Genomic DNA, 52,629 nt, shown 5'->3' with positions numbered 1-52,629 from the left:
TGCTTTCTTTGCTTACTTTCTTTGCAGCAGCAAAGAAAGTGAGTCCCGCCCCGGACAGGGGCAGAGCAAATAAACCACTAAGAAAACAAGCTCCATAGAAGCACAAGCGCATCAAACGGTTAAAGCCCCAACCCCAACCCCAACCCCACCCGCCCCCAAGCGCCAGCGCCAACGCCACCACCACCCTGATTCAAGTGAAGCACATCATAGAAGGCGTATCGGCGATGGTCTACGAAGCGATTGTCCAATCGAAATCGCTAAAGCGGATATATGAACGCGGCGGCTCGCACGCGCCGCCCCCGAGGGCTAGCCGGGGCTCGTGCGCTCGCCGCGCTGAGCGGCCGCCGCTTCCGCCGTCGGATGCTGCGAGGCCTTCGACGGCTCAGCGCGCTGTTCCGCCGATGTCTGCGCTTCGTCCTGCACAGGCGGCACGCCACCGTTGACGATCACGAAGTTGCGCTGCGGATTCGCGATCTCGATGCCGCGCGCCGTGAACTCGTTGAGAATGCGCCGGTTGAATTCGCGCTGCACCGGCCAGCGCGCGCTGTCGCGACACTGGATCTGACCAGCAAGCGTCACGGTCGAACCGTCCACCGCATCGACGCCCCAGAAGCTGAAGTCCGACAGGATGCCGTCCTTGAACGCGTCGTCGCGCTGCAGGTCCGCGCCGATCTCCTTCAACGCCGAGATCGCGAGATCGACGTCCTGGCCGAGCGCGATGGAGACACGCACCGACGCATTGCCGATGCCGCGATTCGTATTGTTCACCGTCGATACCGAACTGAACGGCACCGTGTAGAGCGAACCGTCGCCGCCGCGCAGACGCACCGTGCGAATCGACAGGTATTCGACCGTGCCCGAGACGCCCGCGAGCGTCACCCAGTCGCCGACCTGCATCGCGTTTTCCATCAAGAGGAAGATGCCGGTGATCAGGTCCTGCACCAGCTTTTGCGAACCGAAGCCGAGCGCCACGCCGAAGATGCTCGCGCTCGCGAGCAGCGGCGCGGTGTTCACGCCGATCTCGCTCAGGCCCGTCAGCACGACCACCAGCGCGATCACGATGAAGAGCGCGGAGCGCATCATCGGCAACAGCGTTCTGAGGCGCGCGGCACGCAGGCGCTCGCCGCTCGTCGTCCACTGTTCGAGACGGCGTTCGACCATCACGTTGGCCGCTTCCCACACGAGCACCGCGAACGCGGCCGCAATCGCGATCGTAACCAGCGCCGACGCGAGCCGCTTGCCCACGCTGCCCGTCGCGAAGAACTGCAGCACGTGGATGCCCCACACCTGCATCAGCGCAATGATCGTCACGACGACGATCAGCGTCTGCACGATGCGTCGAAGGGCCGGATAGTAGCGGTACGCATGGCGATGCGCGATAGACCGGCTCGCATCGTCTTCTTCCGCTTCGCTGCGGAAGACGCGGCCAAGCGCGCCGAAGGCGACGATCGCGGCCACGCGCGCAGCGACCAGCACGATCACCGATACGCCGCCGAGATGGAACAGCGTCTGATAGCCGTTGTGGACATCGAGCGCCCACACGAACCACAGCGCGATCACGAAGAAGATCGCGACACCCGCCCAGATGTCGGCGAGCCAGTTGCCGAGCAGCGACACCGAGCGATGCCCCTGCGCACGCTCTCGAATGCGCGCGCCGACGGGCTTCCTGCACGCGAAGATCACATACGCGATCATCACGTGCACCACGAACGTGACCGCCTTGAGGATTGCGATGCGGGCGTCGTCGGACAAACCGAGCGGCTCCGCGCCGTTCGCGAGCGCGACGCCCGCGCCCGCCACGCAGACGATGCGCAGCACCCAGTCGTGCGTGAACGTGGCGAAGGTGTCGCGCATCTGGATCAGGCGCAGGCCGGGCGCGGTCGGCGCGAGGAAGAAGCCGCTCACGATCTGGATTGCGCGGCATACGAGATACACGTCGATCAGTGCGCCCGCGACGCGCGCTTCGGGCGTGTTGTCGTCGATGAAGATCGAGATGAGGAGCGTCGCCGCGGCGATGAACACCGCGAGCGGCACGATCGACAGGAATGCGTGCAGCAACGCGCTGGGCAAGCGCTGCAACAGCGTCCAGTGACGGGCCGCGTGACGCTGGCCGCGCACCGTATCGGTCTTCTTTTCCGCGACGTGCAGCGCGGTTTCATCGCCGGTGCGCTCGGCCGCGGCTTCCTCGCGCACCGCCGCGCGCTCTTCCTGTGCGAGCTCGGGCTGCGTCTCGTCGACATCGACGATGCCGCGCGCCGCGATCCGCGCCCGTGGCCCGCGCAAGAACCGCGCGCACAGGAATTCGAGCAGCAGCGCGGGCACGAGCGAAATCAGCACGGTCCAGCTTACGTGTTCGATGAGCTGGCGGCCCGCGTCGGTGGCGGTGCGTTCGCGCCACCACGTGAGCACTGAACCATAGTCGAGCAGAGCGGCCATCGAATGGCGCAAGCCGACGCCGATCTGCACGAGCCAGTGGCCGGCCTGATGCGAGATCTGCGACGCAAGGCCGTTGCTCGTCAGCGACTTCGCCAGCACGCTCGATGCGCCGCTCGCGGGCTGGGCCGATGACGCACCCGTTGCCGCCGACGCGCCCGCTGGCGGCGCGGCCATCGCGCCGGCTGCGACCACGGCGCGCAAGGTGTCCGCGACCTGGGCGCGGCGGGCCGGATCGTTGAGGACCGCGAGGGCATCGCGGGCCTGTTGCGGTGTGAGTGTCACGGACGCGGGATTGGCCGGCTGGGCGGTGTTCGGTGCGGCGTTCGCGACCGCCGGAGCAAACAGCGACACGGCAAGAAAGAGAATGGCAAGCAGGGATTGGCGCATGGGCTGGACGATGAGGAGCTGGACGATGAGAAGCGGAGGATTCAGGAACTCGACGCGGGGTCGATCTATCCGGGCCGGAACGGATCGTGCTCTCCGGGTTTGATCAGAACAACAATCGATCAAACACGATGGCGAAACAATCGATGGAGAAGTACCGGATTTCGCGACGATTTTCGCGACAACACATGACACGGAGTTCGTGGACAGAAGTGGTTGTGCTGGTAGCACTTCTCGCGCCTGCCCGGCTTTTCGCGGCGCAAGACGTTAGCGCGCGGGCCGCTCATCAAGCGTCCGCGGCACAAATGGCGCCGCGCGGCGAGACCTCGACGATGCCGGAAAGCGCCGGCGACACGCAATTGCCGGCGACTGCCCGGACGCAATTGCCGGCCACGCCTGATACGCCCCGGCCGCACTATGAGCGGCCTCCGGCGCATCTTCCCTGAAACTTCAGCGCAGGATCTCGGGCTGGCCCTTGTCGCGCGCGATATCCGGCTCAAAGAACACCCAGCGCACTTGCGGGAAGGTCCGCTGCAAATCGTCCTCGATCACGTTGATCGCGTCGATCAGCGCGCGCCCGCTCGGATAATCGATCATCTCCGCCTGCACGGCGACCACGACGTGCTTGCCCCATTGCAGCGTGATCAAACTGATGATGCGCACAATCTCCGGCCGCGCACGCAGATGCGCATCGATCGCGCGGCGCACTTCAGGACTCGCCGATTCACCGACGATCATCGACTTCACTTCGCGCGCGACCACATACGCGACCACCATCAGCAACACGCCGACGCCGATCGAACCGGCCGCGTCATAGGCGGGGTTGCCGGTGATCATCGTGAGCAGCACCGCGCAGAACGCGATGGCGAGACCCGCGAGCGCCGCGACGTCCTCGCCCGCGACGACCAGCAGTTCCGATTCGCGCGTCTCGCGAAACCAGCGCCACAGCGTCTTGTTCGGTGCGCCGCGGCGAATCTCGCGCAGCGCGCCGGCCAGCGAGAACGCCTCCAGCACGACCGATATTCCGAGGATCACGAGCGCGACGATCGGGTTGCTGAGCGGCTCGTGATGCAGCATGCGATGCACGCCCTCGTACACCGAGAACGCGCCGCCGACAAAGAACAGCAGCAACGCGACGATCAACGCATAGAAATAGATCTCGCGGCCCGAGCCGAGCGGATGCAGCGCATTGGCCGGCTGCTGCGCGCGCTTCAATCCGAACAGCAGGAGAAGCTGGTTGCCGCAGTCGGCGGTCGAATGGATCGCCTCCGCGAACATCGAGCCCGAGCCCGTGAATGCGGCAGCCCCGAACTTGCACACCGCTATGCCGAAGTTGGCAGCGAGCGCGTAGAAAATGGCCTTCGGCGATTCTTCGTTCATATTGTTCTGCGATTCTTTGAAGTCTTGAAGGCTCAATTCACTTCCACGCGGCTCACTCCATCGACCATTTCGCCGATCACCGCTGCCTCGTCGAAGCCATCGGCGCGGAAGATCGCGAGGACGTCGTCGACCGCTTCCGGCGCGCAGGACACGAGCAGTCCGCCCGAGGTCTGCGGATCGGTGAGCAGGACACGTGCCATATCGTCGAGCGAGGACGCGAGCACGATGTCCGCGCCGTATGCGCTCCAGTTCCGCCCCGAGGCGCCTGTAAACACGCCCGCTCTCGCGAACGCCTCGACGCCCGGCAGCCACGGCAAATCCGCATAGCGGATGCGCGCCGTGAGTCCCGCGCCGCGGCTCAATTCGAGCGTGTGGCCGAGCAGACCGAAGCCGGTCACATCGGTCAGCGCGTGCACGCTTTCGAGTTGCGCGAGGTCGGCGCCGGGCCGGTTGAGCTTGGTGGTCGCGGCGATCATCGCGGCATAGCCCGCGGCGTCGAGCCGCTCCTTTTTCAGCGCCGCCGACAACACCCCGACGCCGAGCGGTTTGCCGAGGATCAGCACGTCGCCCGCGCGCGCGGCCGCGTTGCGTTTGACGAGCTTCGGATGCACGATGCCGAGCGCGGCAAGGCCATAGATCGGCTCGACCGAATCGATCGAATGGCCGCCCGCGACCGGAATGCCCGCCTCCGTGCAGATCGACTCGCCGCCCTTCAGGATCTGCGCGATCACTTCATGCGGCAGCACGTTGATCGGCATGCCGACGAGCGCGAGCGCGAGGATCGGCTTGCCGCCCATCGCATACACGTCCGACAGCGCGTTGGTCGCGGCGATGCGGCCGAAGTCGAACGGATCGTCGACGATCGGCATGAAGAAGTCGGTCGTGGCGACGATCGCCTGCTCGTCGTTGAGCTGGTAGACGGCGGCATCGTCGGCGGTGTCGTTGCCGACCAGCAGGTTCGGGAAAGCCGGCAGCGGCACGCTGCGCCTGAGCAGGTCGGCGAGCACGCCGGGGGCGATCTTGCAGCCGCAGCCGCCGCCGTGGGAGAGGCTCGTCAGGCGGGGAGTGGAACCTGGATTCTGGGTGGCGTCGTTCATCGAGTTCGCGTTCGGCTCGTTACGGTAAAACCGTATTATGGCCGCTCGCGCCTGGGGACGCCCGCTGTCCGTCTCCGGCTAGTCCACGAGGCGCCGGAAGAGGCCCGGATAGTCGATCACGAGACCGTCTCCGTCGACGGGAAGGTCGGCCGTGTATTGCGTCGTGATGCCTTCATAGCGATACAGGCGGTCCGGTTCGATGCAGGTGTACGCCTGTTCGACGCGTTTCGTCGTCATTGCTGGCAACGCGATGTAGACGACGGGAATCACGCGGCGCTCGTTTTTCCCGAGGTTCAGGCGGCGGATCGGCAGCGTGTTGGTGAACGGCGTGGCCGAGATGTCGATGTCGATGCAGCCCTTCAGGTCGTCGTGCGGTCTGCCGTTGCCGTCGCTCCAGTTGCCGTGTGTATCGGCGAGAAGTTCAAGCGTGACGCCGCCCGCGCGCTTGATGATGACTCGTGTTACTCGCCATTGCGCGTCGCATTCTATGCGGTAGATGAAGCCGTGGTCGCACTCGGTGCGCTCGCCGATGAGCACGCTTTCAATGACGATCGTAGGCTCGCGCGTGTCGAGGTCAAGATGCTCGATACCCTTGCCGTTTTCCGGCGACCATCGGACCGATGTCATTGCGTCTTCCTGTTCGGTGGCGGTTGTTGTGGTTCAGAGTCCGCGAATACTCTCGCGCTCATCATTCGAAGAAAGTCCCTTGAAACAGGGCACTTTTGCGCGACGCGAATGTCAGTGGCAATGACCGCGCGGTATACTCCGCGCCCCACCGACGCTTCATACCAACGATATCTCCATCGCATGAAAGCTCTCTTCCCGCTTGCCGCGCTACTGCTGTCCACCTGCGTGTACCAGGCAGTCCAGGCGCAGGACACCGACGCCCCGTCGAAGGACTATGACTACCTGACCCGCATGCACGTGCCAAGTGCCGTCATCAAATGCGTGGCGGCGTTCGATCACTGGGTCGAACTCGCGCCGAAATACGATACCCTGATCGTCTCCGACCGCCGCGTGCTGAGCGCAAGAATCGACAGCGACTCGCCCGTGTTCAGCATCGGCGATCCGATTCCCGTCGACAAGGTCATCGTGATGCGCGCATTCGCGAAGTCCCGGGGCAAGCCGCAATGGACCCGCATGGACAGCCGCTGCGGCGTGCGCGATGGGCAGGTCGTCGGCGTGTCGCTTACACCCGACGTCAAGCCGAAGGTCGTTCGCTAAACGCATCAGCCCCCGCCGATCAAGCCTGCTCGCTGCGCGCGGCGCGCCGGTCGTCGTTCTGTCGTCGAGCCACTTCACCACCTGCGGGCCGTAACCGCGCGGCGCCTTCGCTACGACGCGCGCCGTCAGATCGGCGAGACAGTCGCCCGCGAGCGCCTCGCGCATGCGCTTCTCCGCGTTCTTCATGACGACATGGATCGCGCACACGCCGCTCGTCGCCCACGGCGGCGGCTCCTCCTCGAACACCGCGCAGCGCGCGCGTATCTCCCTGCATTCGAAGATCGACTTGTCGCCGTCAACGGATCGCTCCGCCTCCGCGCATCGAGTTCGCAGATCACGCGGCTTTCAAAAGCCATCCTCCCGCCCGACCCGAATATTTCAAACCCAACGTTTGCTTACAAACGCACACGGCTTGTTATTTGCCGATTGGCTAAATTGGCTTCACGGATTCACACGGAGAAACCGATGAAAAAAATAGCGATCCTCGTAGCGCTCGGCGCACTACTGGGCACTGCGCTTTCTGGCTGCATCGTCGTACCGGGCGATGGCGGCTATCACCATCATCATGACTACTACCGCTAACGAAGCAACCTCTCCCGACAACCGATCAAGGGATTCAAAATGAACAAGACAAAGAAAGGCCTGCTCCTCGCATCGCTCGCTGCCGCACTCGGCATGGGCCTGATGAACGTCGCCTCGGCTGACGACCACCGCCCCGGATACGTCCACGTCGTCGCTCAGGGCTGGCATGGCGACCGCTACTGGGACGGCCATCGCTACTGGTCGCGCAATGACTGGGAACGCCGCCATCCGACGAGCTACCATCACGCGCCGCCGCCCCCGCCGCATCACTACTACTAAGGCATGATGCAGGTGCAAAGCCGGGATACGCTCCCGGCTTTCTGCAATGGGCACGTGGCTACCAGTTCTTCGGATCGCCGCCCAGTTCCTTGCAGGTGTCGTAGGCGATCGCCTGCAGTTTCTCCTCGCCGATCTGGCCGGAAAGCGCATAGCCGGCGCGATTTACCGCCCAGTAGTAAGTCGTGCGCGGTCCGTCGCGTAACATGCGGATCTTCCCCTGGCTGCGCGTGACCGTCGTCGTATAGAGCGTGAGACGCTCGCCCGCCGCGTTCTGGTACATGAACTGCGCGGCCGGTCCCTCTTCGCCGGGCAGCAGCCGGCCGCCGACGAGCTTGAACCCGTACTCCTCGAGCGATGGAATCGTCAGCGTGCGGTTGAGCCGATTCGACAGCCAGTTGACGAGATGATCCTGCTGCGACGCCGCGACTTCCACCGCATGGCGCTGCTCGGGCGCATACACCGCATAGGCGATGTCGGCGCGTTGCGCGAAAGGCGGCCTGTCGTCGGCGAGTGCCGGCAGCAGCATGTGTAACAGATACCCGCAAGCCACGCCGACCACGAGCCAGCATGCAGCCAGCAGGTAACGTTCGCGCGGACGCTGTCGCATCACCACGACTTGCGGCTCGGCCTCGGTGGCAAAGAGCGCGCGCAGCGCATTGTCCTGCGCGCGATAGGCGGTGACAGTCGCCGCGCTCGCCGGGTCCTGCGCGACGCGTTCGGCTGCGGCCGCGCGCTCCGCCTCGCTCAACTCGCCATCGACATACGCTGACAGCGCCTGCAATTCGTCGTGACGGTCTGGGTTCGTCATGTGCGGTTCACCATTTTCAGCGACGTCGACGACGCCCGGCGCTCCGGTTCCTCGCCGAGCAGGACACGCATGTGTTCGCGCGCTCGCGAGAGGCGCGACATCACGGTTCCAGCCGGCACGTTCAGCACCACGGATGCCTCCTGATAACTCATTTCCTCGACGCACACGAGCAGCATCACTTCACGCTGCTCGACCGGCAGGCAATACAGCGCGCGCTGCACGTCGCGCAGCACGAGCCCGTCGACTTCGCCGACCGGCGCCGCCATCGTGCGCCATGGCGCGGTCTCGTCATCCACCGCGATGTCGCGGCGGCCGCGCAACTGGTCGATATACAGGTTGCGCATGATCGTAAAAAGCCACGCGCGCAAATTGCTCCCCGCCCGAAACGACTTCGCGCGACCGAGCGCGCGCTCGGTCGCATCCTGGACGAGGTCATCGGCCCAGGCGCGGTCACCGGTCAGCGCGCGCGCATAGCGGCGCAACTGCGGGAGATGGGCGAGCAGATCGGTCTCGAAGTTCAAGGCGCTCCGCCCGCTCGCGTGCAGACATGAGACATCATCAGTAGCTGCCGCCGCCCATCTTCGGGGGATTCGCCGTGCCGCTGCTGGCGCCGCCACTCACGGTGGCGCCGGCGCAGCCGGCAAGCAGCGTCAAACCCAGCGCACAGAGCAGCGCCAGGACTCTCATCGTTCGCATGTCCGCCTCGCTAGTTACTTTTCAGGGCTTCGCGACGTGCCATACGTCACGGAAGTTGTCGCCATTCTTCTCGCCTGGCTTCGTGTCCTTCGCAAATCGATATAGCCGCTTGCCGTTATAGGCCCACTGCTTGCCACCTTCGGCCGCCTCGGTGCTCCACGCGCCGGATGGCTGGTCGGAGTCGGTCGCCATCGCGGCCGGCCACGCCTGTGCGCAGCCGCCCGTGCAGGCGCTCGGTGCGCCCTTGCTGTCCTTGTCGAAGGTGTACAGCGTCATGCCGTTCTGGTCGACGAACATGCCGTCCGCCGTCTTGGGCGGCGCCGCGAACACGCTCACCGATGCACAGACCAGCCCAGCCGCTACAGCCATCATGATTTGCTTCTTCATTTCCTCTCCTCTGGTGAAGTAACCGTAGAACGTTCGGCGTCGCCGGACTATTCCGCGGATGACGAAAAAAAGCCGCCGCGCCCGTGGGAGCCCCGCGACGACTGCCGCGCTCAGGCACCCGCCTCCTCGCGCCAGCGACGCGTGTCGCGCAACGGCGGCGCACCGAACAGGCGGCTGTACTCGCGGCTGAACTGCGACGCGCTCTCATAACCTACGCGATGCGCGGCGGTCGCGGCATCGGCGATATCGAGCAGCATCAGCCGGCGCGCTTCCTGCAGGCGCAGTTGCTTCTGGTACTGCAACGGGCTCATCGCGGTCACCGCCTTGAAATGATGATGCAGCGACGACACGCTCATATGCACGTCACGCGCGATCGATTCGACGCGCAGCGGCTGGTCGAAGTTCTGCCGCAGCAGCAGGATCGCCTTGGCGATGCGCTGCGTCTGGCTGTCGGTGAGCGCGATCTGGCGCAGCCGCGCGCCCTGCCCGTTCATCAGCAGCCGGTACAGGATCTCGCGCTTGACGAGCGGCGCGAGGATCGGAATGTCGTCGGGCGTGTCGATCAGACGCAGGAGGCGCAGCACCGCATCGAGCATCGGCGCGCCGAGCCGGTTCACATAGAGCCCGCGCGCCGCGTCCGATTGCGCCGCCGGCGGCAGCTTTTCGTCGCGGATCAGCTCGGTGATTTCCTCGACATCGAGATCGAGCCGGAGGCCGAGATACGGCTCGGTCGCGCTCGCGACCGTCACCTGCCCCATCACCGGCAGGTCCACCGACGACACGAGGTAATGCAGCGGATCGTAGACATACACGTCGTCGCCCACCATCACGCGCTTCGAACCTTGCGCGATCAGGCCGAGCGCGGGCGTCTGCATGCCGTGCTTCGGCCCGCCCGGATTCATCACGCGATGCAGGAAAAATCCCGGCACGGGCGTGTCGACGGTGCCTTCGCAGCCGTCGGTGAAACGATCGAGCAAGGCGACGAGATCCAGCCGCGCCTGATCGAGCGAAGGATCGGGCGCGCGGTGCGGGTCGTTCGGAAGGTGGGAAAAGTCGCTGGCGGAGTCCGCCGTCTCGTTCAGGGCCATGATTGAGCGTCCAGGAGCGTCCAGAAGGGAGTGCGCTCAAGCTTACTCGCGCGTGCGCGATCTCGCTCGTCGTCCGCTGCGCCGTTTGCAGAAACAGGCAACGATTCGACAGGATCAGGCTATGGTCCGAGACCCCGCCGGGAAGATACTGCACGGGCGGCGGCCCGGCAGCGCTTACTTGATCGTTTCCAAAACGGCGAGCGCGGCCGGGCGGCATCCCGCCAGCCATACAGGAGCAGTCCATGCGCTACAGGAAATTCGGCAATACCGGTCTATTCGTTTCGGAACTCTGCCTCGGCACGATGACCTTCGGCGGCGGGGGCGGCGGCATCTGGGACAACATCGGCACGCTTCAGCAGGCGGACGCCGACAAACTCGTCGGCCGCTCGCTCGATGCGGGCATCAATTTCATCGATACCGCCGACGTCTACGCCGACGGCCAGTCGGAGATCATCACCGGCCAGGCGCTGAAGAACCTCAAGGTGCCGCGCGAGAACGTCGTCGTCGCGACGAAGATCCATGGCGAAACCGGCACCAAGAGCGTCAATTCGCGTGGCGGGTCGCGCTATCACATCATCGACGGCGTCAAGGCGAGTCTCAAGCGCCTGCAACTCGATCACGTCGACCTGTACCAGATCCACGGCTTCGACCCGGCGACGCCGATCGAAGAGACGCTGCGCGCGCTCGACAACCTCGTCGAGCACGGGCATGTGCGCTATATCGGCGTGTCGAACTGGGCGGCGTGGCAGATCGCGAAGGCGCTCGGCATTTCGGAGCGGCTCGGGCTCGCGCGCTTCGAATCGCTACAGGCGTACTACACGATCGCCGGGCGCGATCTCGAGCGCGAACTCGTGCCGCTGCTGCAAAGCGAGGGCGTCGGGCTGCTGGTATGGAGCCCGCTCGCGGGCGGCTTCCTCTCGGGCAAGTTCACGCGCGAAGGCGGCAAGGAAGAAGGCAGCCGCCGCTCCAAGTTCGACTTCCCGCCGGTGAACGTCGAGCGTGCGTACGACTGCATCGACGCGATGCGCAGCGTGGCCGAAGCGAAGGGCGTCTCGGTCGCGCAGATCGCGCTCGCGTGGCTGCTGCACCAGAAGGCGGTGACGAGCGTGATCATCGGGGCGAAGCGCGTCGAGCAGCTTGACGACAATATCGCCGCGACCAGCGTGCAGTTGAACGAAGACGAACTCGCTGCGCTCGACGAGGTCAGCCAGTTGCCGGCGGAGTATCCGGGCTGGATGCTCGCGCGGGTCGGCGAGTATCGGCGCAAGCAGTTGAAGGAAGCGGGCGTGCTTTAAAGCGGCTTCGCGAACGGCAGCGTCGTGAGCAGCGAATCGTGGTACAAGCCGTCGATCTTGAGCGCGCGCGGCTCGCGGGCATATGGCTCGAAACCGGCCGCACGATAGAGACGGATCGCCGCTTCGTTATCCGGCGCCACGACGAGCTGCACTTCCTCGACGATATCGCGTGCATGCCGGAGCACGCGTTCGACCAGCGCGGCAGCCAGCCCGGTGCCGCGCGCGGCCGGCCGCACGTACATGCCCCAGAGCGTGCCCTTGTGCTTCAGCTTGGCGCCGGCCGGCACCAGCAAACCCGCGACGCCCGCGAGCGTGCCATCGTCGAGCCAGCCGCCGAACACCGCATGATTCACGATGCGCGCCTCGAACCAAGGCAACGGCTGGATGATTTCGTCGTCGTACGAAGCGCCGAAGCCGTCCGAATGCAGCCGCAGTCCTTCAAGCCGGATCTCGCGATACGCGGACGCATCCGCGGCAGCGAGACGGCGCAGCGCGAACGAAGGCGAATTCATTTTGCGCGCGAGGCCCGGTACTTCGCGAGAAAGCGGTCGAGCTGCGCGGCGAAGGACTTGCCGTCGCGCGGGCTGTAGGGCGACGGCCCGCCCGTATCCACGCCCGTGCTGCGCAACTGGTCCATCATCGCGCGGATCGTCAGCCGCTCCTCGATGTTCTCGGCGCTGAACCACTCGCCCCGCGAATCGAGCGCATGCGCGCCCTTCGCGAGGACGCCGGCGGCGAGCGGAATGTCGGAAGTGATCACGAGATCGCCCGCCTCGGCCATTTCGATGATGCGCGCATCCGCGACATCGAAGCCCGACGACACCTGCACCGACTTGATGAACGGCGACGGCGGCGTGCGCAGATACTGGTTCGCGACGAGCGTCACGCACACCTCGACGCGCGGCCCCGCGCGAAACAGGATGTCCTTGACGACGGCGGGACAGGCATCGGCATCGACCAGGATTTTCATGGTGTTCGCTGAGTGGAATGACAGCCGATCATCATACAGGCGGACCGCGCAGGCACGGAGCGCCTACACTCGTAGAGGCGGAAACCGTTCGAATCCGCGCGGACTCCACGCATGATCGAAATCGTCACGCTTCCCGCGAACCCGTCTCGCGGCGCCGTCACGCTCGAATACAAGTGGCTCGGTGGCAAGGGCGGCGCGCCCATCGTCGTGTTCCTGCACGAGGGCGCGGGGACGATTGCGGCTTTCGATCCGGCCACCGGCGCAACCGCCGTCCCGGCGCCGTTTGCGGACTCCATCGAAACCCTCGACGACTGGCCGGCCACGCTCGTGCGCGCGCTTGGCTTTCGCGGGCTCCTCTACTCGCGACCGGACTGCGGCCGCCTGAGCGCGTACCCGCGCGCGGCAGGGGTCGATCGATATCCTGCGCCATCAGGCGCGCGACGTTCTCCCGGCGCTTCTCGACGTGCTCGACATCGGTCCGGCCGAACGCCGGCGCATGTGGCTCGTCGGCGTTCGCGACGGCGCGACAATCGCCCTGCTCTACGCGGCCGCGCATCCGGATGGACTCGCGGGTGCGGCGATCATCGCGCCGCAGTTGTTCCCGGAGGCCACGCACTCCGCGCAACTGCTGCGCGTGCGCGCGGCCTTCGAGACGACGGACCTGCGCGAGCGCCTCGCGCGCTATCACGATGAAGATGACGACACCGCCGATCCCGCATCGCTCGTCGATTGGAACATCGAAGACGAGTTGCACCGGTTGCGCTGTCCGCTGCTCGCGATCCGGGGTTTCCCGGGCGACGAGTACAGCGCTGCCACTCACATCGATGCTCTGAAGCGGCACGCAGCCGGCGCCACTCCGCTGGAAACCCCGGCGCGGCAAGACGCCGACAGCGTCTCGTTAAACCGGACGATCGTGCGCTTCATCAACCGATGCACCCCTCTATCTCAAAATTAGATACACGTTATCCGCTTTATCGCGTTGCGCCATAAGGCCGCACGGCCCGACACTGTCTCCACAACATCATCACGCATTCAAGGAGACATTCATGCGTACTCAAGTCGGCATCATCGGCGCGGGCCCTGCGGGCCTTCTTCTTTCCCACCTGCTTCATCTGCGCGGCATCGAATCGGTCGTGCTGGAGGCGCGCAGCCAGGACGCGATCGAATCGACGATCCGCGCCGGCGTGCTCGAACAGGGCACGATGGACCTGCTGAACGAAGCCGGCCTGGGCGCGCGGATGCAGGCCGAGGGCGCGCTGCACCACGGTTTCGAACTGGCGTTCGAAGGACAGCGCCGCCGCATCGCGCTGACCGAACTGACGGGCCACTCGATCACGGTCTACGCGCAGCACGAAGTCATCAAGGACCTGGTCGCCGCGCGCGTCGCCGCCGACGGTGCGCTGAAGTTCAACGTGTCGAATGTCTCGCTGCACGACTTCGACGACGCGGGCAACGCGAAGCCGCGCATCAAGTACCGCCATGAAGACCGCGACGAAGAACTCGAATGCGACTTCATCATCGGCTGCGACGGTTCGCAAGGCGTGGCACGCGGCTCGATCCCGGCGGCGCTGCGCCACGATTACCAGAAGATCTATCCGTTCGGCTGGTTCGGCATCCTGGTCGAAGCGCCGCCGTCCTCCGACGAACTCATCTACGCGCGCCACGACCGCGGCTTCGCGCTCGTCAGCACGCGCTCGCCGGGCATCCAGCGCATGTACTTCCAGTGCGACCCGAAAGACACCGCCGAAGCCTGGTCGGACGATCGCATCTGGGCGGAACTGCACGCGCGCGTCGATACGGCCGACGGCTGGCAGATCACCGAGGGCAGGATCTTCCAGAAGAACATCGTCGGCATGCGCAGCTTCGTGTCCACGCCGATGCAGTGCGGCAAGCTCTTCCTCGCCGGCGACGCCGCTCACATCGTGCCGCCGACGGGCGCCAAGGGGCTGAACCTGGCTGTGTCGGACGTGAAGGTGCTGACGGCCGCGCTCCAGTCGTATTACAAGGAAGGCACGCAAGACAAGCTCGCGCGCTACACCGAGACTGCCCTCAAGCGCGTCTGGCGCGCCGAGCACTTCTCGTGGTGGATGACGAGCATGCTGCACAAGCTCGACGACACGTCGCCGTTCGAACAGCGCCTGCAGGTTGCGGAACTCGAGCACGTGACGACCTCGCGCGCCGCCGCGATTGCGCTCGCGGAAAACTATGTGGGCAGCGTCGCGGTTTGATGGCTGGCGTCGCTCACGTCGCGGCGAGTCCAGCTCGCCGCGACGGGTTCCTCAAAGCATCAAAGCACCGCCACCACCCGCACGTCCCCTTCCACTGACGGAATGACCTGCCCGCCGACGCGCCGGAACGTGATCGACACGCTGCGCTCGCCGACCCGCAACTCGCCGATCTCCAGCCAGTCGATGCCGTCCGGCAACTGCGGCCGGTCGATCCGCACTTCATCGCGCTCGGCATCGATGGTCACGCCGAGACACGCTTCCAGGACCATGAACGGCGCACCCGCCGCCCACGCCTGCGGCAGGCACGCCACCGGATAGGCAATCGGCTTTTCACCGCGCTGCCGCGTAAAGCCGCAGAAAAGCTCGGGCAGGCGCATGTCGAAGCTCACGGCCGCTTCGAACAATGCCTGCAACAGACGCACCGCGCCGCCGCGATCGCCGTAGCGCGCGAGGCCGCGCGCGCACATCGCCGTGTCGTGCGGCCACACCGAGCCGTTGTGATACGACATCGGGTTGAAGCGCGGCTGGCCCGCCGCGAGCGTGCGCACGCCCCAGCCGGTGTGAAAGAGCGTCGATTCGAGTTGCCGCGCGACCGCTTCGCCGCGCTCGCGCTCGACGAGATCGAACGCGAGCAGGTGTCCCGCGTTCGAGGCCAGCACGCTGCACAACTCGCCGTGGCCGTCGAGCGCGATGCCGTAGAACTCCGACTCCGGCATCCAGAACATCGCCTCGACACGATCTCGAATATTCTGCGCCCGCGCCTCGTACTCGATCGCGTCGTCCTTCGCGCCGCGCTGGCGGGCGAGCCGCGCCATCGTCGCGAAGGCCGTCGATGCGTACGCCTGCACTTCGACCAGCGCGATCGGGCCATCGGGGAAACGGCCGTCCGAGTGGAACACGGAGTCCTGGCTGTCTTTCCAGCCCTGGTTCGCGAGGCCGTGTTCGGAGGCGCGCTGGTAGTCGAGCAGGCCCCACGGGTTCTTGTCGCAATGACGCGCGATCCACTGCGCGGCCAGTTGAAGCGCCGGCCACAGTTCGTTGATCAGCGCGCGGTCGCCGGTGCGCTCCGCGTAGGCGCCCGCGAGCACGACGAAGAGCGGCGTGCTGTCGACACCGCCGTAGTACATCGCGAACGGCACCTCGCCGGTGGCGGCCATTTCGCTCTTGCGCGTCTCGTGCATGATCTTGCCGACCTCGGCATCGCGAAACGCCGAGTCCTCGCGCGCCTGGTGCGCCGCGAGAAAGCGCAGCACGCCGCGAGCGAGCGACGGCTGGAGCCACAGCATCTGCAACGACGTGATGATCGCGTCACGGCCGAACGCGGTCGAAAACCACGGAATGCCCGCGTAGGGATACGGGCCGGTCTCGAGATCGGTGGTCAGCAGGCCGAGATCGGCGAGCGACCGGTCGATCCACTCGCTGAACAGCGGATTGCTGGAGCGCACGCGCGCCGTGGCGCGGCGCCGCTCGCGCATGCGCCGGTGCGCCTCCACGAGCGCCTCGCGGATCGCCGGACGCCCCGACTCGGGCGCGCATTCGGCGGCTTCGGCGGCATTGATCTTGCTCTGCTCGCTCGCGTCGCTCAGCGCGCGCGTGGTCGCCGTAACGGACAGGTAGATCGATATCGCCGTCTCCGACTGGATGGCGAGCGCGTAGTCGGCGCGGCTTGGCGTCAGCGAATCGGGGTCCGGCGTGAACTGGATGCGCGCGGTGCGCTCGACCTCATCGAGACCGGTATAGCGCAACACCACCTCGCCGTTCTCGACCATCGGCGGGCGCATCGTGCCGCGTTTCGCGCGCGTGGAACCGCGCACCTCGAACATGTCAAGGAAGTCGGCGGCGAACGAGATCGACAGCGGCACGGTGGCCGGTTCCGTGCCGTAGTTGGTGAGCACGATGCTCTCGTGCAGCACGTGACCCGACAACACCCGCTTGCGTTCGACGTGGATCACGCCCTCCGGCGTGCGCGCGCCGCCGATGGGCGGCAGCGGCTTGTTGGTCAGGTGGGCGGTGAACACGGCGTTGTCGCTCGACACGCTGCCCGAGAGCAGCGACGGCGCGCGCCCGCCGAAGGTCAGCACCAGTTCCGAGAGGACGCGCGTATCGTTGACGAACAGGCCGTCGTCGTGACCGCGAATGTCGCCGTTCGCGTCGTTGACGGCGAACGTGTTGCCCGATTTCAGCACGAACTGTTGCTCGCTCGCGATATTTGCGTGCTCGTTCGGGATAAACGCGTCGTCGTGACGCGGGGCCTGGGGTTGCTTCGTTTCCATTTGCACCTTCCTGTAGTGACGTGGGCGACGGTCGGGTCGCGCGTGCGGGCGAGCTATTCTGCGCCTCGTGCGCGCCCTCGACCTCGCGGTGGCTGGGGCAAAAGAAGCCGGTTGGGAGCGGGAGCGCCGCTTACCGGCTATCATCGACGGCTTTTCGACCGAATCACGCTTAACGGGTTCTCCGCGCGAATGTCATTTCCGCATATCGACTTACTTTATTCCGCGTCCGGACTGGCCGTGGGTTTCCTCGTCGGCCTGACGGGCGTGGGCGGCGGCTCGCTGATGACGCCGCTGCTCGTGCTCCTGTTCGGCATCCACCCGGCGACCGCCGTCGGCACCGACCTGCTCTACGCCGCCGCGACCAAGACAGCCGGGACGCTGGTCCACGGCATCAAGGGCTCCGTCGACTGGCGCATCACCGGCCGGCTCGCCGCGGGTAGCGTCCCGGCCGCCGCAATCACGCTCTTGCTGCTGCAGCGTTATGGCGTGCACGCGCCCGGGACGGCCCGGCTCATTCAGATGATTCTCGGCTCGGCGCTCCTGATCACGGCGGTCTCGCTGGTGTTCCGTCCGCAACTCGCGCGGCTCGCCTATAAAAAGGGGCAAGGCCGTCCGGACCATCCGCGCCGCACTGTCGCGTGGACCATCCTGACCGGCGCGATCCTCGGCGTGCTCGTTTCGATCACGTCGGTGGGCGCGGGCGCGATCGGCGTGACCGTGCTGCTGCTGCTCTATCCGCGCCTTGCCACCGCGCGCATCGTCGGCTCCGACATCGCCCACGCCGTTCCGCTCACGCTGATCGCTGGTACCGGCCACTGGCTGCTCGGCTCGGTCGACTGGGCGCTGCTCGTGTCGCTGCTGGTCGGCTCGCTGCCGGGGATCGCGATCGGCAGCCTGCTTTCGTCGAAGGCCCCGGAAGCGCTCCTGCGCAACGTGCTTGCCGCGACGCTCGTCCTCGTCGGCGCGAAGCTCGTGTTCAGTTGATTCGTTGATCAGTTGATAGTAGTCGCGTGTCATGACGGATTCCAGTCGGCCGAATGGCCTAAGCAAATCGCACACGCGTTCGTGTTTCCCTGTTTTTGTGCTTCGAGCCTATGCCGTCCGGCCAGCTATCCGCCGCCGCCCGTTCCGGGCAAGATGCACTTCCGACGCACTCGATGAGCGGCGCGCGACGCGGGTAAGCACCGGGTTCTGATCGGTTGGCGCGTCGCGCTTCATTGACGATAATGCTTGGCGCGCGCCGCCGCGCGTCCAGGCAACTGTGTCTTGCATGGGACCAGAGTGAGGAGCCAGCGATGAGCCAGAACGACGATCCGCGTGACGACCTGCCCGCCCCCGCCGAAGAATTCATCCACGACAGCAGCGACGCGCCGGCAGACCCCGCGCGGCGTCGCCTGCTCGCCGCGGGTGTGGGCCTCGCGGGCCTGACGCTGGGCGGCTGCAATCTGTTCGAATCGAAGCCCGCGACGCCGAAGACGACCGCCGATCTCGCGCTCGACCGCACGCTGCAGGCGAAAGTGCGTCACATCGTCGTGATCTACGCCGAGAACCGCAGCTTCAGCAATCTGTACGGCAATTTCCCTGGCGTTCAATATCCGCTCGAATCCGTGCCCGCATCGCGCTATGTCCAGCTCGACCGCGACGGCCGCACGCCGCTTGCGACGCTGCCCGCTATCTGGGGCGGCCTCGTGCCGGAAGCCCAGGAAGTGAACGGCAAGCGCTACGCCATTTCGGAGAAGCAGATCGCGGGGCTCCGGAACGCGCCGTTCCATCTCGTCGACGCGCAAGGCCAGCCGTTGCCGAACGGCGTCATCACGCGCGATCTCGTGCATCGCTTCTATCAGAACCAGATGCAGATCAACGCGGGGCGCAACAACCAGTTCGCCGCGTGGGGCGATTCGGGCGGCCTCGTCATGGGCCATTACCGCAATTCCGTCGATACGCTGCGCCTCTGGGGCCTCGCGAGCCAGTACACGCTCTGCGACAACTTCTTCATGTCCGCGTTCGGCGGCTCGTGGCTCAACCACATCTTCCTGATCTCCGCGCAGGCGCCGTTCTACGCCAACGCGAGCAGCGGGCCGGCGGCGAAGCTCGTATCGGTCGTGGACGGCGACGATCCCACCGGCACGCGCCTCAAGCTCGCGCCGGATTCGCCGAAATCGGCGCTCGAAGGGCCGCCCAAGTTCGTGCGCGACGGCGCGCTGACGGCGGACGGTTACGCTGTCAACACGATGGCGCCGCCCTACCAGCCGAGCAACGTGCGCCCCGCCGAACATGGCGATCCCACGCTCGCGGACCCGGTCAATCCGCGCGTGCTGCCGCCGCAGGATTACGCGACGATCGGCGACCGGCTTTCGGCGAAAGGCGTCGACTGGGCGTGGTACAGCGGCGCGTGGCAATACGCGCTCGATCATCTCGATACCGGTTCGGTGCCCGATTTCCAGTATCACCATCAGCCATTCAACTATTTCCGCAACTTCGCGCCGGGCACGCAGGCCCGCGCGCAGCATCTGCGTGACGCCGGCCTCGGCGACGATTCCTCGACCAACAAGCTGATGGCCGACATCGACGCCGGCCGGCTGCCCACCGTCACGTTCTACAAGCCGCAAGGCAACCTGAACATGCACGCCGGATACGCGGATGTCGCATCGGGCGACCGGCACATCACCAACGTGATCGAACGGATCCAGCGCGGGCCGCAGTGGCAGGACACCGTCGTGATCGTCACCGTCGATGAAAACGGCGGCTGGTGGGATCACGTCTCGCCGCCGAAGGGCGACCGCTGGGGACCGGGTTCGCGAATTCCCGCGCTCGTGATCGCGCCGTTCGCGAAGAAGGGTTTCGTCGACCACACGGTGTACGACACGAACTCGATCCTGCGCTTCATCTCGCGCGTGCACGGCCTGCCGCCGCTCGAAGGCGTCGCCGCGCGCGACCGGGCGTTCGCCGCCAACGGAGAAGCGCCGCTCGGGGATATGACGACGGCGCTGGATCTGGCGTGAGCGGCTGAAGGGGCGCGTCCGGTGGTGTCGCCGAGTGCAAGGGGCGTAAGGGGCGCAAGCGGCCGGACATCACCTAAAAGGCGCGGCGCCTACGACGAAACCCGCCCCGCCCGCGCGTCCGCCGCATCGACGGCTTCCTGCCGCCACCCGCGCCGCGAGCGCATCATCCGGCGCAGCGCGAGCCGCGCCATCTTCAGCCAGCCGAACGGTCGCGGATCGGCAAGCATGCTGAGCGCCCGCGCATAGTCGAGCGTGAGGCCGGGCGTCCAGGCCATCGTCGCGGCGCGTTTGCGGATCTGCGCCGCGACCCACAGTTCGGGCGTGACGAGCAGGCGCCAGAATGCGCGCCAGCCGGTGTCGCGGCCCTGGAAGTGGCCGACGGCGCCTTCCAGCGCCGCTTCGAGCGCATTCGACACCGTGCTCGAACAGTTCCGATACGTGAGGTTGTAGGTCAGGTCGCGGCGGTACGCATCCCAGAACTGGCCCAGGCGTTCCGGGCTGTAATTGCGGATGCGGACCTTCGTGGTCGATTCGCACCACGCCTTCGACTCCGTCGCGTAATCCGGCTGGAACACGCCCGGCACGTTGTTTTCGCGGGTCGCGCGCAGGGTGCGGCCGAATTCGTCGGGCGAGCGGTCGATTTCCACGCCGGGATACAGGCTGATGTAAATGCCCTCGGGCGATTCCAGCGCGGCGTGGCCGGTGGAAATGACGCCGTTCGCGTCGACGGCCGCGATGTAGCGATCGACGATCAAGGTTCGCTGCGCCTCGCCCCGCGCCGAGCCGACCGGCGTCCAGACGTGCACGGTCAGCGCTTTTTCGTCGGGTGCGGGCGGGCCGTCCCATTCGAACAGGCTGTCGTCGGCGGTGAGCGTGGTCGCGGATTTCTCGGCCGACTTCGCCGCGATCGTGGGGTCGGCGATCACGTCGTCGGAAAGGTGCAGCGTGCGCTTTCGCTCCAGCGGGATGCGCTGCATCGCGCGTACGCGGAGCGCGATCCACAGCAGGTTCCAGCCGCCGAACGCGAGTCCGAGGCCGAGGCAGTAAGGCGCCGTGCCGACGTAGTGCGTCGGGTACGGCTGGAAGAAGAAGATCGCGAGCAGGATTTCCACGATCGACAGCGCCAGCACGATACGCCAGCGCGGATAGCGCACGACGAACGCCGACACGGTCTGCAGAAGGCCGTCGGCAAGAAAGAGCGTGCCGAAGATCATCGACAGCACGAAGTTGCCATGATGATGTCCCGCGAGAATCAGCGCCGCCGCCAGCACGACCGCCACGCCCTTCACGTAGCGCAGGATGCGCTGCCCGCCCGCGCCGGTCCATGCGACGGCGAGCGTCGCAATGCCTTCGGCGAGCAGCAGGTAGGCCAGGAACTGCATCGGGAAATAGATGGCGTTGTCGAGCGCGTCGATGAAGACGCCGACGCCCATCAGGAGCCACAGCAGGCCGACGACGAACAGTGTGCGCCAGCGCTTGCGCAAGTAGTCGACGCCGAGGAGAAGCAGGACGAGCTGGACCATGACGCAACCTGTGGTGACCGGACATCGCAATAATAAGAGCGATGTCCGGCGGCCCAAAATCAGCCGCGCTCTACCCAGGCGCGCGCCGAGATTTCCAGCAGATACCCGTAGTGCAGCGCGCCGACGGGCACCACGGCGCGCGCTGGCTTCCAGTCGCCGAAATGACGCGCGTAGATTTCGTTGAATTCCTTCCAGTAATCGACGCCCACGAGGTAGACCGTCACCTCGATGCAGTCCTTCAGTTCCGCGCCCGCCGCCGCGAGCACCGAGCGGAGGTTGGACAAGGTCTGTTCGGCTTGCACGGCGAACGGCTGGTCGCCGGTGTGCGTGCCGTCGGGCCGCATCGGCAACTGGCCGGACACGCAGATCAGGTTGCCCGCGCGCGTCGCGTGGCTGTAGTGGCCGGCGGGAATGGGGAGGCCGGGGGCGTTGAGGGCTTCGATTGGCGGCATCGTCGGATTCAGGGTTGATGAGACGCCCCAGCATACGCAGCCACGCTTCACGCCGCCAGCTTCGCGGCCAAAAAATCGAGAAACGCCCGCGCCCGCCCGGCCATCGACGCGCTCTGGTAATACACCGCGTTGATCGGCAGGCGGACGTCTTCGAGGGCGTCGTCGAGGATCGCGCGCAGGCGGCCGGCGCGGATGTCGGCGGTTGTCATGAATTCCGACAGGCACGCGATGCCGCCGTCGTTGATCGCGAGTTGCCGGATCGTCTCGCCGCTCGACGCCGCGACTGCCGGCGCAATCGTCACGAACGTGCCGGCGCGGTCGTTGCGCAAGGGCCAGTCGTTCAGGCTTTCGGGCGCCGTGAAGCCGATCAGCCGATGACGCAGCAGTTCGTCGACGTCGCGCGGCTCGCCGTGTTCCGCCAGATACGCCGGACTGGCGAGCACGCGCCAGCGCGTGCTGCCGAGCGAGCGCGCGTGCAGCGTCGAATCCTGCAGCGCGCCGAGCCGGATCGCGATGTCCACGCGCTGCTCCATCAAGTCGACAATGCGCTCGTTGCTCGTGAGTTCGAGCGTGATGTCGGGATAGAGCGCCGCGAACGCCTTCACATGCGGCACGATGCAATGGAGCATGAACGGCGACGCGGCATCGACGCGCAGCCGCCCCGCCGGCCGCTCGCGATGCCGGGCGATCGATTCCTCGGCGTCGTCCATCGCGGCGAGGATCAGCCGGGCGCGCGTGAGGAACAGTTCGCCCTCGTCGGTCAGTTGCAGGCGGCGCGTCGTGCGGCGCACGAGCGTGGCGTCGAGTTTCTTTTCCAGCCGCGTGAGCGCGCGGCTCACGCCGGAGACGGTCTGCTGCAACGCTTCCGCCGCCGCCGTGATCGAGCCGCAGTCGATCACGCTCACGAAGACCTGCAATTCATCGGTGTTCGTCTTCATTCGTGACTCATTGTTGACTCAGGATCAAGAGTGATTTGAGACTAACACTGTATTTGCGAAAGTCGAAGAGCGGGATACTGCGTTCAGTCCACTCATTTCAACGGAGCAGCACCATGAAAATTTTCGTGACTGGCGCAGGCGGGTTCATCGGCGGTTCGATCGCGGCGGGTCTCGCGCGCGACGGCCATCAGGTTCGCGGTCTCGTGCGGCGCGCCGAGCAGTCGGAGGAGTTGCAGCGCCTGGGCATCGAGCCGGTGCTCGGCAGTCTCGACGACCGCGCGCTGCTCATCGACGAGGCGCGCGCGGTGGACGCCGTCATCAACGCCGCCAGCAGCGACCATCGCGGCGCGGTCGAGGCGCTGATCGAAGGACTGGAAGGCTCGAACAAGACGCTGCTGCATACGAGCGGTTCGAGCATCGTCGGCGATGCGTCGGGCGGCGAGTCATCGGAGGCGATCTATCGCGAGGACAGCCTGCCCGAGCCGACCGCCGACAAGGCGCCGCGCGTGGCGATCGACAACCTCGTCCTCGATGCGGCGAAGCGCGGCGTGCGCTCGGGCGTGCTTTGCAACACGCTGATCTACGGGCACGGCGCGATTGCCTCGGCGGCGAGCGTGCAGTTGCCGCGCTTGTTGCGGCAGGCAAGGAAGAGCGGCGTCGTGCGTCATGTCGGGCCGGGTCGCAATATCTGGTCGAACGTGCATATCGACGATGTGGTCGATGCGTATCGCCGCGCGCTCGAAAAGACGCCGCCGGGCACGTTCTATTTCATCGAGAGCGGCGAAGCGTCATTCCGCGAAATGACGGCTGCAATGGCCGATGTGCTCGGCCTGGGCGAGCCGCAAGACTGGCCGCTCGACGCAGCTAAGGAGGAATGGGGCTACGAAATGGCGTCGTATGGTCTCGGCTCGAACAGCCGCGTGCGCGGCGAGCGCGCGCGTAAACTGCTCGGCTGGGCGCCGAAGCGCACGTCGGTCGTCGAGTGGATCAGGAAAGAGATGATTTGAGGGACGAGCGCTCGCTTGATCGTGCCGGTAACAACGCCGACGCGAGCGCCCGACGCCATCATCGAAACGCTCAACGCAACTGCTTGGCAAACCCCTCGATCTCGTCGGCCGGCATCCCCGATGCCGCCGCCGCATCGCGAATCTGCTGCCACGTCGTCGGGTCGATCGGCACGCCGTTCGCACCCCGCTCCGCGCGGCGCGCATCTTCCGGCTCTCCCGGCGCGTAGATCCGCTCGACGCCCGCCTGCAGCGGCGACGCCTTCACCCACTCGACGAACGCTTCCGCTTCGGCCTGCGCGGCGGGTGCATCGAAGGCGTTCGGATTGAGGATCACCGACGTCATGCAGTTGATGATCGCGCTCGTCTTCTGCAGCGTGCTTTCGCGCGTCGTATAACCGCCGGACAGCGCGCCGCCGAGAATCTCGCACATGGCGGCCAGACCAAATCCCTTGTGCAAGCCGAACGGCAGGAGCGAGCCGAACGGCTCCTCGTGCATGACCTTCGGCTCGACGGTCGGCGTGCCGTCGTGTTCGATCAGATAGCCCGGCGCGACCTTCACGCCCTTGTTGTACGCGACGCGCGTCTTGCCGTACGCGATGCCGCTCGTCGCGAAGTCGAGCACGAGCGGGGTCTTGCCGTCGCGCGGGAAGGCGGCGCAGAACGGATTCGTGCCGAAGCGCCGGTCGATGCCGCCGAACGGCGCGACGAGCGGGTCGCCCGCCACGTTCACGAAGTGAAACGACACGAGACCCGCCTTCGCGCACTGCTCGGCCCAGTGTCCGATGCGCCCGATGTGATGCGCGTCGCGCAAGCCGACCGCGCACACGCCGAGTTTCTTCGCGCGCTCGATGCCGTGCTCCATCGCCTCGTAGGCCACGACCTGGCCGAAGCCCTTGACGCCGTCGATGGAGAGCACCGCGCCCGCGTCGCGCACGATCTTCGCGTGCGCGTTGAGCTTGAGTTCGCCGTCCGCGAGCGACGCGACATAGCGCGGGATCATCCCGACGCCGTGCGAATCGTGGCCTGACAGGTTCGCCATCACGAGATGGTCGGCGACCAGTTCCGCCTCGCGCGGCGCGCTGCCGGCGCGCTCCCAGATCGCGCGGACGTAGGTGTGCAGGGCCTCGGCGGGGATGCGCAACTCGGGCGTGGCGGGCGTCTTGATATCGTTCATCGTGTTCAGGGTGTCGATTGCGCGATTTGCGCGGAACCCACACTCTACAGACGATCAACTGGCCTTACCACTTTGAATGCTTTCCGCAATAAAAAGGCGCGCAGGACATGCGCGCCTTTTTATTCAAGCGAGCCGCAATCGGATCACGGCGTCGCCGCAATCACCTCCGCGACCGCCGACGTCAGCTTCTTGCCATAAGGAACATGCAGGAACTCGTTCGGCCCGTGCGCGTTCGACTTCGGTCCGAGCACGCCGCAGACCATGAACTGCGAGCGCGGGAAGCCTTCCTTCAGCGTGTTCATCAGCGGGATCGTGCCGCCCTGCCCGATATACGCGACATCCGCGCCGAAGTGCCGGCGCGACGCGTCGTTCAACGCCGTCCCGAGCCACGGCGCGAGATCGGGCGCACTCCAGCCGGTCGCAGCACCGGCTTCGGGCTTGAACGTGACCTTCGCGTTATACGGCGGATCGAATTCGAGCAGCGCCTTCAGTTCCGCGACGGCCTGCGTCGCCTCGACGAGCGGCGGCAAGCGCAGCGACAGCTTGAACGCCGTGCGCGGCGCAAGCACGTTGCCGGCATCGGCGAGCGGCGGCAGGCCCGCCGCGCCCGTCACCGTGAGCGACGGACGCCATGTCGAGTTCAGCAGCGCTTCCTGCGGATCGGTGGTGGTCGGAAGAACCTGGCCGCCGTCCTGGCCGCAGCTCCACGGCAGCTTCTTCCAGACGTCGTCGCCGAGGATGTGCGCCGTCGCTTCCGCTTCGCGCAGGCGTTGCCGCGGGATCGGGCAGTGAAAGCCCTTCGGCAGCAGGTTGCCGGTGCCGGCATCTTCCAGCCGCTCGAAGAGCTGGCGCATGATGCGAAACGTCGATGGCGCGATGCCGCCGTAACCGCCCGAATGGATGCCTTCGTCGAGCACCTGCACTTCGAGATCGCCCGCGACGAGCCCGCGCAGCGACGTGGTGAGCCACAACTGGTCGTAATTGCCCGCGCCCGAATCGAGGCAGATCACGAGGCCGACGTCGCCGAGCCGCTCGCGCAACGCGTCGATGTAGGGCAGCAGGTCGTAGCTGCCCGATTCCTCGCAGGTCTCGATGATGCCGACGCAGCGCGGCCGTTCGACCCCCTGTGCGTCGAGCGCGGCGAGCGCGGTGAGACTGGCGTAGGTCGCGTAGCCGTCGTCGGCGCCGCCGCGGCCGTAGAGCTTGTCGTCTTCGAGCTTCGGTGTCCACGGACCGAGGTCGCGGCGCCAGCCTTCGAATTCGGGCTGCTTGTCGAGATGGCCGTACAGCACGACGGTTTCGGTGCTGCCCGAACGCGTGGCGGGCGCTTCGAAGAAGATCACCGGCGTGCGGCCGGCGAGTCGCACGATCTCGACTTTCAGGCCCTTCACGGGTTGCTGTTCGGCCCATTGCACGGCGTCGGTCACGACGCGTTCGATGAAGCCGTGGCGAACCCAGTCGGCATCGAACATCGGGCTTTTGGCGGGAATGGCGATGTAGTCGGTCAGCGCGGGGACGATCTCGTCGTTCCATTTGCGCTCGACGAATGCGGTGAGCGCGTCGCGATCGAGTTGCGCTGCTTGTTGTGTGGTGTCATCGGAAATCATGACGGTCTTTCCATCCGAGTAAAGATGTCAATGATAGACGCGTTTGTCCTCCCACTCGATCCGGGTTTCCTTTACCGCTGATTACTGCGGCACCCTGCGCGGCCCCACCGCGCGCAGCACCGGCTCCTGCCGGCGCTCGCCGGAGACGGTCTTGCGCACGAGCGCGGGGTCGGCGTCGATCGCCCGGTCGGTGAACGGGAAGCGCTGCCATGTCTTCGCCGCGAACAGCCGCGTCGCGTCGCCGGAGTGCGGGGACGCGGGATCGTCGGATTCGGAGTGCGCGAGCATGGTGTCGGCATCGACGCCGTCCTCGCCGAACGACACCACCTGCATGTAGCTGTCGCCGTGGCCGTTGAAGTCCATCGGATAGCCGCGTGTGTCGAGCGGCCGGCGCGCGCACACGATCGTGAAATAGCCGGCTTCGTCGCAACCGCCGTAGAGCGGCACGCGCGCGCCGTTGCGCATCGTATAGAGGATGTCGCCGCGCCGCGAATTCAGCGCGAAGCCGTTCAGTTTCAGCGCCAGCACCGCCCCGCCGAGCGCCTGCTTCAAGTCCTGCACGACCGCCGGATTCGAGGTGTTGAAGCCGCCCGGCGTCGCGAGCGGCGCGGCGGGATCGAAGCCGTTGGCGTACAGGCGCTCGGGCGCGATGCGCGTCACGCGCACCCAGAATTCGTCCCACAGGTTGGCGCCGCGCGCGTCGGTGTTCGCGGTGCCGTCCCAGGCGCGCAGCACGTCGCAGGCTTCACGCAGGGTGTTCTGCGGATCGCCGAAATTGCACGCGGCATCGAGCAGCGGCTTGCGGAACAGGCGCTCGGACAGCGAGCCGGATTGCAGCACGGCCGACTTCAGCGCGTCGCGCGTGATGCCGCCCTCCTCGCGCTGGAGTTGCGCAGCGAGCAAGTGGCCGAAGCGCGTGCGCAGCGACTGCGGCGTGCCGGTCGCGCCCGCGATGCGCGGATAACCCGTCATCGGCGCGTTCGCGTTGGTGAGCCAGTAGCTGTCGTTGAAATTGCCGACATAGTCGCCGCGCGCGATGCTCGGCATCTGCTCGACCGGCAGCGCGCCCGCCTGCACCGCCGACGAATCGACGCGCCACGCGCACGCGCTTTTCGAGCCGTCGAGGAACGGCACGCCCGGCACGCGCCCGTTGAACGCGCGGCCGGCGGGGGTCGTGCACGAGTCGACGAGTGCGTCGGGCACGTTCGGCATCGGGCCGATGTCGGCGAACCAGACGCGCGCGTCGCCTTTACCGATCGCGAACGTGTTGACCCACGGCATCGCCGCGAAGCGCTTTTCGATCGCGATGAAATCGGTCAGCGAGCGCGCCTGGTTCCACGCGAAGAAGTTCAGGAACGCGCGATTGTTCTCCACGTTGACGTCGCGTAGGGCGAACGCGCGCTGCGCGGTCCAGCCGAGCCCGGGCGCCATCGACGACAGGTCGACCACCGGCCCGAAGCGCGTGCGGTAGAGCGTGCGCGTGACCGCCTCGAACGAGCCGTCGGGACGCCGCGTCTGGATGGTGAGCGGCACGGCGGTCATCGGTTCGGCGCGGCCGTCGATCAGGTAGCGCGTCGGGTCGGCGGGATCGAGCGCCAGTTGGAAGATGCCGAAGCGGCGCACGGTCGACACCGTATGCGTCCACGCGACGTTGTCGTTGAAGCCGAGCACGATCACCGGCACGCCGAGAAACGAGACGCCCGCCACGTTCACCACGCCCGGAATCGTGAGCTGCGCCTGATAGAAGCGGTCCGGCCCGCGCCAGAACCAGTGCGGATTGCCGAAGAGGAGACTGCGGTCGTCGTGGGTGATCGGCGCGCCGAATGCGAGCGCATTGCTGCCGATGCCGGCCGTCTTGCCGATGTCGACGCTCGTCGCGTCGCCGTCGACGGCGCTCGTCTTGGCGGCTTCATCGTTCGACGAAGCGGAAGGCGCGCGCGGCGGCCGCGCATTCGCGATCTGCTGCACGAACTGCGCCGCGCCGCCACCGAGGTTGGCGGCGATCAGGCGCTGGTAGACGTCGTCGGCGGTGATCCGCTCGACCCACGGCTTGCCCTTGCAGGCCGCGTGCGCATTGGGGACGCGGCCGGCGTCGAGATCGTGGAGATACTGGTTGTAGCCTGCCGCGAAGCCGTCGATCAGGCTTTGCAGCGAAGCCGGCTGCGCCGCGCGATAACGCTCGACGGCGGCGTTGTCGTCGACGAGCCGGAAGAAGAAGTCCGCATCGATGTTGCGCGGCTGGCCGAAGGTCGCGCCGGCGGGCGGACGCGCGTCGGCGCCGAACCAGGCGGAGCGCTCGCCGCGATAGGTGACGAAGGCGTCGGCGAGCGTGCACAGGTTGTCTTCCGCCTGCGCGTAGCCGTAGCCATAGCCGAGACTGCCCCAGTCGGCGGCCTTGATATGCGGGATGCCCGACTGCGTGCGGCGGATTTCGGCGCTGTAGGGAGCGGCGCTCTGCACGGACGCCCCGGACTCGATCGGCGGCAGCGGCACGCATGCGGCCAGCATCAAAACGACGAGGGGCGCGAGGGCGGATGCGAGCCTGGCTGTCTTGTTCATCGAAGGAACCTTCAATTCGTTCGAGAGGCAGCAGCGTTGCCCGGCTCGCGCCGCGAGAACAAACGCCTCGTGGCGGGCCGTCGCCGCGTGATTCGTCCGCCACGGCGCATGACTGCTGCGTCGAAGTATGCCATCGCCCGCACTGTCGGCCGCCGCCAAAACCTAGACGCCGGCGTGCCGCGCAACCGATCGGCGCAAAATGGAATCGAACGCATTTTTCCGCCTTCACGTCCCGCCGATGCCCAGTCCCGACACCGAAAACGATCCCCGCCCCGTTCCGCCCGAGCGCCCCGCTCCCGACGAGTGCTGCCAGAGCGGCTGTGAACCATGCGTGTTCGATCTCTACGAGGAAGCGCTCGACCGCTACGAAGCCGAGTTGCGCGCGTGGGAGGCGCGCGTACGGTCGACGCCTTCTTCCTGAGTGTCGTGCGCCCCGTTCGGGCAGCCGAAAGGACGAAGCGCTATGCTTGTCGCCCCTGTCAACCTTCAAAAAACGGAGACACCCATGTCCCTGACGATGTATCGCGCGTCGATTCCCGTGTTCATTCGCGGCCTCGACGTGCTCTCCTCGCTGCTGGAAAAGGCCGTCGCTTTCGCCGACGCCAAAGGCATCGCGCACGCCGACATCATCGGCGCGCGGCTCGCTTCCGACATGCTGCCGTTCGCCGCGCAGATCCAGCGCGCGAGCGATACGGCGAAGCTCTCGGCGCAGCGTCTCGCGGGCGGTGAAGCGCCGCGTTTCGAGGACAACGAAGACTCGTTCGCCGCGCTGCAGGAACGCATCGCGAACACGAAGGCGTACCTGAAGAGCATCGACGCGAAGCGACTCGACGACAGCGAGACGCGCACGGTCACGCTCAAGCTCAAGGACGTCGAGCCGAGTTTCAGCGGCGTGGACTACCTCTTCGGCTTCGGCTTGCCGAACTTCTATTTCCACGTCGTGACGACCTACGACATCCTGCGCCATCTCGGCGTGGATATCGGCAAGCGCGATTATCTCGGCCCGCTCAGATGAGTTCGGAGATTTCGATGAGGTTCAAATCCGGATCGCGGATGTAGACCGAACGGATTTTCCGGGTGGCGCCGGTGCGTTCCACCGGCCCTTCGACGATCGGGCAATTCGAGCGCTTCAGGTGCTCGATCACGTCGTCGAGCGGGACGGCTGCGATGAAGCACAGGTCGAGGGCGCCCGGCACCGGCAAGTGCGCCTTCGGCTCGAACTCGGCGCCGCGCACGTGGACGTTGATCTTCTGATTGCCGAAGTGAAAAGATATGCGGCCCGCGCCGAAGCTTTCGAGCCGCATTTGCAGGACATCGACGTAGAAGCGTTTGGTCGCTTCGACGTCGATGCAGGTGATGACCAGATGGTCGAGATGATCGATCAGTGCCATGGCGGAACTCCATCGGTGTGAAGTGCCGTCATGTTAGCCGCGCCGCCGATTGATTGTGGGCTTCGGCGCGGCCTCCCGCTCAGGCGCCGCCGCGCAGCGCGATCTGCTTCTGCCAGCCGCCGAGAATGCGCTTCGCGAGCGCGTCGTAGTCGCCGCCGAAGTGGTGGTCGCCCTGCAGGCGGATCACGTCGATACCCGTCTTCGTGAGCTTCGGGCACAGCGTGTCCTCTTCCTTCTCGCCGTAGATGCACTGGACCATCGCGGGCGGCAGCTTCGCGAGTTCGCCCTGGACCGGCAACGCCTTGTCGCTTGCCGGCATGCCGAGCCAGCCGGTCACGCGGATCTGGAAATCGGCCGTGGGCGAAAAGCCCATCAGCGATACATACGACACCTTCGCGCGCAGCGCGTCGGGCAGACGGTTGTAGGCGAACGGCATCACATCGGCGCCGAACGAGTAGCCGATCAGCGCGACGTGGCTCGTATGCCAGCGCGCGCCGTAGGTCTGCATCACGCGGCCGAGGTCGTGCGCGACCTGCTGCGGCGTCTTCTCGCTCCAGAAATAGCGCAGCGCGTCGATGCCGATCACCGACACGCCTTCCCGCTGCATCGCCTCGGCCATCGTCTTGTCGAGATCGCGCCAGCCGCCGTCGCCGGAAATGACGATCGCAAGCAGGTCGGTCGGGTGAGCCGCGCGCAGTTCGATCAGCGGCAGGTCGGATACGTCTTCCTCGTGCGCCGCTTGCGACTGGAGATGCGGCGCGGTCAACGCAAGCAACGCGTCGGCCTTGGTGCGGCCCGCTTGCAGCGCGCCGCGTTCGACGAAGCCCGGCATCGCCTTGTCGTGCGTGATCGTCGGGTCGGGCGGACAGAGATCGAAACGCGCGTCGAGCTGCTTGTCGGCGTTCAGCGCAACCGCGCCCGTGACGGTATTCTCCGGCGCCTGCGCCAGAATGCGCTCCGCGAGAAGGCCGCCCTGGCCCGTGCCCGCCACGATCGGCGCGAAGTAGCGGCTCGTCTGCACGCCGCGCTCGAGCTGATGGCTCACGGCCTCCGCGTCGCCGACGAGGTTATGGCAGCTTTCCTTCTCTGCCGGCGCTTGCAGGCGCGCCGCGTAGCGCTCCGTATCCACGCCGACGACCATCGCGCCGTTCTTCGCGAGCGCATCGGCGGCTTGCTGGTCGGCCGGGCTCCAGCCGCTTTTCTCCGAGAACAGCACGACGAAGCCGCGCATCTCGCCGACGGGCTTCGTCAGCGCGACCTCGCCATAACGGCCGCCGGGAATCGTTGCGGCATGCGCCGCGGACAACAATGCGAACGAAACCGCCGCGACTTTCAACAAAAATTTCATGAACGCCAGCCTCCCGCCAGCAACGAGAGATCCGCCAGGGTAAAAAACACGCCGACCGAGCCGGACGCCGCGAGATAGCGCGGCTCCCAGCGCGGCTGGAACTTGCTCTTGAATCCGCGCAGGCCGCGGAAATTGTAGAAACGCCCACCGAACCGCCAGACCAAACCGGCGAGCCGATGCCAGTACGACGCGAGCGGCGTCGGCTGCATGCCCGACAGCGGTGCGATGCCAAGCGACAGCGACTGAAAACCCGCCTGCTTCAGATGCAGCGCGAGCTTGGTGAACAGATACTCCATCGCATACGGCGACGCGTCCGGCAGATGCCGCATCACGCCGACCGTCGCTTCGGTATTCATATCGGTCGTCATGAACGTGACGAACGCGACCGGCGTGCCTTGCTGGCGCACGAGCAGCACGGACTGCGCCGACAGATAGTCCTCGGTGAACGCCGCGACCGAGAAGCTCTTCTCGCGGGTCAGACGGCTGTCGAGCCACGCATCGGAGATTTCGCGCAGCATCGGCAGGCTTTCGGGCACGCGCGCCGGATCGATCACTTCGACGTCGAAGCCATCGCGTTCGCCACGCTTCAACGCATAGCGCAGATGCGCGCGGTGCGAGCCCTTCAGGTCGAAATCGGAGAGCACGACGTGCGCTTCCTCGCCGAGCTTCATCAGCGTGAGGCCGGCGTCGAGGTAGAGCGGCAGCGCGTCGGCGCGCACCTGATAGAACGCCGCGCGCCCGTTGTGCGAATGCGCCAGTTCCACGAACTTGCGGATCAGTTCTGCCCATTCGCGGCGCGGCCCGACCGGATCGTGCAGCGCGGCCCACGTGCGGCCGTGCTTCGCGTACATCAGGAACGCCTCGCGCGACTCGGAAAACAGGAAGCTCTTGTCGCCCATCATCGCGAGGCCCGCGTCGCTGCGCTCCTGCGCGCGGAAAATGCGCGCGGCGTCGAGCAGGTCCTGCGGTGCGGGCTTGACGAAGCGGCCGGCGGCCGGGCGCAACAGCTGCCACATCGCGAAGACCGCGGCGAACAGCACCGCCGCGAGGGTCGCGCGCAGCGCGCGCGGCGCGCGATGGTCGAACGCGAACTGCCACCAGAGGTCGCCGCTGTATTGAACGTCGCGGAAGGCGAAGAACATGATCCACACGGCCAGCACCATCACGACGCCGACCGACGCGAGCCAGGTCGCCGTGAAGCGCTCGGCGAAGAGCGACGAGCGGCGGCTGAAGCGGTCGCGCGTCGCGATCAAGAGGACGATCAGGAAGCCGAGCATGCCCGCCTCGATGAACGCCAGTCCCTTCGCGAGCGACAGCGCGAGGTTCGCCACCGCGAGGATCAGCGCGAGCCACCACGCGGCATCGAGCCGGCGCAGCAGCCCGCGCGCGACGAACAGCAGCAGCACGCCGAGCACACTGCCGAGGAGTTGCGAGCTTTCGAGCACCCAGAGCGGCAGGATCGTCTGCAGCAAGGCGATGCGCTTGGCGAACGCGGGCGTCGCGCCCGAGATCACCAGCATCGAGCCGGCAACGAACGTGACGATACTGAGGAACAGCGGCGCGAGCTGCGAGACGTGACCCGGGCGCAGGAACGCGAAGCGGCCCTTGAGCGCGCGGCCTTCGAACGCCGCCATCACGGCCGCCGAGAGAATCAGCGGCAAGCCGAAATAGATCGCGCGATAGGCGAGGAGCGCGGCGACCATCTCCGGCGTGTGTACGCTGCCGCCGAGCGCGAACACCATCGACGCCTCGAACACGCCCACGCCGCCCGGCGTATGACCGATCATGCCGAGCAGCATCGCGGCGGAGAAGACGGTGATGAACTCGCCGAAACCGACCTGCGCGTGCGGCAGCAGCGCCCACAGCGCGAGGCCGGCGGCGATCACGTCGACGATCGCGAGCGCGATCTGCGCGACGAAATCGCGGCGCGCGGGAATCGTGAAGCGCAGCCACTTCCAGCGCAGGCCCAGCGTGCGCGGCGCAGTGCCGCACGATGCGATCATCGCCGCCATCGCCACGAGCAGCGCCGCGCCGACGATGCGCAGCGCGTCCGGCGAGAGCGGCATCATGCGGGCAAGCGTATCGGCCGAAACGACCATGCCGGCCGCCGTCATCAGGACCAGCGAGAGCGCGAGCGTGACGCTCGTGAACACCGTCAGCCGCCCGACCTGCGCGGGCGTGACCTCGGCCGCGCCATAGACGCGGCAGCGCACCGCGCCGCCCGTGAGCGCGCCGAAGCCGGTCGCGTTGCCGAGCGCGGAGCCGACCGTCGCGCCGACCCACAGCAGCGAGCGCGGCACCTTCGCGCCGATGTGCCGCAGACCGACGGCGTCGCGGCCGACCAGCGCGACAAAGCTGAGCGCGGTTGCGCCGAGCGCGGCGCACCAGGCGTCGAGTGGAAGGTGGCGCAAATGCCGCATCACCGACTTGTAGTCGACGGCCTGCGACAGGTGCTGGAACACGGCGAGGAGCAGCGCGCACACGACGACCGTCAGGACGGGCGCGGCGAAGCGCGACAAACCGTGTGCTCTGGACCAGCGGCGGAGCGTCGCGGCCATGTATGCGGGATCGACCAGGTTTTTGCGAGACATCGTTCAACCAGACTTGCAATGGCCACCAGAGCGTTGCCCGAAAGTCCGGGCGACGCTGCGGCGGCGTGAAATTTTGTATGAGGCGTCGGCACTTTTTTCCGGCCGTCTTTCGCGGCGGACTGTTGCTTCGGCGGCATCGTCGTCAGGAAAACGCCTGTATAACGGCGTGGGTTGACCTGACTTAAGGAAATAGTAAGAAAGAGCTGAAAGCTCTTTATTTGGGAAACAGACGAGTTATAAGTACTTAATGCAATTTACAAACACATTCCGGGATATTTGAGATCATTTCGACCGGCGTAGCGATCCGCGCCGTCGCGCGGAAGGAAAAGGACAACCCGCAATGATACGCGATGCGCGGCGACCCTCGCTTTACGGTCTGTCAGGCGAGCGGTTAGGATCGGAAACGGCGATTCGCTGACTTATCCTGAGCTTTGACCCATAGCCAAAAACGCCGCCTGACGCGGCCTCACATGACAAAGGCATCGGACGCATGAAATTTCCCGCTCTCGCAACGACCGCCGCCTGCGCGCTCGTTCTGTCCGGCTGCGCCGCCTCGATGGACGACGCCAGCCTGATGAAGACCGTGCCGGTCGGCGCGGGCACGTCGCATATCGCGATCTATCCGTTCATCGAGTGCGTGAAGGCGAAATGGTCGCCGCAGGCCGCCGGGAAGTTGCGCCAGTACGCGCCGGACTCCGACGGCCAGGTGCTCGCCGTGCGCGGCGCAACGAGCGGCGACAGCGTGTTGCTCTACGCACAGCCGTCCGCGGCGGGCACGACCGGCTATACGATCTACGGCGACGTCGTGGCCGCGAGCCGGTATGTCGCGGCGGCCCACACCTGCGACTGATCCAGCGCTCAGGACGACGCCTTGCCGCCGTTCATGTCGACGCTTGCCCGGTGCGTCCCGACGATCCGCCCGATCAGGTATCCGTCCGATGCGCACGCGTTGACGCGTTCGTTGCCGTTCCACTGGATCTTGTACTGGTCCTCGTGTGACTGGACGCTCGCGGCATCGAACTTGTGTTTCGGCGGCGTTTTCGCGCCCGGGTTGCGCGCCTGTTCCAGCACGAGGCGGTTCCAGGTCAGCGCATAGCCGTAGCGCACGCCATCGGCGAAGGCATCGTTGTCGCAGACTTGCGACGGCGGGACCAGCTTGAGCGTCGTGTGGTATCCAGCCGGACTGCCGACCATGATGCGCTGCTCGCCCGGCGGCCCGGCCGGGACCGGCGCCGAAGCGGCGGCCTGGGCGGCCGAGGCCGCGTTCGGTGCGGCCGGCAGGCCGCCATTGGTGCCGGCGCCGGGGGGAAGCGGTGCGCACGCGCCGAGCACCAGCATCGATGCGCCCAGAGCCGCGCTGAAACTTTTCATCCGTCGTAAAAAAATCACCTGCGGTTTCCGTCTCGAAAATTATCCGACCGCCACCTTAACATTCCAGAGGAATCTTGTTTATGAGACCTTCGGTCGAGAGGATTCCAATCGGGGTGCGGGGTCGCTTGCGCTCGGGGGTGAATGCTGTTTGCGCTGTTTGATGCGCTTGGGCTTCCGAGCGCATCAAACAGCGCAAAGAAACGCCGCCGCAATCCCAAGCGCCAGCGACCATCCGGGAGCCAGACATGCTGTCCGAGGAAGAACTAGCCCTGCTCGATGCGATCCGCGAAACCGGCAGCCTGTCACGCGCCGCCGCGCGCCTGGGCAAAGCGCCATCAACCATCTCGCACGCCGCGCGCCAGCTCGAAACCCGCTTTGACGCCTTGTTGTTCGACCGCCGCCGCTATCGGTTGCAGCTCACGCCGGCCGGACATCTGCTCGCGGAAGAAGCCGCACGGCTGATGCTCGATATGTCGCGGATGACGCAGCGCGTCCGGCAAATCGCAAGCGGCTGGGAAGACCGGCTATGGATCGTCTCCGATGAAATCCTCGAATTCGATACGCTCCTGCCCGTGATTCGCGCGTTCGATGCGCTGGAGTCGGGCGTCACGCTGCGCTTCACGCACGAGGTGCTGAGCGGCACCTGGGAAGCGTTGCGCGACGGCCGCGCGGACCTGATCGTCGGCGCGACCAACGAGCCGCCTGCGATCCCCGGACTGCGCTGGTTCGAACTCGGCGTGATGGAATGGGTGTTCGCGGTGTCGCCGCGCCATCCGCTCGCCGCCGTCGACGGCACGCTCAGGCGCGAGCAGATCTCAGCGCATCGGGCGGTGGTCGTGGCGGATTCATCGCGCGTGTCGGCCGGACGCGCGTACGGACTGCTCGGCGGTCAGGCCGCGCTCGCCGTGCCGAGCATGCGCGCGAAAGTGCTAGCGCAGCGTCATGGGCTGGGCGTCGGCTGGTTGCCGCGGCAGCGGGTGGCGTCGCTGCTGGAAAGCGGCGAACTCGTGGAAAAGCCGACCGCCGATCCGCGCGAACCGAACACGCTGTATGTCGCGTGGCGCGGCGACCATGAAGGCCGTGCGCTGCAATGGTGGCTCGAACAGTTGCGCCAACCCCGGCTGTCGGCGTTGCTCGTGCGGGGGCTGGACCGGTTCCAGTGAGCCTGGAACCGGGGGCCGCCTATTGCGCCCGCGGATCGAGCACCGGATACCCTTGCGGGGCCGGGTGTCCCGGCAAGTGCAGGTCCTTCAACAGCGGTCCGACCGGATACGGAAGCGAAGCCGGCAGCGGGAAAATCGACGGACTGTCGGGATTCGTCACATGGATGATGCCGCCGCGCACGGCGGACATCGCCGCGCGATCCAGCGTTTCTGCGACGGGAAGATCGGTGATGGTCAGGGTGTTCATTGCATGTCTCCTGGAAAGAAATGGGCAAAGGCGCTTCGAGCAATCATGGGACGCTCAAGACTGGAACCGCACGATCCGCGCCAATGCGCCAAAAAACCGACCACAAGCGATATCGTCGAATTTATGCGCAGGAAACGGCTCGAAACGCGCGCTCTTTGCCGCGCTGGCTTAAACGATCGCCGCGGCTCGCCGACAACAGCAACGCGTCCAATGTCGGCAACATGCAGACACCCGCGCCGGCCGGACATATAGTGAGCATCCGCTTACCATCGCCTGCGACATGCCTCCAAGCACACAGCGCGTCAGCGCCGCCCCGTCGTGGCTGAAAATCGCGCCCGCCCTCTTCCTGCTGCTGTGGTCGAGCGGCTTCGTGTTCCTGAAGCTCGGCCTCGCCTACGCCGATCCGCTGACGTTCCTCGCCCTGCGCTACGCCTGCGTGGTCGCGATCCTCGCCGTGCCGTTCATCGCGATACGTCCGCCACTTCCCGCGACCCGCCGCGCATGGCTGCACCTCGCGATGGTCGGCCTCCTGATCCAGGCGGGCTATTTCGCCTTCACCTATCTCAGCCTGAAGGCCGGCAGTTCGCCGGCGGAAGTCGCGCTGATCACGTCGCAGCAGCCGATCCTGATCGGCCTGCTCGCGCCGGCGATCGCCGGCGAGCGCGTCGATGCGGTGCGCTGGGCGGGACTCGCGCTCGGCGTCGCGGGCGCGGGCATCGTGGTCCTGGCGCGCTCGTCGATCCATCCGGGCGCGCCGCTCGGCATCCTGTTCGCCGTGCTCGCCCTGCTCTCGATGACGGCCGGCACGCTCTACGAGAAGCGCTTCGGCGAGGCCACGCACCCGGTGACCGCGAACGTCGTGCAGTACGCGGTCGGGCTGGCGGTCGCGGCGCCGCTCGCCGTCCTGCTCGAACCGATGCATGTCCAGTGGAGCGCCGGCCTCTTCGCTTCGCTCGCCTATCTCGTGCTGGCGAATTCGATCGTCGCGATCTCGCTCTTTCTCGCGATGATCCGCTACGGCGAGGCATCGCGCGTGTCGGCGCTGTTCTTCCTGGTGCCGCCCTCGACGGCGGTCATCGCTTTCCTGGTCCTCGGCGAGCCGATTCCGACGCTGGCCTGGGCCGGCATGGCGCTCGCGGCAGTCGGCATTTTGCTCGTGATGCGCAGCCGGCCGGCGGCGGGCCGCTAGCGTCGTTGAAATGTCTCGTTACACATTGGCGGCGCGAACAGCGACGGGTGCCGGCGGATCGTCCGTTCAAGTTCACGTAACGAGACAACAACGGGACAAGTCATGAAAAATCGCCACTCGCTCGGGGCTTCCGCCGCCTTGCTCGCCCTCGTCGCCTCGATGGCCGTCGTGAGCGCGCCGGCGTTCTCGCAGGCGGTCATCATCGCGCCGAGCGCGCCGCCACCGATGCGCTTCGAACCCGTCCCGCCGCCGCGTCCGGGCTACGGGTGGGACGGCGGCCACTGGCGCTGGGAAGGCGGCCGCTACGTGTGGGCGCCGGGACACTGGCAGCCGGTGCACGCGGGCTATCGCTGGATGCCGGGACACTGGGTGCAGACCGCTCACGGCTGGCGCTGGATCGACGGTCACTGGATGCGCTGAAGACTCGCCACACGGCCCATCAACGATCAACGCAGAGCGCAAAATCATGCTGAAAACGATCATCGCAGTGGTCCTCGCGACCGTGGCGCTGTCGGCGTGCGTCGTCTATCCGGCGCATCCGGCCTACTATCGCGCGCCGGTCGTCGTGTATTGAGCGAGCAGGAACGGCCCGCGCGGGAAGCGGCACCGCCCCAACATGTGCAACGAGACCCGACGCATTGAACGAAGAAGATCCGGACGCGGCACTGGTCGCGCGAGTCGGCCAGCGCGAGCCGGCAGCGATCCGCGAGATGGTCGCGCGAAAGCTGCCGCGCCTGCTCGCGCTCGCGACGCGCATGCTCGGCGACCGTGACGAGGCCGCCGACGTGGCACAGGACGCGTTCGTGCGGATCTGGAAGCAGGCGCCGCGCTGGCGTCGCGGCGAGGCGCGCTTCGACACGTGGCTGCATCGGGTGGCGCTGAACCTCTGCTACGACCGGTTGCGCGGACGCCGCGAAGTGCCGCTCGCCGACGACCTGCCCGAGGCGACCGATCCCGCGCCGCTGCCCGACGAACGGCTCGACCAAGCCGCGCGCAGCAAGCGGGTCGCGGCGGCGCTCGCCACGCTGCCCGCGCGGCAGCGCGAGGCGCTCGTGCTGCACTACTACCAGGAATTGTCGAACGTCGAGGCCGCCGCGCTGATGGGCATTTCCGTCGACGCGCTCGAAAGCCTGCTCGCACGCGCCCGCAGGAACCTGAAGAGCGGCCTCGCGGCGGAATCGGGCGACGCTGCCACTGGAAAGGAACGCCGATGAACGAAACACCGATGACCCCGGAACGCTTCCGCCATCTCGCCGACGCGTACGGCGCTTCCATCGAGCGCTGGCCCGAGGCCGAGCGCGCCGCCGCGCGCGCGTTGATTGCGCGGGGCGACGGCGGCGCGCTCGCCGCGCTGGCCGAAGCCGGTGCACTCGACGTTTTCCTGGCCGCGCATGCGGTCGAGGCGCCGGAGCCGGCGCTCATCCGGCGCATCGTCGACCGGGCGAATCCGCGGCCCGTATGGAAAAGCCCGCGCGTATGGTTCTCGGGCGCAGGCTTCATCGGCGTCGGCGCGGCGGGGGTCGCGGCTGGCGCGCTCGCCATCTCGATGCTCGGGGCCGCGTCGGCGCCAACCTTCTCCGACCCGCTCTGGCCGGGCACGGCGTTTAGCGGCGCGCCCGCCGACTGGAGCGAGCAATGACGCCGCGCACGCTGAAAACCCTGCTCGTCGTCTCGCTGGTCGTGAACGTGTTCCTGCTCGGGTCGATCGCGGGCGGCGCGTATCGGTGGTTCGCGAACGAGCGCGCGGTCGCGGCCGAGCAGCGCGGGCTGCGGTTCGCCGCGTCCGAACTGTCCGACGAGCGCCAGCGGCAATTGCGCGAAGCGCTGCGCGACACGCGCCGCGACGCGCAGCCGCTGATCCGCGCGGCCCGCGACGGCCGGCGCGACCTCGTGCGCATTCTCTCGGCGCCGCAACTCGACCGCGATGCGCTCGACGCCGCGCTCGCCAGCACGCGCGAGGCGGATTCGGCGTTGCGCGCGCAGATCGAGTCGACGGTCGCCGGGTTCGCCGCGACCCTCACGCCCGACGAACGGCTCAAGCTCGTCGATGCCATGGAGCGGCGCGGGCCGCTGCGCGCGGCAATTCCGCCGCAGAAAAAATAAACCGGCCAACGCGCGACGGATTCCGGTGCGGCGGCCGTTCAAGCAACATCGACCCGAATTCGCGGAGACCGTCATGGCCGCTACGCCACAAGCATCGCCCGCCGCCATCGCCATGAATCGCTTCGGGCTTGGCGCGCGCCCCGGCGACGTGCCTCCGTCCGACCCGAGGCAATGGCTGCTCACGCAGGTCGAGCCGGCGCGCAGCCCGTATCAACCGTTGCCGCAGCCGCTCGCCGGCCAGCCGTCGAGCGCGACGCTCGCCGCGCTCTTCGCCGACCGCCAGCGCGCATTGCGCGACTCGCAGACCGCCGACAAGGCCGCCGTGCGCAAGAGCTACGCGCAGCAGATCCGCGACACCTACCGTGCTGCGGTCGATGCACGGCTCGTGAGCGCGCTCACCGCGAGCGCGCCGTTCGTCGAGCGGCTCGTCCATTTCTGGGCAAATCACTTCGCGGTGTCGGTGGAGAAACCGCCGGTCGCGCTGCTCGCGGGTTCGTTCGAAACCGAGGCGATCCGCCCGCACGTGCTCGGCCGCTTCGAGGACATGCTCGTCGCCGCCGAGCGTCATCCGGCGATGCAGATTTTTCTGGACCAGGCGCGCTCCGTCGGCCCCGACAGCCCCGCCGCCGAACGCGCGACGGCGCGCAATCCCGGCAATCCGCGCGGGCTGAACGAAAATCTCGCGCGCGAGATCATGGAACTGCACACGCTCGGCGTGAGGAGCGGCTACAGCCAGAACGACGTCACCGAGTTCGCCCGCGCGCTGACCGGCTGGAGCCTCGGCGCGATGGGCGGCGGCGCCGCTCGCAATGACCCGACGCCGCCCGGCCAGTTCGTCTTTCGCCCGCAACTGCACGAGCCCGGCACGCGCACGATCATGGGCAGGCAATACGCTCAGGCGGGCGATGGGCAGGCGCTCGCCGTGCTGCACGATCTCGCTGCCGCACCCGCGACCGCGCATCACGTCGCCGACAAGCTCGCCCGCCATTTCGTCGCGGATACGCCGCCGCCGTCGCTGGTCGACCGGCTGGCGGGCGTTTTCACCGACACGGGCGGCGACTTGCCGAGCGTCTATCGCACGCTCATCGACTCGCCGGAAACGTGGTCGACGGCGAGCGCCAAATTCAAGACGCCGTGGGACTGGACGGTGTCGTCGCTGCGCGGGCTGAATCGCAGCGATCTCGGCGGCATGCAGGCCGCGCCGCTGCTCACGCAGCTCGGCCAGCCGGTGTGGCGGCCGGGATCGCCCGCCGGCTACGACGACCTCGCCGCAAGCTGGGCCGCGCCCGATGCGCTCGTGCGCCGCGTCGAGCTGGCGCAGCGCTTCGCGGCGCGCACCGGCGACACGCTCGACGCCCGCGTGCTCGGCTCGCAATTGCTCGCCGGGTCGCTTTCCGATACGACCGCGAACGCCGTCGCGCGCGCCGAAAGCGCGCCGACCGCGCTCGCGCTCCTGCTCGTCTCGCCCGATTTCCTGAGGAGATAACGCGATGGTCACGCGTCGAGATTTTCTGTGGTGCGCGGGCGCGGGTGCCGGCGCGATGCTGGTGGCCCCGCGCATCGTGTTCGCTTCGGCGGCGACCGACCGGCGCTTCGTGTTCGTGATCCAGCGCGGCGCCGCCGACGGCCTGAACATCGTCGTGCCCTACGCCGATCCCGCCTATGCGACGCTGCGCGGCCCGCTCGCGATCGATCCATCGACCGCGTTCAAGCTCGACGGCACGTTCGCGCTGCATCCGAGCCTCGTGCAGACGGCGAAGCTGTTCCAGGACCAGCAGGCGCTGCTGATTCACGCGGTGGCGTCGCCGTATCGCGACCGCTCGCACTTCGACGGCCAGAATGTGCTCGAAACCGGCGGCGGCGCGCCGTACCAGATGAAGGACGGCTGGATGAACCGGCTCGTCTCGATGCTGCCGGCGTCGCGCGCCAATGCGAACGCGATCGCGTTCGCGCCCACGGTGCCGCTCGCGCTGCGCGGCCATGCCGATGTCACGTCCTACGCGCCGTCCGCGCTGCCGCAGGCGCCCGACGACCTGCTCGTGCGCGTCTCGCAGCTCTACGCCGGCGACGCGCAGTTGCACGCGCTCTGGAGCGCCGCGATGGAGGCGCGCGGGCTCGCGGCCGATGCCGGCGCGCGCCAGGACCCGGCGAGTCTCGGCAAGCTCGCCGCCAGTTTCCTCGGACGCGCCGATGGTCCGCGCGTCGCGATGATCGAAACCGGCGGCTGGGATACGCACAGCGCGCAGAATCCGCGGCTTGCCGCGCAACTGAAGGCGCTCGACGCGATGATCGCGGCCCTGCGCGACGGCCTCGCCGAGCACTGGGCGAACACGACCGTGCTGGTCGCAACGGAATTCGGCCGCACGGCGGCGGCGAACGGCACGGGCGGCACGGATCACGGCACAGCATCGGCGGCGATGTTGTTCGGCGGCTCGGTGCGCGGCGGCCACGTGCTCGCGGACTGGCCCGGGCTCGGCAATGGGGCGCTCTATCAGGCGCGCGACCTGAAGCCGACGATCGGTCTGGATTCGGTCATCGCGAGTGCCGCCGGGGAGACGTTCGGCATCGATCCCGATCGGGTGAGCCGCGTGCTGTTTCCGCATCCGGACGCGAATGGATTGCGGCAGCGCTTGCTGCGGGGGTGACGTGCGCGGCCGGTGATCGTGGCTCAGTGGCCCGACAACAGCACCGCAGCATGCGTCGACCCGGTCCGCTCGGCGATGTCCTTCGCCGTCAGTCCGCGATCATCGCGCAAGTCGCGATTCGCGCCGCGTTCGAGCAGCAGCGAGACTGTCTGCGCCTGGTCATACCCCGCCGCCCACATGAGCGCCGTGAGGTGGTTGTGATAAGTCGTGTTCACGTCGATGCCCGCGTCGAGCAGACGCTGCACCACTGCCGTATGCCCGCGCCCCGACGCATACTCGATTGCCGTCTTGCCGACGCGGTCGGTGGCGCTCACGTCGGCGTGACGCGCGAGCAGCAGCGCCACGATTTCCTCGTTGCCGTCGAACGCGGCGGCCATCAGCGGCGTGATCCCCTGGACGTCGGCCTGGCTGACGTTCGCGCCGCGCTCGATCAGCATGCGCGCCATCGGCGTCAAGCCCTTCTTGCACGCGCTGATGAGCGCCGTGTCGCCGATCCGGTTGCGCGAATCGATCGCCGCGCCCTGCCCGAGCGCGCGTGTGACGCCCGCCTCGTCGCCCGCGCGCACCGCGTTGAGAAGCTGTTCGTTCAGGCTATAGGCATCCTGCGCCGCCGACACGCCGCTCGCGCCCCACATAGCCAGCAGAGCGAAGGCCACCGCACACCAGTCGCGTTTTGTTGTCATCGTGATGTCCTGGTCATTGGAGATTGGCGACGTAGTTCGCCAGATTTTCTATGTCGGCATCCGTGAGCGTCTTGGTCACGCTCGTCATGCTGCCCGCATCGTTCGTGCGCCTGCGGGCGCGGAAATCCTCGAGTTGCTTCACGATGTATTGATACTGCTGCCCCGCCACGCGCGGAATTTCATTTTGCCCCGAGAACCCGCCGAGGTGACACATCGTGCAAAGCACTTCCTCCGACTTCTTGCGGCCTGCATCGACCTTCACCGGATCGGCCTTGAACGCGATCGGCGTGGGCTTTTGCGCGGCGAAATAATCGGCGAGATCGTGCATGTCGTCGGGCGACAGGTTCGCCGCCATCGGACTCATGCGCGGATCGCTGCGGCGGCCGGCGTTGAAGTCGCGCAGTTCGAGATAGAGGTAACGCGCGCTCTGCCCGGCGAGCACGGGGTAATCGGGACTCGTCGAGTTGCCCATCGGACCGTGACACGCCGCGCAGACGACGGCCTTCGCCTTGCCCGCCTCGGCATCGGCGCGCGCGGCGATGGGCAGCGCGGCGAACGCCGCCGCAAGGAGCAGCGCAAGCCGTGGTGCAAACAGTGGCGCAAGCAGTGACGCAAGCGCGCGCCGGCCGCGCTGAAGGCGCTGGCCAAGCGTGCCATCGGAAGATATCCGCATCCGGCGCGTATCCCGGCTCAAGGCAACGCGAACACGAGGACGGAGTTGCCGCGCTTAAAGTCGAGTTGCGTGTTGCCGCCCGCCGCCACCGCGATATATTGCTTGCCGTGCACCATATAGGACACCGCCGGCGCGTTCACCCCGGCGCCGCACTGGTATTCCCACAGCTTCCTGCCGGTCGTGGCATCGAAGGCGCGGAACAGGCCGTTGCCTTCGCCATTGAACACGAGCCCGCCCGCCGTGGCGAGCACGCCGCCGATCAGCGGCTGGTCCGTCTTGAAGCCCCACGCGATCTTGCCCGTATCGACGTTCACGGCAACCAGCCGCCCCCACTGCTGCTCGGACGGAATCGTCTTGAAGGCGCCGCCGAGCCACAGCTTGCCGCCCGGATACGCGACATCCTCGACCTGATACGTCATCGGCTGATGCAGGTTGGCGGCATACGCCATGTGGGTCTTCGGGCTGTACGCCATCGGCGACCACTCCACGCCGCCATTCGCGCCCGGCAGCATGCGCGCGCCGGTCGCCGTGGGCAGCGTCCAGACGCCTTCCTGCGGGATCATCGCTTCCGACACGCGGATCAACCGGCCGTCGCGGCGATCGTGCACGTAGACGAAACCAGTCTTGCCGCCGTGGATGATGCCCGGGATCATCTGGCCGTTCTTGTCGCGCACGTCGACGAGAATCGGCGGGCTCGCGGCATCGAGGTCCCAGATGTCATGCGCGATGTACTGGTAGTGCCACTTGTATTTGCCGGTTTCGAGATCGACCGCGACGAGCGAGTCGGTATAGAGATTGTCGCCAGGGCGAATCGCGCCATACAGGTCCGGCGACGGATTGCCCACCACGAAATACACCGTATGCGTTTGCCGGTCGACGGCGGGCGCCATCCACACGCCGCCGCCGAGCGTGCGATAGAAGTCGCCGCCCTTCGACGCAAGCTGCTGCTTCTCGGCCGCGATGTCGCGCTTCATGTTGCGGCCGACCGCGTCGTTCTCGGCCCACACGCCTTCGCTGCCGGTTTCGGGAATCGTGTAGAACGTCCACAGCAGGTTGCCGTTGTTGGCGTCGAACGCCTTGACGAAGCCGCGGATGCCGTACTCGCCGCCGTTCGTGCCGATCAGCACCTTGCCGTCGACGACCACCGGCGCCATCGTCTCCGAATAGCCGAGTTCGGGGTCCGCTATCTGGGTTTGCCACAGCAGGCTGCCGGTCTTGGTGTCGAGCGCGACCAGTTTCGAATCCAGCGTGCCCATGAAGAGACGATCGCCGAAGATCGCGACGCCGCGGTTGTTCGGGCCGCAGCAGAAGGTCGTGACCGAGCCCATCCTGTGCTTGTAGTGCCAGTATTCCTTGCCGGTGACGGCATCGATGGCATAGACGTGGTTGTACGACGTGGTCAGGAACATCACGCCGTTCGACACGATCGGCGCGGTTTCCATCGATTCCATCACCGCCGTCTGGAAGATGAAAGCCGGCTTGAGCTTCGACACGTTCGCCGTGTTGATCTGCGCGCTGGGTGCGTAGCGCGTCTCGGCGTACGAGCCGTTCGATTGCAGCCACGACGATGCATCGCTGCTCGCCGCATCGAGTTGCTGTTGCGAGATCGGGCGCAGCGTGTCGGGCACCGGGGAGGTTTGCGTCGTCGCCGCGTTCTGTACTTCATCGGCGGCGGGCGCGGCCGTGCTCCACATCAGGGCACCGGCGGCACTCAGTGCGCTGCAGACGAACAGGGGAAAAAGCGTATTGCGGGACCCGGCCATGGCAGTCTCCTGATGATTATTGTTTTGCGGCGGTCTTGGTAGGCGGGTGAGGGGCGCGAAGCATCCCGCTATCCCCTCCGGTAGAGAATAGGCAATTCCAAACGGCTTTTCCAGATGTACTTAATGCTCGGATTTATTCACGCTGGGTGAAAGCCGTCTGTCGGGCGCGCGGGCATCCGGCGCCGGCTTTTTTCGTGATTTTTAGTAGTATGGATTGTGGTGTGCCCCCATGCCGGTGCCGTCCCCGGCGGAATCGCGCCCTGGCTGAGGCACAATGCGGGACTTGTCCATGCAAGGGAATCCAAATTGAATCCACGCCAGCCGGTCGACATTGCCCGCATCCTGCTCGTCATCGCGATACTCTCCGCGCTGGCCGTCGGCAGCCTCTATATCCTGCGACCCTTCCTACCGGGCCTGATCTGGGCGACGACCATCGTCGTCGCCACGTGGCCGATGATGAAAGCGATCCAGCGCCGCTGCGGCAACCGCCGCTGGCTCGCCACCACGATCATGATCCTGCTCTTGCTGATCGTGATCGTGCTGCCGCTCTATCAGGCCATCTCCACGCTCGCGCTGCACGGCAGCGAGATCATGGCGGCGATCAAGGGCCTGCCCGCCTACGCGCTGCCGCCTCCGCCCGAGTGGATCCACAGCATCCCGATCGCCGGAATGCGCATCGCGCACGAATGGCAGACGCTCTCCGACGCCGGCCCCGGCGGCCTGCTCGCGAAAATCGAACCGTATGTCACGATCGCGGCCCACTGGATGCTCGGGCATGCGGCGGTCGTCGGCGTGTTCGTGATCCACATGTTCATCACGGTGATCATCGCGGGCATTCTCTACATGCAGGGCGAACAGGCCGCGACCTTCATCACGCGATTCGCGACGCGCATCGCCGCGCAACGCGGCGCGGAAGCCGTGAAGCTCGCGGGGCTGTCGATTCGCGCGGTGGCGCTCGGCATCGTCGTGACCGCGGTGACGCAGTCGGCGTTGGGCGGTCTCGGTCTGTGGGTGGCGGGCGTGCCGGCCGCCGGCATCCTGACCGCCTTGATGCTGATGTTCTGCCTCGCGCAGATCGGGCCGCTGCTGCCGTTGCTCGGCAGCGTCGCATGGCTCTTCTGGCACGACATGCGCGTCGCCGCGATCCTCCTGCTCATCTGGTCGATCATGATCGCGATGCTCGACAACGTGCTGCGCCCGCTCCTGATCAAGCGCGGCGTGAACCTGTCGATGCTCCTGATCCTCTCCGGCGTTCTGGGCGGCATGTTCGCGTTCGGCATCGTCGGGCTGTTCATCGGGCCGGTGATTCTCGCCGTGACGTCGACCATCCTCAACGCGTGGATCAACGAGCAGCCGCCGCTTGCGCAAGTCGGACCGGTGACAACGACCGAGGCGATCAGGGAAGCCCGGCATCCGACGGATGCATGACGCGAAACGTCGAGACATTCGATTCTCGACGTATTGCGTTCATGCCCGGATTGCCGTCGGCTGAAGCAATCTCGCGGCATTCCGTTTGCCCGATCGAAATGATCAAAGCGATTCGGCGCCTTGGAGATTGCCACTAAAAACCGACGGAAAAACATTAATTTGCACGGGCAAAACGGCAATATGATGGCGTCATCCACCCGTTTGGGCGCGCACCACGTCATTGCAGGGCTGACAGGGGAATCTGTATGAGAGTCGTCGTGCTGGGCAGCGGTGTCATCGGGGTAACCAGCGCGTACTATCTTGCGCTTGCGGGCCACGAGGTCACGGTGATCGACCGTGAAGCAGGCCCGGCACTGGAAACGAGTTTCGCGAACGCCGGGCAGATCTCACCCGGCTACGCTGCGCCGTGGGCTGCTCCAGGGGTTCCGCTGAAGGCCGTCAAGTGGATGTTCCAGAAGCATGCGCCGCTCGCGATCCGACCCGACGACGCAGACAAGCAGTTCCAGCTTCAATGGATGTGGCAAATGCTGCAGAACTGCACGGCCGAACGCTATGCGATCAACAAGAACCGCATGGTGAGGCTTGCAGAGTACAGCCGGGACTGTCTCAAGGCGCTGCGGGCGAGCACCGGCATTCAGTACGAAGGTCGCACGGGCGGTACGCTGCAGGTGTTCCGCACGCAGCAGCAACTCGACGGCGCGGCGAAGGACATCGCCGTGCTGAAAGAGGCGAACGTCCCCTACGAATTGCTCACGCGGTCGGAACTCGCTCGCGTCGAGCCGGCTCTTGCCGCCACGTCGCACAAGCTGGCGGGCGGACTGCGCCTGCCCGGCGACGAGACTGGCGACTGCCAGTTGTTCACCACGCGGCTCGCCGCACTGGCACAAAAAGCCGGGGTCACGTTCCGTTATGACACCACGATCGATGGTCTCGATGTGGAAGGCGGCAGGGTCATTGGGGCGCGGCTTGGCAGCAAGCTCGTGCACGCGGACGCGTTCGTCATCGCGTTCGGCTCGTACTCGACCAAGTTCCTTTCTGGCCTCGTCAAGATCCCGGTCTATCCGCTCAAGGGCTATTCGATCACCGCGCCCATCCTCGATGAAGCGTGCGCCCCGGTCTCCACCGTGCTCGACGAGACCTACAAGATCGCGATCACACGCTTCGACAAACGCATACGCGTGGGCGGCATGGCGGAGATCGTCGGTTTCGACAAGCGATTGCGGGAAGCGCGACGCGACACGCTCGAGATGTGCGTCAACGACCTCTTCCCGGGTGGCGGCGATACGGCGGGGGCCACGTTCTGGACAGGTCTTCGCCCGATGACCCCTGACGGTACGCCGATTGTCGGTTCTACGTCAGTGCCCAACCTGTTTCTCAATACGGGGCACGGCACACTCGGCTGGACCATGTCGTGCGGCTCCGCGCAGTTGCTTGCCGATCTGGTGTCCGGCAAGCAACCGGCCATCCGGTTCGATGATCTGAACGTCTTCAGATATGCGGAGGAACCGGCCGCTCCGGCGGAGTTCGACCTTAGCTGAACCGGTTCGTCATCACGCCTTCGGCGTGTTGCGCAGATCGATGACGCGCTTCGCCTTTCCGGTCGCGCTTACCGGAATCTCGCCGGTACGGAGTATCGATACCGACGTCGAGACGCCGACCATGGTCTTGATCCGGTGCTGCAACTCGCGCGCAAGCGCCGCCCGATCGCCATCGCCAAGCGACTCGCAGAGTTCCGCCCGAGCCTCGACACGCACGGCAAGCGAATCGAGATGGCCGTCACGCAGCAGCGTCAACTGATACTGGGGGCTGAGCTTGGGCATCGCCAGAATCAGTTCTTCGATCTGACTCGGGAAGACGTTGACCCCGCGTACGATCATCATGTCATCGGAGCGTCCCGTGATCTTCGCCATCCGACGCATCGCGCGGGAGGTGGGCGGCAACAGCGCCGTGAGATCGCGCGTGCGATAGCGGATGATTGGCATCGCTTCCTTCGAAAGCGACGTGAAAACGAGTTCGCCTGGACTGCCATCGGGAAGCACCTCGCCCGTTACCGGGTCGATGATCTCGGGGTAAAAGTGATCCTCCCAGATCACCGGGCCGTCCTTGCTCTCGACGCATTCGCATGCCACGCCCGGCCCCATGACTTCCGACAGCCCGTAGATATCGACCGCATCGATGCCAGCCCGCTCCTCGATCTCGCTACGCATTGCACCGGTCCACGGTTCGGCGCCGAAGATGCCGATTTTCAACGACGACTCAGCCGGATTCATGCCCTGCCGGGCCATCTCATCGAGCAGGTTGAGCATGTACGAAGGCGTGACCATGATGATGCGCGGCTCGAAGTCGCGGATCAGTTGCACCTGCTTTTCGGTCTGTCCGCCGGACATCGGCACGACGGTGCAGCCGAGCCGCTCCGCCCCGTAATGAATGCCCAACCCGCCCGTGAATAGTCCATAACCAAAGGCATTGTGCAGCATGTCGCCTGCGCGGCCACCCGCGGCGCGGATCGAACGCGCGACCACGTTGGCCCACGTATCGATGTCCTTCGCGGTGTAGCCAACGACGGTGGGCTTGCCCGTCGTTCCGCTCGACGCGTGAATGCGCGATACCTGTCGACGCGGCACAGCGAACAAGCCGAAGGGATAGTTGTCGCGCAGGTCCTGCTTCGATGTGAACGGAAACTTCGAGAGGTCCGACAGTTGCTTCACGTCGTCCGGATGAACGCCGGCCGCATCGAACGACTCCTTGTAGTGCGCAACGTTGTCATAGGCGTGCTGGAGCGACCACTTCAGCCGCTGGAGTTGCACGCTGCGCAGTTCATCCTCGCTTGCCGTCTCGATTGCGTCGAGTGCATCGCCTTGTGTGGTTTCCTTCAACATGGACGTCTCCGATAACAATAATCAGTTGGGATAGCCTGCTCTACGCGGCAGGGTCAAATGGGCGGGTGGCAAGGGCGAGATCCGGTAGCGGTCCTCGCCATGAGTGAGCAGGAAGATTGAGCAGAACCCGGCGCAGCGTCGCCTCCGACCGCATCCACTCACTTGAGCGGACCGATCGGATCGTTGACGCCCCTCTCTCTCGCCGGTCCTGGCGAGAGCGCGTGCCGTGATCGACGCGCCTCAAACGCGTTCGATCGCAATGGCAATGCCTTGTCCCACTCCGATGCACATCGTGCAAAGCGCGAACCTGCCGTTGCGACGCTCGAGTTCGTAAAGGGCGGTCGTGACGAGCCGTGCGCCGGAAGCGCCGAGCGGGTGGCCGAGAGCGATCGCGCCGCCGTTCGGATTGACGCGGGCGTCGTCTTCCTCGATGCCAAGCTTGCGCAGCACTGCAATCCCTTGCGATGCAAACGCTTCGTTGAGTTCGATCACGTCGAACTGGTCGAGCGACATGCCGAGGCGCGCGAGAAGCTTCTGCGTCGCCGGAGCCGGCCCGATGCCCATGATGCGCGGCGCGACGCCCGCGGTCGCCATGCCGAGAATGCGGGCGCGCGGCGTGAGGCCATTGCGGCGCGCGGCTTCTTCGCTGCCGATCAGGAGGGCGCACGCACCGTCGTTGACTCCCGACGCGTTGCCCGCCGTCACCGATCCGTCGGGACGCACGACGCCCTTGAGTTTCGCCAGGGTTTCCAGCGACGTTTCACGCAGATGTTCGTCCCGAACGACCGCGACCGTCTCGCCCTTCTTTTGCGGGACGTGAACGGCGGTGATCTCCTGCGCGAGCGTGCCGTCCGCCTGTGCACGAGCGGCGCGCTGCTGGCTGCGCAGCGCGAACCGATCCTGTGCGTCGCGTGCGATGCCGAAGTCCACCGCTACGTTTTCAGCCGTCTCCGGCATCGAATCGACGCCGTACTGCTCGCGCATCGCCTTGTTGATAAAGCGCCAGCCGATGGTCGTATCGAAGATCTCGGCCTGGCGGGCGAAGGCCGTGGCTGACTTGCCCATCACGAAGGGCGCACGCGTCATGCTTTCGACGCCCCCCGCGACATACAGGTCGCCGTCGCCCGCGCGGATGGCGCGCGCCGCGTTGCCGACCGCATCCATGCCCGAACCGCAGAGGCGGTTGATGGTGGAGCCGGGAACATCGATCGGCAGGCCAGCGAGCAGCGCCGACATGCGCGCGACATTGCGATTGTCCTCGCCCGCCTGGTTGGCGCAACCGTAGAGGACATCGGCGACCTGCGCCCAGTCCACCGAAGCATTGCGCGTCATCAGCGCACGAATCGGAACAGCGCCGAGATCGTCGGCACGAATGTCCTTGAAAACGCCGCCGTAGCGTCCGAACGGCGTGCGGATGGCGTCGCAGATAAAAGCTTCAGTCATTGATCGTCTCGGATTTGATGTGATGAAGGTAATTCGGGATCACGCCGGCTCACGGGGCGAAGCGTGGGCACGGCTTCAGGTTCTGCGGCTCTGCGTTCTGCGGTTCAACGTTCGTCGTAACTCACCACGACGCGATCGCTTACCGGATGGCACTGGCACGTCAGCACGTAACCGTCGTCGATTTCGTGCTGCTCCAGCGTGTAGTTCTTCTCCATCTTCACCTCGCCTTCGAGCACCTTCGCGCGGCACGTGCAGCACACGCCGCCCTTGCACGCATACGGCAGCGCAAGCCCCGCCTTCAGCCCGACATCGAGCACGCTCAC

Annotated in this window: 50 protein-coding genes; 21 read left to right on the top strand and 29 right to left on the bottom strand. The window is 66.4% G+C overall.

Features of this window, described 5'->3' with window-relative positions; genetic code table 11:
• Positions 1-306 precede the first annotated feature (306 nt).
• The 4 genes from AWB68_RS21660 to AWB68_RS21645 form a co-directional block, all read right to left on the bottom strand.
• The gene (locus AWB68_RS21660) at positions 307-2,823 is read right to left on the bottom strand and encodes a mechanosensitive ion channel family protein (RefSeq protein ID WP_087646394.1); all 2,517 of its coding nucleotides are present in this window, start codon (positions 2,821-2,823) and stop codon (positions 307-309) included.
• Between the two features lie 447 nt (positions 2,824-3,270).
• Positions 3,271-4,200, bottom strand: a complete 930-nt coding sequence (locus AWB68_RS21655) for a cation diffusion facilitator family transporter (protein ID WP_087646400.1) — start codon at positions 4,198-4,200, stop codon at positions 3,271-3,273.
• Between the two features lie 32 nt (positions 4,201-4,232).
• Entirely contained in the window at positions 4,233-5,297 is a 1,065-nt protein-coding gene (selD, locus tag AWB68_RS21650; protein ID WP_087646393.1) for a selenide, water dikinase SelD, read from the bottom strand.
• Positions 5,298-5,375: 78 nt separating this feature from the next.
• Positions 5,376-5,924, bottom strand: coding sequence for a putative glycolipid-binding domain-containing protein (locus AWB68_RS21645; protein WP_087646392.1), 549 nt, complete (start codon positions 5,922-5,924; stop codon positions 5,376-5,378).
• Positions 5,925-6,104: 180 nt separating this feature from the next.
• On the opposite strand from AWB68_RS21645, the gene AWB68_RS21640 reads away from it, so the two are divergent.
• Positions 6,105-6,521, top strand: a complete 417-nt coding sequence (locus AWB68_RS21640; RefSeq protein WP_087646391.1) for a BspC domain-containing protein — start codon at positions 6,105-6,107, stop codon at positions 6,519-6,521.
• A gap of 621 nt (positions 6,522-7,142) precedes the next feature.
• A complete protein-coding gene (locus AWB68_RS21625; protein ID WP_087646389.1) occupies positions 7,143-7,382 on the top strand; it encodes a hypothetical protein in 240 nt (79 codons plus the stop codon).
• Positions 7,383-7,440: 58 nt separating this feature from the next.
• Here AWB68_RS21625 and AWB68_RS21620 read toward each other — a convergent pair whose 3' ends face one another.
• The 5 genes from AWB68_RS21620 to AWB68_RS21605 form a co-directional block, all read right to left on the bottom strand.
• Positions 7,441-8,190, bottom strand: coding sequence for an anti-sigma factor family protein (locus AWB68_RS21620; RefSeq protein ID WP_087646388.1), 750 nt, complete (start codon positions 8,188-8,190; stop codon positions 7,441-7,443).
• Positions 8,187-8,711 carry an RNA polymerase sigma factor gene (locus tag AWB68_RS21615; RefSeq protein ID WP_087646387.1) on the bottom strand — a complete coding sequence of 175 codons (525 nt, stop codon included), beginning with the start codon at positions 8,709-8,711 and terminating at the stop codon, positions 8,187-8,189. The genes AWB68_RS21620 and AWB68_RS21615 overlap by 4 nt, the downstream gene beginning before the upstream one ends.
• 37 nt (positions 8,712-8,748) lie before the next feature.
• A complete protein-coding gene (locus AWB68_RS48275; RefSeq protein WP_160110042.1) occupies positions 8,749-8,886 on the bottom strand; it encodes a hypothetical protein in 138 nt (45 codons plus the stop codon).
• Between the two features lie 21 nt (positions 8,887-8,907).
• A complete protein-coding gene (locus AWB68_RS21610) occupies positions 8,908-9,273 on the bottom strand; it encodes a COG4315 family predicted lipoprotein (RefSeq protein WP_087646386.1) in 366 nt (121 codons plus the stop codon).
• 110 nt (positions 9,274-9,383) lie between these two features.
• Positions 9,384-10,361 carry an AraC family transcriptional regulator gene (locus AWB68_RS21605; protein WP_087646385.1) on the bottom strand — a complete coding sequence of 326 codons (978 nt, stop codon included), beginning with the start codon at positions 10,359-10,361 and terminating at the stop codon, positions 9,384-9,386.
• A gap of 242 nt (positions 10,362-10,603) precedes the next feature.
• Here AWB68_RS21605 and AWB68_RS21600 point away from each other — a divergent pair, with 242 nt between their 5' ends.
• A complete protein-coding gene (locus tag AWB68_RS21600) occupies positions 10,604-11,656 on the top strand; it encodes an aldo/keto reductase (protein WP_087646384.1) in 1,053 nt (350 codons plus the stop codon).
• On the opposite strand, the gene AWB68_RS21595 is transcribed toward AWB68_RS21600, so the two are convergent.
• A complete protein-coding gene (locus AWB68_RS21595) occupies positions 11,653-12,168 on the bottom strand; it encodes a GNAT family N-acetyltransferase (RefSeq protein ID WP_087646383.1) in 516 nt (171 codons plus the stop codon). The genes AWB68_RS21600 and AWB68_RS21595 overlap by 4 nt on opposite strands.
• A complete protein-coding gene (locus AWB68_RS21590; RefSeq protein ID WP_087646382.1) occupies positions 12,165-12,626 on the bottom strand; it encodes a YaiI/YqxD family protein in 462 nt (153 codons plus the stop codon). The genes AWB68_RS21595 and AWB68_RS21590 overlap by 4 nt, the downstream gene beginning before the upstream one ends.
• A 463-nt stretch (positions 12,627-13,089) precedes the next feature.
• On the opposite strand from AWB68_RS21590, the gene AWB68_RS21585 reads away from it, so the two are divergent.
• Together AWB68_RS21585 and AWB68_RS21580 are read left to right on the top strand one after the other, a co-directional pair.
• Positions 13,090-13,581 carry an alpha/beta fold hydrolase gene (locus AWB68_RS21585; RefSeq protein ID WP_087646381.1) on the top strand — a complete coding sequence of 164 codons (492 nt, stop codon included), beginning with the start codon at positions 13,090-13,092 and terminating at the stop codon, positions 13,579-13,581.
• A gap of 91 nt (positions 13,582-13,672) precedes the next feature.
• On the top strand, positions 13,673-14,854 hold the full coding sequence (locus AWB68_RS21580) for a 4-hydroxybenzoate 3-monooxygenase (RefSeq protein ID WP_087646380.1): 1,182 nt from the start codon (positions 13,673-13,675) through the stop codon (positions 14,852-14,854).
• A 59-nt stretch (positions 14,855-14,913) separates the two neighbouring features.
• On the opposite strand, the gene AWB68_RS21575 is transcribed toward AWB68_RS21580, so the two are convergent.
• Complete coding sequence (locus tag AWB68_RS21575; protein WP_087646379.1) at positions 14,914-17,127, bottom strand: amylo-alpha-1,6-glucosidase; 2,214 nt, start codon at positions 17,125-17,127, stop codon at positions 14,914-14,916.
• Positions 17,128-17,316: 189 nt separating this feature from the next.
• Here AWB68_RS21575 and AWB68_RS21570 point away from each other — a divergent pair, with 189 nt between their 5' ends.
• Both AWB68_RS21570 and AWB68_RS21565 read left to right on the top strand, forming a co-directional pair.
• Complete coding sequence (locus AWB68_RS21570) at positions 17,317-18,111, top strand: sulfite exporter TauE/SafE family protein (protein ID WP_087646378.1); 795 nt, start codon at positions 17,317-17,319, stop codon at positions 18,109-18,111.
• A 311-nt stretch (positions 18,112-18,422) separates the two neighbouring features.
• A complete protein-coding gene (locus AWB68_RS21565; protein WP_087646377.1) occupies positions 18,423-20,129 on the top strand; it encodes an acid phosphatase in 1,707 nt (568 codons plus the stop codon).
• Positions 20,130-20,218: 89 nt separating this feature from the next.
• Here the strand turns inward: AWB68_RS21565 and AWB68_RS21560 are convergent, their stop codons facing one another.
• Genes AWB68_RS21560 through AWB68_RS21550 form a run of 3 tightly spaced genes read right to left on the bottom strand, consistent with a single transcriptional unit; the run spans position 20,219 to position 23,042 of the window.
• A complete protein-coding gene (locus tag AWB68_RS21560; protein ID WP_087646376.1) occupies positions 20,219-21,652 on the bottom strand; it encodes an HdeD family acid-resistance protein in 1,434 nt (477 codons plus the stop codon).
• Between the two features lie 59 nt (positions 21,653-21,711).
• Positions 21,712-22,104: a RidA family protein gene (locus tag AWB68_RS21555; RefSeq protein ID WP_087646375.1), complete on the bottom strand. Its 393-nt coding sequence runs from the start codon at positions 22,102-22,104 to the stop codon at positions 21,712-21,714.
• Positions 22,105-22,151: 47 nt separating this feature from the next.
• Positions 22,152-23,042, bottom strand: coding sequence for a LysR family transcriptional regulator (locus AWB68_RS21550; RefSeq protein WP_087646374.1), 891 nt, complete (start codon positions 23,040-23,042; stop codon positions 22,152-22,154).
• Between the two features lie 113 nt (positions 23,043-23,155).
• Here AWB68_RS21550 and AWB68_RS21545 point away from each other — a divergent pair, with 113 nt between their 5' ends.
• On the top strand, positions 23,156-24,049 hold the full coding sequence (locus AWB68_RS21545) for an NAD-dependent epimerase/dehydratase family protein (RefSeq protein WP_087646373.1): 894 nt from the start codon (positions 23,156-23,158) through the stop codon (positions 24,047-24,049).
• 70 nt (positions 24,050-24,119) lie between these two features.
• Here AWB68_RS21545 and AWB68_RS21540 read toward each other — a convergent pair whose 3' ends face one another.
• The 3 genes from AWB68_RS21540 to AWB68_RS21530 form a co-directional block, all read right to left on the bottom strand.
• Positions 24,120-25,223, bottom strand: coding sequence for a malate/lactate/ureidoglycolate dehydrogenase (locus AWB68_RS21540; RefSeq protein WP_087646372.1), 1,104 nt, complete (start codon positions 25,221-25,223; stop codon positions 24,120-24,122).
• A gap of 143 nt (positions 25,224-25,366) precedes the next feature.
• Positions 25,367-26,830, bottom strand: a complete 1,464-nt coding sequence (locus AWB68_RS21535) for a M20 family metallopeptidase (protein WP_087646371.1) — start codon at positions 26,828-26,830, stop codon at positions 25,367-25,369.
• Positions 26,831-26,911: 81 nt separating this feature from the next.
• The gene (locus tag AWB68_RS21530) at positions 26,912-29,389 is read right to left on the bottom strand and encodes a penicillin acylase family protein (protein WP_087646399.1); all 2,478 of its coding nucleotides are present in this window, start codon (positions 29,387-29,389) and stop codon (positions 26,912-26,914) included.
• A gap of 199 nt (positions 29,390-29,588) precedes the next feature.
• Here AWB68_RS21530 and AWB68_RS21525 point away from each other — a divergent pair, with 199 nt between their 5' ends.
• Complete coding sequence (locus AWB68_RS21525) at positions 29,589-29,810, top strand: oxidoreductase-like domain-containing protein (protein WP_374729593.1); 222 nt, start codon at positions 29,589-29,591, stop codon at positions 29,808-29,810.
• A gap of 84 nt (positions 29,811-29,894) precedes the next feature.
• Positions 29,895-30,404, top strand: a complete 510-nt coding sequence (locus AWB68_RS21520; protein WP_087646370.1) for a DUF1993 domain-containing protein — start codon at positions 29,895-29,897, stop codon at positions 30,402-30,404.
• Here AWB68_RS21520 and AWB68_RS21515 read toward each other — a convergent pair.
• The 3 genes from AWB68_RS21515 to mprF all read right to left on the bottom strand — a co-directional run bounded on the left by AWB68_RS21515 (position 30,397) and on the right by mprF (position 34,719).
• On the bottom strand, positions 30,397-30,780 hold the full coding sequence (locus AWB68_RS21515) for a VOC family protein (RefSeq protein WP_087646369.1): 384 nt from the start codon (positions 30,778-30,780) through the stop codon (positions 30,397-30,399). The two genes, AWB68_RS21520 and AWB68_RS21515, sit on opposite strands and share 8 nt — an antisense overlap.
• Before the next feature lie 79 nt (positions 30,781-30,859).
• Complete coding sequence (locus AWB68_RS21510) at positions 30,860-32,128, bottom strand: virulence factor family protein (RefSeq protein WP_087646368.1); 1,269 nt, start codon at positions 32,126-32,128, stop codon at positions 30,860-30,862.
• Positions 32,125-34,719 carry a bifunctional lysylphosphatidylglycerol flippase/synthetase MprF gene (gene mprF, locus AWB68_RS21505; protein WP_087646367.1) on the bottom strand — a complete coding sequence of 865 codons (2,595 nt, stop codon included), beginning with the start codon at positions 34,717-34,719 and terminating at the stop codon, positions 32,125-32,127. Before mprF ends, AWB68_RS21510 begins: the two co-directional genes overlap by 4 nt.
• 490 nt (positions 34,720-35,209) lie before the next feature.
• Between mprF and AWB68_RS21500 the strand changes: the two genes are divergently transcribed.
• A complete protein-coding gene (locus AWB68_RS21500) occupies positions 35,210-35,569 on the top strand; it encodes a hypothetical protein (RefSeq protein ID WP_235028439.1) in 360 nt (119 codons plus the stop codon).
• 8 nt (positions 35,570-35,577) lie between these two features.
• Here the strand turns inward: AWB68_RS21500 and AWB68_RS21495 are convergent, their stop codons facing one another.
• Positions 35,578-36,090 carry a hypothetical protein gene (locus AWB68_RS21495; protein ID WP_087646366.1) on the bottom strand — a complete coding sequence of 171 codons (513 nt, stop codon included), beginning with the start codon at positions 36,088-36,090 and terminating at the stop codon, positions 35,578-35,580.
• 245 nt (positions 36,091-36,335) lie between these two features.
• On the opposite strand from AWB68_RS21495, the gene AWB68_RS21490 reads away from it, so the two are divergent.
• A complete protein-coding gene (locus tag AWB68_RS21490) occupies positions 36,336-37,253 on the top strand; it encodes a LysR family transcriptional regulator (protein ID WP_087646365.1) in 918 nt (305 codons plus the stop codon).
• A gap of 19 nt (positions 37,254-37,272) precedes the next feature.
• Here the strand turns inward: AWB68_RS21490 and AWB68_RS21485 are convergent, their stop codons facing one another.
• Positions 37,273-37,500: a hypothetical protein gene (locus AWB68_RS21485; protein ID WP_087646364.1), complete on the bottom strand. Its 228-nt coding sequence runs from the start codon at positions 37,498-37,500 to the stop codon at positions 37,273-37,275.
• Between the two features lie 280 nt (positions 37,501-37,780).
• Here AWB68_RS21485 and AWB68_RS21480 point away from each other — a divergent pair, with 280 nt between their 5' ends.
• From AWB68_RS21480 to AWB68_RS21450, 7 genes are all read left to right on the top strand, one after another.
• Positions 37,781-38,689, top strand: a complete 909-nt coding sequence (locus AWB68_RS21480) for a DMT family transporter (protein ID WP_087646363.1) — start codon at positions 37,781-37,783, stop codon at positions 38,687-38,689.
• Positions 38,690-38,848: 159 nt separating this feature from the next.
• Complete coding sequence (locus AWB68_RS21475; protein ID WP_374729594.1) at positions 38,849-39,109, top strand: hypothetical protein; 261 nt, start codon at positions 38,849-38,851, stop codon at positions 39,107-39,109.
• A gap of 149 nt (positions 39,110-39,258) precedes the next feature.
• Positions 39,259-39,903, top strand: coding sequence for an RNA polymerase sigma factor (locus AWB68_RS21470; protein ID WP_268810935.1), 645 nt, complete (start codon positions 39,259-39,261; stop codon positions 39,901-39,903).
• On the top strand, positions 39,900-40,328 hold the full coding sequence (locus AWB68_RS21465; RefSeq protein ID WP_235028438.1) for a hypothetical protein: 429 nt from the start codon (positions 39,900-39,902) through the stop codon (positions 40,326-40,328). The genes AWB68_RS21470 and AWB68_RS21465 overlap by 4 nt, the downstream gene beginning before the upstream one ends.
• Positions 40,325-40,792, top strand: coding sequence for a periplasmic heavy metal sensor (locus tag AWB68_RS21460; protein ID WP_087646360.1), 468 nt, complete (start codon positions 40,325-40,327; stop codon positions 40,790-40,792). The genes AWB68_RS21465 and AWB68_RS21460 overlap by 4 nt, the downstream gene beginning before the upstream one ends.
• A gap of 73 nt (positions 40,793-40,865) precedes the next feature.
• Positions 40,866-42,278 (top strand): DUF1800 domain-containing protein, encoded by a 1,413-nt coding sequence (locus AWB68_RS21455; protein ID WP_087646395.1) that lies wholly within the window; start codon positions 40,866-40,868, stop codon positions 42,276-42,278.
• Positions 42,279-42,282: 4 nt separating this feature from the next.
• A complete protein-coding gene (locus tag AWB68_RS21450; RefSeq protein WP_087646359.1) occupies positions 42,283-43,437 on the top strand; it encodes a DUF1501 domain-containing protein in 1,155 nt (384 codons plus the stop codon).
• Between the two features lie 23 nt (positions 43,438-43,460).
• Here AWB68_RS21450 and AWB68_RS21445 read toward each other — a convergent pair whose 3' ends face one another.
• The 3 genes from AWB68_RS21445 to AWB68_RS21435 form a co-directional block, all read right to left on the bottom strand.
• Positions 43,461-44,072: an ankyrin repeat domain-containing protein gene (locus AWB68_RS21445; RefSeq protein ID WP_235028441.1), complete on the bottom strand. Its 612-nt coding sequence runs from the start codon at positions 44,070-44,072 to the stop codon at positions 43,461-43,463.
• Positions 44,073-44,133: 61 nt separating this feature from the next.
• Positions 44,134-44,793 carry a c-type cytochrome gene (locus AWB68_RS21440; RefSeq protein WP_087646357.1) on the bottom strand — a complete coding sequence of 220 codons (660 nt, stop codon included), beginning with the start codon at positions 44,791-44,793 and terminating at the stop codon, positions 44,134-44,136.
• A 17-nt stretch (positions 44,794-44,810) separates the two neighbouring features.
• Positions 44,811-46,487, bottom strand: coding sequence for a pyrroloquinoline quinone-dependent dehydrogenase (locus tag AWB68_RS21435; RefSeq protein ID WP_235028440.1), 1,677 nt, complete (start codon positions 46,485-46,487; stop codon positions 44,811-44,813).
• Between the two features lie 375 nt (positions 46,488-46,862).
• Between AWB68_RS21435 and ydiK the strand changes: the two genes are divergently transcribed.
• A complete protein-coding gene (gene ydiK / locus AWB68_RS21430; RefSeq protein WP_087646355.1) occupies positions 46,863-47,984 on the top strand; it encodes an AI-2E family transporter YdiK in 1,122 nt (373 codons plus the stop codon).
• Positions 47,985-48,229: 245 nt separating this feature from the next.
• Complete coding sequence (locus tag AWB68_RS21425) at positions 48,230-49,522, top strand: D-amino acid dehydrogenase (RefSeq protein ID WP_087646354.1); 1,293 nt, start codon at positions 48,230-48,232, stop codon at positions 49,520-49,522.
• Between the two features lie 12 nt (positions 49,523-49,534).
• Here AWB68_RS21425 and paaK read toward each other — a convergent pair whose 3' ends face one another.
• The 3 genes from paaK to AWB68_RS21410 form a co-directional block, all read right to left on the bottom strand.
• A complete protein-coding gene (paaK, locus tag AWB68_RS21420; protein ID WP_087646353.1) occupies positions 49,535-50,863 on the bottom strand; it encodes a phenylacetate--CoA ligase PaaK in 1,329 nt (442 codons plus the stop codon).
• Between the two features lie 240 nt (positions 50,864-51,103).
• Complete coding sequence (gene pcaF / locus AWB68_RS21415; RefSeq protein WP_087646352.1) at positions 51,104-52,306, bottom strand: 3-oxoadipyl-CoA thiolase; 1,203 nt, start codon at positions 52,304-52,306, stop codon at positions 51,104-51,106.
• Between the two features lie 104 nt (positions 52,307-52,410).
• A partial coding sequence (locus AWB68_RS21410) for a 2Fe-2S iron-sulfur cluster-binding protein (protein WP_125482993.1) occupies positions 52,411-52,629 on the bottom strand: 219 nt, incomplete at its 5' end.

The sequence above is a fragment of the Caballeronia choica genome (assembly GCF_001544535.1).
Taxonomy (GTDB): Bacteria; Pseudomonadota; Gammaproteobacteria; order Burkholderiales; family Burkholderiaceae; genus Caballeronia; species Caballeronia choica.
The sequence above is the reverse complement of the archived record's forward strand: the minus strand, read 5'-3'. Positions and strand labels throughout refer to the sequence as shown.

Excerpts from the sequence above, each read along its gene's own strand:
- AWB68_RS21495 (WP_087646366.1), bottom strand. The coding sequence starts at position 36,090 with ATGAAAAGTTTCAGCGCGGCTCTGGGCGCATCGATGCTGGTGCTCGGC.
- AWB68_RS21610 (WP_087646386.1), bottom strand. The coding sequence starts at position 9,273 with ATGAAGAAGCAAATCATGATGGCTGTAGCGGCTGGGCTGGTCTGTGCA.
- AWB68_RS21580 (WP_087646380.1), top strand. The coding sequence starts at position 13,673 with ATGCGTACTCAAGTCGGCATCATCGGCGCGGGCCCTGCGGGCCTTCTT.
- selD (WP_087646393.1), bottom strand. The coding sequence starts at position 5,297 with ATGAACGACGCCACCCAGAATCCAGGTTCCACTCCCCGCCTGACGAGC.
- AWB68_RS21600 (WP_087646384.1), top strand. The coding sequence starts at position 10,604 with ATGCGCTACAGGAAATTCGGCAATACCGGTCTATTCGTTTCGGAACTC.
- AWB68_RS21500 (WP_235028439.1), top strand. The coding sequence starts at position 35,210 with ATGAAATTTCCCGCTCTCGCAACGACCGCCGCCTGCGCGCTCGTTCTG.
- AWB68_RS21515 (WP_087646369.1), bottom strand. The coding sequence starts at position 30,780 with ATGGCACTGATCGATCATCTCGACCATCTGGTCATCACCTGCATCGAC.
- AWB68_RS21560 (WP_087646376.1), bottom strand. The coding sequence starts at position 21,652 with ATGGTCCAGCTCGTCCTGCTTCTCCTCGGCGTCGACTACTTGCGCAAG.
- AWB68_RS21425 (WP_087646354.1), top strand. The coding sequence starts at position 48,230 with ATGAGAGTCGTCGTGCTGGGCAGCGGTGTCATCGGGGTAACCAGCGCG.
- AWB68_RS21480 (WP_087646363.1), top strand. The coding sequence starts at position 37,781 with ATGCCTCCAAGCACACAGCGCGTCAGCGCCGCCCCGTCGTGGCTGAAA.
- AWB68_RS21565 (WP_087646377.1), top strand. The coding sequence starts at position 18,423 with ATGAGCCAGAACGACGATCCGCGTGACGACCTGCCCGCCCCCGCCGAA.
- AWB68_RS21620 (WP_087646388.1), bottom strand. The coding sequence starts at position 8,190 with ATGACGAACCCAGACCGTCACGACGAATTGCAGGCGCTGTCAGCGTAT.
- AWB68_RS21655 (WP_087646400.1), bottom strand. The coding sequence starts at position 4,200 with ATGAACGAAGAATCGCCGAAGGCCATTTTCTACGCGCTCGCTGCCAAC.
- AWB68_RS21460 (WP_087646360.1), top strand. The coding sequence starts at position 40,325 with ATGACGCCGCGCACGCTGAAAACCCTGCTCGTCGTCTCGCTGGTCGTG.
- AWB68_RS21545 (WP_087646373.1), top strand. The coding sequence starts at position 23,156 with ATGAAAATTTTCGTGACTGGCGCAGGCGGGTTCATCGGCGGTTCGATC.
- AWB68_RS21640 (WP_087646391.1), top strand. The coding sequence starts at position 6,105 with ATGAAAGCTCTCTTCCCGCTTGCCGCGCTACTGCTGTCCACCTGCGTG.
- AWB68_RS21455 (WP_087646395.1), top strand. The coding sequence starts at position 40,866 with ATGGCCGCTACGCCACAAGCATCGCCCGCCGCCATCGCCATGAATCGC.
- paaK (WP_087646353.1), bottom strand. The coding sequence starts at position 50,863 with ATGTTGAAGGAAACCACACAAGGCGATGCACTCGACGCAATCGAGACG.
- AWB68_RS48275 (WP_160110042.1), bottom strand. The coding sequence starts at position 8,886 with ATGCGAACGATGAGAGTCCTGGCGCTGCTCTGTGCGCTGGGTTTGACG.
- AWB68_RS21510 (WP_087646368.1), bottom strand. The coding sequence starts at position 32,128 with ATGAAATTTTTGTTGAAAGTCGCGGCGGTTTCGTTCGCATTGTTGTCC.
- AWB68_RS21440 (WP_087646357.1), bottom strand. The coding sequence starts at position 44,793 with ATGCGGATATCTTCCGATGGCACGCTTGGCCAGCGCCTTCAGCGCGGC.
- AWB68_RS21590 (WP_087646382.1), bottom strand. The coding sequence starts at position 12,626 with ATGAAAATCCTGGTCGATGCCGATGCCTGTCCCGCCGTCGTCAAGGAC.
- AWB68_RS21485 (WP_087646364.1), bottom strand. The coding sequence starts at position 37,500 with ATGAACACCCTGACCATCACCGATCTTCCCGTCGCAGAAACGCTGGAT.
- mprF (WP_087646367.1), bottom strand. The coding sequence starts at position 34,719 with ATGTCTCGCAAAAACCTGGTCGATCCCGCATACATGGCCGCGACGCTC.
- AWB68_RS21475 (WP_374729594.1), top strand. The coding sequence starts at position 38,849 with ATGGCCGTCGTGAGCGCGCCGGCGTTCTCGCAGGCGGTCATCATCGCG.
- AWB68_RS21525 (WP_374729593.1), top strand. The coding sequence starts at position 29,589 with ATGGAATCGAACGCATTTTTCCGCCTTCACGTCCCGCCGATGCCCAGT.
- AWB68_RS21550 (WP_087646374.1), bottom strand. The coding sequence starts at position 23,042 with ATGAAGACGAACACCGATGAATTGCAGGTCTTCGTGAGCGTGATCGAC.
- AWB68_RS21555 (WP_087646375.1), bottom strand. The coding sequence starts at position 22,104 with ATGCCGCCAATCGAAGCCCTCAACGCCCCCGGCCTCCCCATTCCCGCC.
- AWB68_RS21520 (WP_087646370.1), top strand. The coding sequence starts at position 29,895 with ATGTCCCTGACGATGTATCGCGCGTCGATTCCCGTGTTCATTCGCGGC.
- AWB68_RS21450 (WP_087646359.1), top strand. The coding sequence starts at position 42,283 with ATGGTCACGCGTCGAGATTTTCTGTGGTGCGCGGGCGCGGGTGCCGGC.
- AWB68_RS21465 (WP_235028438.1), top strand. The coding sequence starts at position 39,900 with ATGAACGAAACACCGATGACCCCGGAACGCTTCCGCCATCTCGCCGAC.
- AWB68_RS21540 (WP_087646372.1), bottom strand. The coding sequence starts at position 25,223 with ATGAACGATATCAAGACGCCCGCCACGCCCGAGTTGCGCATCCCCGCC.
- AWB68_RS21595 (WP_087646383.1), bottom strand. The coding sequence starts at position 12,168 with ATGAATTCGCCTTCGTTCGCGCTGCGCCGTCTCGCTGCCGCGGATGCG.
- AWB68_RS21490 (WP_087646365.1), top strand. The coding sequence starts at position 36,336 with ATGCTGTCCGAGGAAGAACTAGCCCTGCTCGATGCGATCCGCGAAACC.
- AWB68_RS21660 (WP_087646394.1), bottom strand. The coding sequence starts at position 2,823 with ATGCGCCAATCCCTGCTTGCCATTCTCTTTCTTGCCGTGTCGCTGTTT.
- AWB68_RS21445 (WP_235028441.1), bottom strand. The coding sequence starts at position 44,072 with ATGTGGGGCGCGAGCGGCGTGTCGGCGGCGCAGGATGCCTATAGCCTG.
- AWB68_RS21605 (WP_087646385.1), bottom strand. The coding sequence starts at position 10,361 with ATGGCCCTGAACGAGACGGCGGACTCCGCCAGCGACTTTTCCCACCTT.
- AWB68_RS21530 (WP_087646399.1), bottom strand. The coding sequence starts at position 29,389 with ATGAACAAGACAGCCAGGCTCGCATCCGCCCTCGCGCCCCTCGTCGTT.
- AWB68_RS21570 (WP_087646378.1), top strand. The coding sequence starts at position 17,317 with ATGTCATTTCCGCATATCGACTTACTTTATTCCGCGTCCGGACTGGCC.
- pcaF (WP_087646352.1), bottom strand. The coding sequence starts at position 52,306 with ATGACTGAAGCTTTTATCTGCGACGCCATCCGCACGCCGTTCGGACGC.
- AWB68_RS21535 (WP_087646371.1), bottom strand. The coding sequence starts at position 26,830 with ATGATTTCCGATGACACCACACAACAAGCAGCGCAACTCGATCGCGAC.
- AWB68_RS21435 (WP_235028440.1), bottom strand. The coding sequence starts at position 46,487 with ATGTGGAGCACGGCCGCGCCCGCCGCCGATGAAGTACAGAACGCGGCG.
- AWB68_RS21645 (WP_087646392.1), bottom strand. The coding sequence starts at position 5,924 with ATGACATCGGTCCGATGGTCGCCGGAAAACGGCAAGGGTATCGAGCAT.
- AWB68_RS21575 (WP_087646379.1), bottom strand. The coding sequence starts at position 17,127 with ATGGAAACGAAGCAACCCCAGGCCCCGCGTCACGACGACGCGTTTATC.
- AWB68_RS21625 (WP_087646389.1), top strand. The coding sequence starts at position 7,143 with ATGAACAAGACAAAGAAAGGCCTGCTCCTCGCATCGCTCGCTGCCGCA.